The organism is Kitasatospora phosalacinea (assembly GCF_000716545.1).
In the GTDB taxonomy this organism is placed as follows: Bacteria; Actinomycetota; Actinomycetes; order Streptomycetales; family Streptomycetaceae; genus Kitasatospora; species Kitasatospora phosalacinea.
On record NZ_JNWZ01000011.1, the window covers coordinates 1 to 53,954 of the forward strand.

At 74.5% G+C, this 53,954-nt stretch carries 57 protein-coding genes and 1 tRNA gene (1 of these 58 running past the window's edge); 23 read left to right on the top strand and 35 right to left on the bottom strand.

Translation table 11 applies throughout. The features are described 5' to 3' along the window. Positions 1–95 precede the first annotated feature (95 nt). Together OO48_RS07260 and OO48_RS07265 are read right to left on the bottom strand one after the other, a co-directional pair. On the bottom strand, positions 96–1,184 hold the full coding sequence (locus OO48_RS07260) for a family 2 encapsulin nanocompartment cargo protein polyprenyl transferase (protein WP_033213556.1): 1,089 nt from the start codon (positions 1,182–1,184) through the stop codon (positions 96–98). 111 nt (positions 1,185–1,295) lie between these two features. Then, positions 1,296–2,702 (bottom strand): family 2B encapsulin nanocompartment shell protein, encoded by a 1,407-nt coding sequence (locus OO48_RS07265; protein WP_033213557.1) that lies wholly within the window; start codon positions 2,700–2,702, stop codon positions 1,296–1,298. 446 nt (positions 2,703–3,148) lie between these two features. Here OO48_RS07265 and OO48_RS07270 point away from each other — a divergent pair, with 446 nt between their 5' ends. Continuing rightward, a complete protein-coding gene (locus OO48_RS07270; protein ID WP_051731839.1) occupies positions 3,149–4,246 on the top strand; it encodes an ATP-grasp domain-containing protein in 1,098 nt (365 codons plus the stop codon). 10 nt (positions 4,247–4,256) lie between these two features. Here OO48_RS07270 and OO48_RS07275 read toward each other — a convergent pair whose 3' ends face one another. Both OO48_RS07275 and OO48_RS07280 read right to left on the bottom strand, forming a co-directional pair. Then, positions 4,257–4,790, bottom strand: a complete 534-nt coding sequence (locus tag OO48_RS07275; RefSeq protein WP_033213558.1) for a methylated-DNA--[protein]-cysteine S-methyltransferase — start codon at positions 4,788–4,790, stop codon at positions 4,257–4,259. 69 nt (positions 4,791–4,859) lie between these two features. After that, entirely contained in the window at positions 4,860–5,084 is a 225-nt protein-coding gene (locus OO48_RS07280; protein WP_033213559.1) for a hypothetical protein, read from the bottom strand. 141 nt (positions 5,085–5,225) lie between these two features. On the opposite strand from OO48_RS07280, the gene OO48_RS07285 reads away from it, so the two are divergent. Continuing rightward, entirely contained in the window at positions 5,226–6,572 is a 1,347-nt protein-coding gene (locus OO48_RS07285; protein WP_033213560.1) for a chloride channel protein, read from the top strand. Positions 6,573–6,697: 125 nt separating this feature from the next. Here the strand turns inward: OO48_RS07285 and OO48_RS07290 are convergent, their stop codons facing one another. The 3 genes from OO48_RS07290 to OO48_RS07300 form a co-directional block, all read right to left on the bottom strand. After that, entirely contained in the window at positions 6,698–7,654 is a 957-nt protein-coding gene (locus OO48_RS07290) for a hypothetical protein (RefSeq protein WP_157845392.1), read from the bottom strand. 407 nt (positions 7,655–8,061) lie between these two features. Beyond that, on the bottom strand, positions 8,062–8,877 hold the full coding sequence (locus tag OO48_RS07295; protein WP_033213629.1) for a class I SAM-dependent methyltransferase: 816 nt from the start codon (positions 8,875–8,877) through the stop codon (positions 8,062–8,064). Next, a complete protein-coding gene (locus tag OO48_RS07300; RefSeq protein ID WP_051731841.1) occupies positions 8,877–10,190 on the bottom strand; it encodes a helix-turn-helix transcriptional regulator in 1,314 nt (437 codons plus the stop codon). Before OO48_RS07300 ends, OO48_RS07295 begins: the two co-directional genes overlap by 1 nt. Before the next feature lie 203 nt (positions 10,191–10,393). Between OO48_RS07300 and OO48_RS34315 the strand changes: the two genes are divergently transcribed. The 6 genes from OO48_RS34315 to OO48_RS07320 all read left to right on the top strand — a co-directional run bounded on the left by OO48_RS34315 (position 10,394) and on the right by OO48_RS07320 (position 14,149). Then, the gene (locus OO48_RS34315) at positions 10,394–10,711 is read left to right on the top strand and encodes an ATP-binding protein (protein ID WP_051731842.1); all 318 of its coding nucleotides are present in this window, start codon (positions 10,394–10,396) and stop codon (positions 10,709–10,711) included. A gap of 19 nt (positions 10,712–10,730) precedes the next feature. Next, a complete protein-coding gene (locus tag OO48_RS38105) occupies positions 10,731–10,895 on the top strand; it encodes a hypothetical protein (protein WP_157845393.1) in 165 nt (54 codons plus the stop codon). A gap of 179 nt (positions 10,896–11,074) precedes the next feature. Continuing rightward, a complete protein-coding gene (locus OO48_RS38815) occupies positions 11,075–11,215 on the top strand; it encodes a hypothetical protein (protein WP_167346428.1) in 141 nt (46 codons plus the stop codon). Between the two features lie 13 nt (positions 11,216–11,228). Next, positions 11,229–12,416 carry a cupin domain-containing protein gene (locus OO48_RS07310; protein WP_033213561.1) on the top strand — a complete coding sequence of 396 codons (1,188 nt, stop codon included), beginning with the start codon at positions 11,229–11,231 and terminating at the stop codon, positions 12,414–12,416. Continuing rightward, on the top strand, positions 12,413–13,189 hold the full coding sequence (locus OO48_RS34320; RefSeq protein ID WP_245194545.1) for an aldo/keto reductase: 777 nt from the start codon (positions 12,413–12,415) through the stop codon (positions 13,187–13,189). Before OO48_RS07310 ends, OO48_RS34320 begins: the two co-directional genes overlap by 4 nt. A 102-nt stretch (positions 13,190–13,291) precedes the next feature. Beyond that, the gene (locus tag OO48_RS07320) at positions 13,292–14,149 is read left to right on the top strand and encodes a hypothetical protein (RefSeq protein WP_033213562.1); all 858 of its coding nucleotides are present in this window, start codon (positions 13,292–13,294) and stop codon (positions 14,147–14,149) included. Positions 14,150–14,370: 221 nt separating this feature from the next. Here the strand turns inward: OO48_RS07320 and OO48_RS07325 are convergent. Continuing rightward, positions 14,371–14,444 (bottom strand) — tRNA-Thr (locus OO48_RS07325). Positions 14,445–14,734: 290 nt separating this feature from the next. On the opposite strand from OO48_RS07325, the gene OO48_RS07330 reads away from it, so the two are divergent. From OO48_RS07330 to OO48_RS07340, 3 genes are all read left to right on the top strand, one after another. Further along, the gene (locus tag OO48_RS07330) at positions 14,735–15,832 is read left to right on the top strand and encodes an ABC transporter ATP-binding protein (RefSeq protein WP_033213563.1); all 1,098 of its coding nucleotides are present in this window, start codon (positions 14,735–14,737) and stop codon (positions 15,830–15,832) included. A gap of 210 nt (positions 15,833–16,042) precedes the next feature. Beyond that, positions 16,043–16,480 (top strand): hypothetical protein, encoded by a 438-nt coding sequence (locus OO48_RS07335; RefSeq protein WP_033213564.1) that lies wholly within the window; start codon positions 16,043–16,045, stop codon positions 16,478–16,480. Positions 16,481–16,595: 115 nt separating this feature from the next. Beyond that, on the top strand, positions 16,596–17,354 hold the full coding sequence (locus tag OO48_RS07340; protein WP_051731843.1) for a nucleotidyltransferase family protein: 759 nt from the start codon (positions 16,596–16,598) through the stop codon (positions 17,352–17,354). 138 nt (positions 17,355–17,492) lie between these two features. Here OO48_RS07340 and OO48_RS07345 read toward each other — a convergent pair whose 3' ends face one another. The 7 genes from OO48_RS07345 to OO48_RS07375 form a co-directional block, all read right to left on the bottom strand. Beyond that, positions 17,493–18,995: a DoxX family membrane protein gene (locus OO48_RS07345; protein WP_245194546.1), complete on the bottom strand. Its 1,503-nt coding sequence runs from the start codon at positions 18,993–18,995 to the stop codon at positions 17,493–17,495. A 294-nt stretch (positions 18,996–19,289) separates the two neighbouring features. Next, positions 19,290–20,282, bottom strand: a complete 993-nt coding sequence (rlmB, locus tag OO48_RS07350) for a 23S rRNA (guanosine(2251)-2'-O)-methyltransferase RlmB (RefSeq protein ID WP_033213565.1) — start codon at positions 20,280–20,282, stop codon at positions 19,290–19,292. 93 nt (positions 20,283–20,375) lie between these two features. Beyond that, positions 20,376–21,770, bottom strand: coding sequence for a cysteine--tRNA ligase (cysS, locus tag OO48_RS07355; RefSeq protein ID WP_033213566.1), 1,395 nt, complete (start codon positions 21,768–21,770; stop codon positions 20,376–20,378). 90 nt (positions 21,771–21,860) lie between these two features. Beyond that, positions 21,861–22,256 carry a PPOX class F420-dependent oxidoreductase gene (locus OO48_RS07360; protein ID WP_033213567.1) on the bottom strand — a complete coding sequence of 132 codons (396 nt, stop codon included), beginning with the start codon at positions 22,254–22,256 and terminating at the stop codon, positions 21,861–21,863. Between the two features lie 44 nt (positions 22,257–22,300). Continuing rightward, entirely contained in the window at positions 22,301–22,798 is a 498-nt protein-coding gene (gene ispF, locus OO48_RS07365) for a 2-C-methyl-D-erythritol 2,4-cyclodiphosphate synthase (protein WP_033213568.1), read from the bottom strand. Beyond that, positions 22,788–23,543: a 2-C-methyl-D-erythritol 4-phosphate cytidylyltransferase gene (gene ispD, locus OO48_RS07370; protein ID WP_051731863.1), complete on the bottom strand. Its 756-nt coding sequence runs from the start codon at positions 23,541–23,543 to the stop codon at positions 22,788–22,790. The genes ispF and ispD overlap by 11 nt, the downstream gene beginning before the upstream one ends. 226 nt (positions 23,544–23,769) lie before the next feature. After that, the gene (locus OO48_RS07375) at positions 23,770–24,252 is read right to left on the bottom strand and encodes a CarD family transcriptional regulator (RefSeq protein ID WP_014136563.1); all 483 of its coding nucleotides are present in this window, start codon (positions 24,250–24,252) and stop codon (positions 23,770–23,772) included. 375 nt (positions 24,253–24,627) lie between these two features. Between OO48_RS07375 and OO48_RS07380 the strand changes: the two genes are divergently transcribed. Then, the gene (locus OO48_RS07380; RefSeq protein ID WP_033213569.1) at positions 24,628–25,329 is read left to right on the top strand and encodes a hypothetical protein; all 702 of its coding nucleotides are present in this window, start codon (positions 24,628–24,630) and stop codon (positions 25,327–25,329) included. A gap of 102 nt (positions 25,330–25,431) precedes the next feature. Here the strand turns inward: OO48_RS07380 and phoP are convergent, their stop codons facing one another. Next, a complete protein-coding gene (phoP, locus tag OO48_RS07385) occupies positions 25,432–26,124 on the bottom strand; it encodes a two-component system response regulator PhoP (protein WP_033213570.1) in 693 nt (230 codons plus the stop codon). After that, positions 26,121–27,395 (bottom strand): two-component system sensor histidine kinase PhoR, encoded by a 1,275-nt coding sequence (gene phoR / locus OO48_RS07390; protein WP_033213571.1) that lies wholly within the window; start codon positions 27,393–27,395, stop codon positions 26,121–26,123. Before phoR ends, phoP begins: the two co-directional genes overlap by 4 nt. 284 nt (positions 27,396–27,679) lie before the next feature. Between phoR and phoU the strand changes: the two genes are divergently transcribed. Then, positions 27,680–28,354: a phosphate signaling complex protein PhoU gene (gene phoU / locus OO48_RS07395; RefSeq protein WP_033213572.1), complete on the top strand. Its 675-nt coding sequence runs from the start codon at positions 27,680–27,682 to the stop codon at positions 28,352–28,354. Between the two features lie 152 nt (positions 28,355–28,506). Beyond that, entirely contained in the window at positions 28,507–28,686 is a 180-nt protein-coding gene (locus OO48_RS07400; protein WP_033213573.1) for a hypothetical protein, read from the top strand. A 76-nt stretch (positions 28,687–28,762) separates the two neighbouring features. On the opposite strand, the gene OO48_RS07405 is transcribed toward OO48_RS07400, so the two are convergent. Beyond that, complete coding sequence (locus OO48_RS07405) at positions 28,763–29,353, bottom strand: lytic polysaccharide monooxygenase auxiliary activity family 9 protein (RefSeq protein WP_033213574.1); 591 nt, start codon at positions 29,351–29,353, stop codon at positions 28,763–28,765. Positions 29,354–29,627: 274 nt separating this feature from the next. After that, positions 29,628–30,386, bottom strand: coding sequence for a phosphoglyceromutase (locus OO48_RS07410; RefSeq protein WP_030908130.1), 759 nt, complete (start codon positions 30,384–30,386; stop codon positions 29,628–29,630). Positions 30,387–30,545: 159 nt separating this feature from the next. Between OO48_RS07410 and OO48_RS34325 the strand changes: the two genes are divergently transcribed. Continuing rightward, positions 30,546–31,802, top strand: coding sequence for an MDR family MFS transporter (locus tag OO48_RS34325; protein ID WP_051731845.1), 1,257 nt, complete (start codon positions 30,546–30,548; stop codon positions 31,800–31,802). A gap of 30 nt (positions 31,803–31,832) precedes the next feature. Here OO48_RS34325 and OO48_RS34925 read toward each other — a convergent pair whose 3' ends face one another. The 3 genes from OO48_RS34925 to mshA form a co-directional block, all read right to left on the bottom strand. Next, entirely contained in the window at positions 31,833–32,330 is a 498-nt protein-coding gene (locus tag OO48_RS34925; RefSeq protein WP_051731846.1) for an SLATT domain-containing protein, read from the bottom strand. Positions 32,331–32,361: 31 nt separating this feature from the next. Further along, positions 32,362–32,880, bottom strand: coding sequence for a type III secretion system chaperone family protein (locus OO48_RS07425; RefSeq protein WP_051731847.1), 519 nt, complete (start codon positions 32,878–32,880; stop codon positions 32,362–32,364). A gap of 123 nt (positions 32,881–33,003) precedes the next feature. Then, on the bottom strand, positions 33,004–34,344 hold the full coding sequence (gene mshA / locus OO48_RS07430) for a D-inositol-3-phosphate glycosyltransferase (RefSeq protein ID WP_033213575.1): 1,341 nt from the start codon (positions 34,342–34,344) through the stop codon (positions 33,004–33,006). A 175-nt stretch (positions 34,345–34,519) separates the two neighbouring features. On the opposite strand from mshA, the gene OO48_RS07435 reads away from it, so the two are divergent. Beyond that, entirely contained in the window at positions 34,520–35,344 is an 825-nt protein-coding gene (locus OO48_RS07435; RefSeq protein ID WP_033213576.1) for a class I SAM-dependent methyltransferase, read from the top strand. 169 nt (positions 35,345–35,513) lie between these two features. Here OO48_RS07435 and OO48_RS07440 read toward each other — a convergent pair whose 3' ends face one another. Further along, positions 35,514–36,050, bottom strand: a complete 537-nt coding sequence (locus OO48_RS07440) for an O-acetyl-ADP-ribose deacetylase (RefSeq protein ID WP_033213577.1) — start codon at positions 36,048–36,050, stop codon at positions 35,514–35,516. A 227-nt stretch (positions 36,051–36,277) separates the two neighbouring features. Between OO48_RS07440 and OO48_RS07445 the strand changes: the two genes are divergently transcribed. Beyond that, positions 36,278–37,735 carry a PP2C family protein-serine/threonine phosphatase gene (locus tag OO48_RS07445; protein WP_033213578.1) on the top strand — a complete coding sequence of 486 codons (1,458 nt, stop codon included), beginning with the start codon at positions 36,278–36,280 and terminating at the stop codon, positions 37,733–37,735. A 73-nt stretch (positions 37,736–37,808) separates the two neighbouring features. Here OO48_RS07445 and OO48_RS07450 read toward each other — a convergent pair whose 3' ends face one another. From OO48_RS07450 to OO48_RS07465, 4 genes are all read right to left on the bottom strand, one after another. Then, positions 37,809–38,135: a DUF2516 family protein gene (locus tag OO48_RS07450; RefSeq protein WP_033213636.1), complete on the bottom strand. Its 327-nt coding sequence runs from the start codon at positions 38,133–38,135 to the stop codon at positions 37,809–37,811. A 97-nt stretch (positions 38,136–38,232) separates the two neighbouring features. After that, positions 38,233–38,787, bottom strand: a complete 555-nt coding sequence (locus OO48_RS07455; RefSeq protein WP_033213579.1) for a hypothetical protein — start codon at positions 38,785–38,787, stop codon at positions 38,233–38,235. 103 nt (positions 38,788–38,890) lie between these two features. Next, positions 38,891–39,259: a helix-turn-helix domain-containing protein gene (locus tag OO48_RS07460; RefSeq protein ID WP_033213580.1), complete on the bottom strand. Its 369-nt coding sequence runs from the start codon at positions 39,257–39,259 to the stop codon at positions 38,891–38,893. After that, positions 39,247–39,618 (bottom strand): hypothetical protein, encoded by a 372-nt coding sequence (locus tag OO48_RS07465; RefSeq protein ID WP_033213581.1) that lies wholly within the window; start codon positions 39,616–39,618, stop codon positions 39,247–39,249. The genes OO48_RS07460 and OO48_RS07465 overlap by 13 nt, the downstream gene beginning before the upstream one ends. A gap of 123 nt (positions 39,619–39,741) precedes the next feature. On the opposite strand from OO48_RS07465, the gene OO48_RS07470 reads away from it, so the two are divergent. Then, the gene (locus OO48_RS07470) at positions 39,742–40,356 is read left to right on the top strand and encodes an HAD family hydrolase (RefSeq protein WP_033213582.1); all 615 of its coding nucleotides are present in this window, start codon (positions 39,742–39,744) and stop codon (positions 40,354–40,356) included. 55 nt (positions 40,357–40,411) lie between these two features. After that, the gene (locus OO48_RS07475) at positions 40,412–41,236 is read left to right on the top strand and encodes an alpha/beta fold hydrolase (protein ID WP_033213583.1); all 825 of its coding nucleotides are present in this window, start codon (positions 40,412–40,414) and stop codon (positions 41,234–41,236) included. Between the two features lie 23 nt (positions 41,237–41,259). On the opposite strand, the gene OO48_RS38110 is transcribed toward OO48_RS07475, so the two are convergent. The 4 genes from OO48_RS38110 to OO48_RS07490 form a co-directional block, all read right to left on the bottom strand. Beyond that, positions 41,260–41,415 carry a hypothetical protein gene (locus OO48_RS38110; protein WP_157845394.1) on the bottom strand — a complete coding sequence of 52 codons (156 nt, stop codon included), beginning with the start codon at positions 41,413–41,415 and terminating at the stop codon, positions 41,260–41,262. A gap of 4 nt (positions 41,416–41,419) precedes the next feature. Beyond that, positions 41,420–44,476, bottom strand: coding sequence for a DEAD/DEAH box helicase (locus tag OO48_RS07480; protein WP_033213584.1), 3,057 nt, complete (start codon positions 44,474–44,476; stop codon positions 41,420–41,422). 144 nt (positions 44,477–44,620) lie between these two features. Continuing rightward, positions 44,621–46,432 carry a vWA domain-containing protein gene (locus tag OO48_RS07485; RefSeq protein ID WP_033213585.1) on the bottom strand — a complete coding sequence of 604 codons (1,812 nt, stop codon included), beginning with the start codon at positions 46,430–46,432 and terminating at the stop codon, positions 44,621–44,623. Beyond that, positions 46,429–47,493 (bottom strand): ATP-binding protein, encoded by a 1,065-nt coding sequence (locus tag OO48_RS07490; RefSeq protein WP_033213586.1) that lies wholly within the window; start codon positions 47,491–47,493, stop codon positions 46,429–46,431. Before OO48_RS07490 ends, OO48_RS07485 begins: the two co-directional genes overlap by 4 nt. A 263-nt stretch (positions 47,494–47,756) precedes the next feature. Here OO48_RS07490 and OO48_RS07495 point away from each other — a divergent pair, with 263 nt between their 5' ends. Continuing rightward, a complete protein-coding gene (locus OO48_RS07495) occupies positions 47,757–48,356 on the top strand; it encodes a YceI family protein (protein WP_033213587.1) in 600 nt (199 codons plus the stop codon). 87 nt (positions 48,357–48,443) lie between these two features. Here the strand turns inward: OO48_RS07495 and OO48_RS07500 are convergent, their stop codons facing one another. Next, positions 48,444–49,403 (bottom strand): LysR family transcriptional regulator, encoded by a 960-nt coding sequence (locus OO48_RS07500; protein ID WP_033213588.1) that lies wholly within the window; start codon positions 49,401–49,403, stop codon positions 48,444–48,446. A gap of 110 nt (positions 49,404–49,513) precedes the next feature. Between OO48_RS07500 and OO48_RS07505 the strand changes: the two genes are divergently transcribed. Continuing rightward, the gene (locus OO48_RS07505; RefSeq protein WP_051731848.1) at positions 49,514–50,710 is read left to right on the top strand and encodes an MFS transporter; all 1,197 of its coding nucleotides are present in this window, start codon (positions 49,514–49,516) and stop codon (positions 50,708–50,710) included. Positions 50,711–50,717: 7 nt separating this feature from the next. On the opposite strand, the gene OO48_RS07510 is transcribed toward OO48_RS07505, so the two are convergent. After that, a complete protein-coding gene (locus OO48_RS07510; RefSeq protein ID WP_051731849.1) occupies positions 50,718–51,239 on the bottom strand; it encodes a GNAT family N-acetyltransferase in 522 nt (173 codons plus the stop codon). A gap of 214 nt (positions 51,240–51,453) precedes the next feature. Between OO48_RS07510 and OO48_RS07515 the strand changes: the two genes are divergently transcribed. Together OO48_RS07515 and OO48_RS07520 are read left to right on the top strand one after the other, a co-directional pair. Continuing rightward, a complete protein-coding gene (locus tag OO48_RS07515) occupies positions 51,454–52,239 on the top strand; it encodes a TetR/AcrR family transcriptional regulator (RefSeq protein ID WP_081951969.1) in 786 nt (261 codons plus the stop codon). A 38-nt stretch (positions 52,240–52,277) separates the two neighbouring features. Further along, the gene (locus OO48_RS07520) at positions 52,278–52,778 is read left to right on the top strand and encodes an RNA polymerase sigma factor (protein WP_033213589.1); all 501 of its coding nucleotides are present in this window, start codon (positions 52,278–52,280) and stop codon (positions 52,776–52,778) included. 46 nt (positions 52,779–52,824) lie between these two features. On the opposite strand, the gene OO48_RS07525 is transcribed toward OO48_RS07520, so the two are convergent. Continuing rightward, on the bottom strand, positions 52,825–53,319 hold the full coding sequence (locus OO48_RS07525; RefSeq protein WP_033213590.1) for an SRPBCC family protein: 495 nt from the start codon (positions 53,317–53,319) through the stop codon (positions 52,825–52,827). 104 nt (positions 53,320–53,423) lie between these two features. Then, positions 53,424–53,954: the 3' portion of an alpha/beta fold hydrolase gene (locus OO48_RS07530; RefSeq protein WP_157845395.1), read on the bottom strand. Its footprint extends 336 nt past the window's final position; only the last 531 of its 867 coding nucleotides appear in the window; the start codon falls outside the window, past its right edge; its stop codon occupies positions 53,424–53,426.

Here is a 53,954-nt window from a genome sequence, read left to right on the forward strand (position 1 = left end):
GCCCTGACCACCGCGATCTGGCACAACGACCACACCGGCCAACCCGTCATGCGCTCGCTGACCGCCTACGACCACTAACCCTTCGCATCAATCATCTAGTAGGTGCGGCGGGTGACCAGTTCGGCGAGGGCCAGGAGGTCGTCGGCGCGGGAGGGCTCGGGGACGGCGGCGGCGAGGTGGGCGATGGCGGCGGCCATCCGGTCGCAGCTCTCGGTCTGGGCCCAACCGCGGCCGCCGGCCCGGTCGACCGCGTCGGCGGCGGCGGCGAGTTCGGCCGGGCTGAGCGGGCGGCCGTTGGCGTAGAGGGCGGCGAGCTCCGCGCCGGCCGGGGTGCCGGAGGAGAGGGCGTGGACCACCGGGAGGGACTTCTTGCGGGCGGCGAGGTCGGCGCCCACCGGCTTGCCGGTGACCGCGGGGTCGCCCCAGATGCCGATCAGGTCGTCGATCAGCTGGAAGGCGAGGCCGATCTCGCGGCCGAAGGCGTCCATCGCGTCGGCGGTCTCCGCGTCGGCCCCCGCGTACAGCGCGCCGAGCGCGCACGCGCAGCCGAGCAGGGCGCCGGTCTTGCCCTCGGCCATGGTGAGGCACTCGGCGAGCGTGACGTCGGTGCGCTGCTCGAAGGAGCAGTCGGCCTGCTGACCGGCGCAGAGCTCGACCACGCAGTCGGCGAGGCGGCGGACGGACGCCGCGGCCGCCGGGTGCGGGTCCTCGGCGAGGACCCGCAGGGCGAGGGAGTGCAGGGCGTCGCCGGCCAGGATCGCGCCGGTGGTGCCGAACACCCGCCAGGCGGTGGGGCGGTGGCGGCGGGTGTGGTCGCGGTCGAGGACGTCGTCGTGCAGCAGGGTGAAGTTGTGCACCAGTTCGACGGCGGCCGCGGCGCGGACCGCGTCCTGCGGGCGGCCGCCGACCGCGGTGGTGGCGGCGAGCACCAGCGCCGGGCGGATCGCCTTGCCGGCGCCGACCGCGCTGGGGGCGCCGTCGGCCTCCAGCCAGCCCAGGTGGTAGCCGGAGACCAGCCGCATCGAGTCGGGGAGGGTGTCGACGGCGGCGCGCAGCGCGGGGTCGACGACCGTGCGGGCCCGGGCGAGCAGGGCCATCGCCTCGGCGGTGTCGCGCCCCCCGTCGGCGGCCGGGACGGCCGACCGCTCGCCGTGCTGGTCGCGTTCGGGCACGGTGATGGCCATGGTGAAGGTCCTCCCCCTCGGCCGGCCCGGCTGCGGGGCGGCGGGAATGCGCGCTGACGGTCCGCCAGGCGGTGGAACGGGCGGGCCCAGGACGGTGGGCCCGCCCGGTGGTCAGTGCTGCCAGTGGGAGACGTTCACGTTCTCCAGGACGCCGATGGCGTCGGGGACGAGGATCGCCGCCGAGTAGTAGGCGCTGACCAGGTAGGAGATGACCGCCTTCTCGTCGATGCCCATGAAGCGGACGTTCAGGCCGGGCTCGACCTCGTCCGGCAGCGCGCCGGGGCGCAGGCCGATCACGCCCTGGTTGTCCTCGCCGACGCGCATCGCCAGGATCGAGGTGGTGCCGTCGACCACCGGGATCTTGTTGCAGGTGAGGATCGGGACGCCGCGCCAGCTGGGCACCGTCCTGCCCTCGAACCGGATGGCCTCGGGGTACAGGCCGCGGCTGTTGCACTCCCGGCCGAAGGCGGCGACCGCCTTCGGGTGGGCCAGGTAGAACTTGGTGCTGCGGCGGCGGCAGAGCAGCTCGTCCATGTCGTCCGGGGTGGGCGGGCCGGAGTGGGTCTGGATCCGCTGGCCGTACTCGGCGTTGGCCAGCAGGCCGAACTCCGGGTTGTTGACCAGCTCGTGCTCCTGGCGCTCGCGCAGCGCCTCGACGGTCAGCCTGAGCTGGTGCTCGGTCTGGTCCATCGGCTTGTTGTAGAGGTCGGCGACCCGGCTGTGCACCCGCAGCACCGTCTGGGCGACGCTCAACTCGTACTCGCGGGGCTTGAGTTCGTAGTCGACGAAGGCGGTGGGCAGCTCGTGCTCGCCCTCGTGGCCGGCCGACATGCCGATCGCGGCCTCGCCCTTGTGGGTCTGCGGGAGCCGGGAGTCCGCGATGAAGGCGAGGATCTGGTCGCGCAGCGCCTCGGAGCGGTCGGCGATCTCCTGGAAGGCGGGCCAGGCGAGCACCATCACGGTGCCGGCGGTGGCGGCCTTGACGCTGTAGGGCCAGCGGCGGTCGGCGACGGTCAGCGCCTCGTCGCCGATGTGGTCGCCGTCGGCGAAGGTGCCCAGGACCGCCGGGTCGCCGTACTTGCCGGTGCCGATCTTGTCGACCTTGCCGTGCGCGATCAGGTAGACCTCGTCGATCTCGCGGCCCTGCTCGATCAGCACCTCGCCGGCCGCGAAGTCCCGCTGGACGAAGCGGCCGGCCAGCTCGGCCAGCAGCGCGTCGTCCTCGAAGCCGCGCAGCACCGGGACCTCGCGCAGCGTCGGCGGGACGACCGCGACCTCGCGGCCGGTCTGGGTGAAGCTCACCCGGCCGCGGCCGACCGCGTACGACAGCCGTCGGTTGACGCGGTAGGTGCCGCCGGAGACCTCGACCCAGGGCAGGACGCGGAGCAGCCAGCGGTTGCTGATCTCCTGCATCTGCGGGGCCGACTTGGTGGTCGACGCGAGGTTCTTGGCGGCCGCCACCGAGAGGCTGCTGCGCGGCCTCGACTGGGGAATTCCGGCGGTGGTTTCGGTCGTCATTTCCGAGGGGCCCCTGATCGCGTCGACGGCACGTTGCGGCAACCATGCTGACGGCCGTTCAGGTGAGGCGGCAATCACTCGTGGGGGTGATTCAGGCGCATGGCCGCAATAGTGCGACCAGCGCACTGGGCCGATCATCGTTCGATCCGCGGGCCCCTCCGGAAGGCTCGGCGGGGGCTTGTCGAGGGCTTGCCGGGGACTCGGTGCGGGCTTGCCGGGGACTCGGTGCAGGCTCGGCGGGGGCTCGGCGGAGGCTTGTCGGGGGCTGCTCAAAACCCCCTTTTCCGACCCCGGTTCCGGGCGCCCGCGCTGCTCACCGGCCCGCTGTTCGAATCGTCACGGAACAGCGCTAAGGTGGCCCCCTCACCGCGTGGTGACCGCCGCCACAGCGCAGGCGAACCGGTCGGTGACCTCCCATCGGCACGCCCTTCTCCAGGGAGACCCTCGTGACCGCGCCCGTCCGCGTCTGGTTGAACCGCACCTACGCCGAGAACGTCTTCTTCATCGACCTGCTGCGGGCCGCGCCGCGCCCGGTGCACGTCCTGGCCACCCACGTCGACCCCGACTCCCCCGTCATCGCCGCCGCCGACCTGGGCGCCCTCGAACCGGACGGGCTGACCGCCGAGGCGTACGTGGAATTCGCGCTGGAATTCTGTGCCCGCCACGACGTGGACGTGTTCCTGCCCCGCCTGCACCAGTTGGCGATATCGCTGCGCCGCCGCGACTTCGAGGCGCTGGGCACCGTACTGGTCTGCCCGCCCGCCCCCGCGATATCGCTGTTCGCCAGCAAGGTCGACGGCTACCGGGCGCTGGACTCGGTCGGGCTGCCCACCCCGCTGTGGCGGCAGGCCGGCACCGCGTCCGAACTGCTCGCCGCCGTCGAGGAGATCGAGGCGACCGGCGCGGCCGCCTGCCTCAAGCCGGCCTCCGGCGCGGGCGGCGAGGGCTTCCGCGTCCTCACCCGCGAGCCGTTCAGCCTCCGCCGGCTCGCCGGGTACGTCGACGCCCGGGTCCAACTCGACCAGGTGCTGGGCGCGTTGGAGCAGTCCGCCGAACCCGCCGAACTGCTGGTGATGCCCTACCTGGACGGCCCCGAGGTCTCGGTGGACTGCCTGGCCGAGCAGGACGGCCGGGTGCTGGCCGCGGTCGGCCGCACCAAGCAGGGCCGCCGCCGCGGCTTCACCGTCGACCCGGCCTACCTGGAGCCGGCCCGCCGCCTGGTCGAGGAGTTCGGCGTCGGCCACCTGTCCAACGTGCAGTTCCGGCACGAGCGGGGCACCGGGCGCCCGGTCGTCCTCGACATCAACACCCGCCCCTCCGGCGGGCTGCACCAGCTGCGGATGTGCGGGCTCAACCTGCCCGCCGCGGCCGTCGAACTCGCCCTGGGCGCCCGGCCCTCGCTGCTCGCCGCCGACGAGCTCACGCTCGGCGACTACACCCTCGTCCCCACCATCCAGGCGGTGCTGCCCCGGCAGCCCGCGGCGCCCGCGCTGGAACGCCTCGACGGGGCGGAGCGGCGGTCCGCCGCGACCGTCCCGGTGTAGCCGGACGCGCTCAGGCCGCCGGCCCGGACCAGTCCAGGGTCGGCGGCAGCACGCCCTCCAGGGTGAGCAGCCAGCGCTTCGTCTCCACCCCGTGCCACGCCCCGCCGAAGCCGCCCAGCCCGTCCGCGGCCACCACCCGGTGGCAGGGCACCAGCAGCGGCAGCGGGTTCGCGCCCATCATCTGCCCCACCGTCCTGGCCGGCACCCCCGGCTCGGACGGCCCGGTGAACACCCCGCTGCGGGCGGCGAGTTCGCCGTAGGTGATGGTCCGGCCCCAGCCGACGGTCGCCGTCAGGCAGCGCAGCACCGCCAGGTGGGGCCCAGCGGCCAGGCTCCAGTCGATCGGCAGTTCCAACTCCCGCCGCGAACCGGCGAAGTACTCACCGACCCGGGCCCGCACCGCGTCGGCCCGGCGCTCGTCGACGCACTCCGGGACGGGGGTGTCGCAGAGGTAGCTCGCCGCGGCCACCCCCCGGCCCGTCACCCCGAACCGCATCGGCCCGCTCGGCAACGGGGTCGGGACGGTCACCCAGGAGAGCTGCATGCCTCCAACTGTAGGAGGGCCGGAGCGCGCCGTCAGGGGCTCGGGGGCGAGCCCCTGACGGCGCTGCTCTCAGAGGTGGTCGCGGAGGTAGGTCGCGAGGGTGCGGGACCAGGTGGCCAGTCCGGCGCGGTCGGGGGGCTCGCCGGTGCCGAGGGCGGCGAGCTGTTCGGTGGAGAGGCGTCCGCTCGCGGCCATCGCGGAGAGGCCGGCGAGCAGGGCGGAGAGGCGTTCGGCGTCGTCGTGGCTGAGCATCACCAGGGTGTCGATGTGGCCGAGGGTCATGGAACCGGGCATCGCGTCCTCCTCGATCGGTCCTCCGTCCACCGTACGACCGCCGGGGCGCGGCTCGCCCGTTCGGCCCACCCCGCTGGCCCGGGCGCGGATCGGCGACGGACGGTCGGGGCAGGTGTGTCCGCCGGGTGACAGGGAGCGCAGATGCCAGCAGAGGCCGCCGGTGCGTCCCAGCCGCCCGGCCTGCGCGAGCTGCTCCGCAGCCCCGGGTACGGACGGTTGCTGCTGGTGTCGGCGCTGATCGGGGTGCCGGTCTCGCTGGCGGCGTTCGGGTTCGTCAGCCTGGAGCACGAACTGCAGCACTGGGTGTGGGAGTCGCTGCCGAAGGAGTGGGGCTACTCGCGCGCGCCGTGGTGGTGGCCGCTGCCCGCGCTGGCGCTGGCCGGTCTGCTGCTGGCGCCGATCGTGACCCGGATGCCGGGGCGGGGCGGGCACATTCCGGTGCACGGGCTGGGCGGGCCGCCGACGCTGCCGGTGGAGGTGCCGTCGGTGGTGCTGGCGGCGCTGGCGGGGCTGCCGCTGGGTGCGGTGCTCGGCCCGGAGGCGCCGCTGATGGCGCTGGGCAGCGGGCTGGCGCTGCTGACGGTGAGCGCGGCGAAGCGGGCGTCCAGCCCGAGGCTCGCGCCGCTGCTGGGGACGGCCGGGTCGACGGCGGCGATCGCCACGATCTTCGGGAGTCCGCTGGTGGCGGCGGTGCTGGTGATCGAGGCGGCGGGCCTGGGCGGGGCGCAGCTGACCGTGCTGCTGCTGCCGTGCCTGCTGTCCTCGGGGGTCGGGGCACTGGTGTTCACCGGCTTCGGGCACTGGACGGGGCTGTCGATCGGCGCGCTGAGCCTGCCGTCGGTGCCCCGGGCGCACCTGCCGGACGCCGGGGACTTCCTGTGGGGGATCCCGCTCGCGGTGGTGGTCGCGGTGGTGATGGTGGCCGGGCAGACGCTGGGCCACCGCTTCGCCGCGTTCACGGCGCACCGGACGGCCGTCCGCACGGTGCTGTGCGCGGTGCTGGTGGGCGCGTGCGTCGCCGGGTACGCGCTGGCGACCGGGCGCTCGCCGGAGGAGGCGGCGCTGTCCGGGCAGGCCACGCTGGGGCAGTTGGCGGCGGACCCGTCCGATTGGCCGGTGGCGGCGCTGCTGGCGCTGGTGCTGTTCAAGGGGCTGGGCTGGGGGGTGGCGCTGGGGTCGCTGCGCGGTGGTCCGATCTTCCCGGCGGTGCTGCTGGGCGCGGCGCTCGGGGTGGCGGCGGGCGGCCTGCCCGGGCTGGGCGTGGAGGCGGGGCTGGCGGCCGGGATCTCGGCGGCGGGTGCGGCGGTCACCCGGCTGCCGGTGACCAGTACGGTGCTGACGACGGTGCTGCTGGGCAGCCAGGCGGCGGACTCGATGCCGCTGCTGATCGTCGCGTCGGTGGTGGCGTCCGTGACCGCGGCGCTCGTGCACCGGGTGGCCGGGCCGGACCGACCGGCGGTGGCCGGGCCGGACCGACCGGCGCGGTAGGCGGGCGGCGGGCGCAGGCGCGGCAGGGCGGCGGGCGCAGGCGCGGCAGCCGGGCTCGGCGGCCGGGGCTCGGCGGCGGCGGTTCAGCGGCGGCGGTTCAGCGGCAGCGGTTCAGCGGCAGCGGTTCAGCGGCCGCAGGCGCGGCAGGGCGGTCGGGTGGCGCGGGCGTACCCGAGGGCGGCGGCGCCGAGGCCCAGGCCCCACAGCCAGTAGGCGGGCATCGCGATCCACAGGAAGGACAGCGGCAGGGTGCCGTCGCGGTCGGCCGGGTGGAGCGTCTCGCCGACGAGCTGGCCGATGCCGACGCCGAAGTACACCAGCAGTCCGGTGGAGATCGCGGCGGCCGGAACGAGCAGCAGTCGGCGGGGCACCCGGCGCCCGCCCAGCAGCGGGACCCGGCGCGGGACGTCCCGTCCCCAGCGGTGGACCAGGGACAGCGGCAGCGCGGTGCCGGCCAGCACGAAACCGGTCTCGAACAGGGCGAGCGAGAGCGTCCCGGCCGCTCCCGTCGTCCCCGGGCTCCCGGATCCGGACTCGAGCCCGTACTGGGCGAGGATCCGCAGCCAGCAGGCGGCGACCGCCCCGTAGCCGGCCAGGCGGGCCCAGCGCGGGGTGCGGGTGCGGGCGCCGGGGTCGTGCGGACCGCCGGTGCGGCCGCAGCGGGGGCAGTCGCCGCGCAGCCGCCGTCGGTGGCCGAGGGCGGCGGCGGCCAGCAGGGCGGCGGTCGCGGCGCAGCCGACCCGGCTGAGGAAGCCGGCGAGCGAGAGCGGGATGCGCAGTCCGGACAGCAGGCCGCCGACCACGTCCAGCAGCAGGAAGGGGCAGCTCAGCAGCAGGGTGGCGGCGACCGCGACGGCGGCCGCGAACCGGGTGGGGGCGTACCGGCGGGCGCGGTGCAGGCCGTGCCCGAGGACGGCGGCCACCGCGCACAGGGCCACGGTCCCCCAGCGGGGGACGACCAGCAGGTCGGTGCCGAGGCGGCCGAAGGACGGGGCGTGGCCGAGCGCCCACCAGGTCTGCAGCGCGCCGTAGCCGAGGGCGGCGGCGAGGGCGGCGAGGGCCGCGCGGGGTGGGGGTGGCATGGCGACCACGCTAGGCGGGGGCGGACGGGCGGGCGTCGGCCGCGGGGAGGGGTCGGGCCGGGCCTCGGGGAGGAGGAACGGCTCCGCTGCACGGATGTTGACGTCCCGTCAGGTCGTCCGCCGGGAGGAGCCTCCGGAGGCGGACGGGGTGTCGGGCGAGGGCGCTACGGGCCGGCGGCAGCGCCCACGGCGGCACCCGCGTCCGGCGGGCCCGGTCGGCCCAACTGCCTGCCCCCGCCGCCCGCTTCGTCGGCCGCGAGGAACAGCTGGACGCCCTGCGGTGCTCCCCGCTCGACGGCACGGGGCGGCCCGCGGTCGCGGTGGTCAGTCAGCGGCATGGCGGGCGTCGGCAAGCCCGCGCTGGCACCTGCTCACGAATGGCTTGATGGTCGGACGCCTCCCGCGATCTATACCCGACACGCCAGGAATCCGCCGAGGCATGTGATCTTGAAAGACCCCTCGATGGCGATCGTGGCGGCAGCGAACTCGGCTGCTCGGCTGACGGTGTCGTGGAATGGGACACCGCATTGGTCGGCCCACGCCTCGTAGGAGGCAAGGTGGGCGACGATCGGCGCGGGATCGGTGAGCTCGATGGTGCCGGGCAGTTTCCGGATCCGGATGTCCTTGAACGCCGTTGCGAGGTAGCCGGGAGCCTTCTCCAGGGAGAAGCGGGAGCTTAGGGAGACGCGGGCCGGCCCCTCGGGAATCCCGAGGACGTCGCCTGCGGCCCGGGCCCAGAGCTGGTCCAACTCTTGCTTGTCGGTGTCGCTGTTGGTTGACGCGATGAGGACGCCACCGGGCCGGAGGATTCGGGCCAGTTCCTTGATCGTGGCCGCGATGTCGCCGACGTGGTACAGCATGTGCAGGGCCAGCACGGCGTCGACGCTATTGTCGGCGAAGGGCAGGGCCTGGGCGTCGGCCACCAGGACCGGCTTTTCGATGTCGGCGAGGATGCCGGCTGAGAGGTCCATCCCGACGACCTGAAGGTCCGGACGGTCCTTGCGCAGGCGGCTGACGAACTTGCCGTTGCCGCAGCCGACGTCGAGGACGGTCCCGCTGGTGTCGGCCAGCTCTTCGACGACAATCCCGGGCAGGTCGTACTGCGGCTGCTGCCACCGATAGATGGACTGGCGGGCGGCCAGGTGGCGCCCGTCGGCGTAGGCGCTGTTCGCGAGGATCGCCTTGTCGGCGACTGCGGCGTCCTGCTGTGCGGTGTTGCTCATCACTGGGGCAGCTCCGGAGGGTTCGTGAGTGCGGGTCGAGAGCAGGCTTCTCTGAGATTCTCGCGGAGGCTCAGGACGATCGGGGAGCCTGCGTAGGCGGGCTCGGCGAGACGAATACTCAGCGCCCGAAGGCGGGTGCAGATGCTCGCTGTTCGCCGGTCCGGTGCGGCGTCCAGCACCACCGAGAGCTTCTCCTGCGCGCCGTCGAGGTCGCCGTGGGCGAGGTGGGCGTTGGCGAGGTCGAGGCGGGCGGCCAGCAGGTCGCCGGAGGACTGTTCCTGCTGCGGTGCGGACTCGTACAGGGCGATGGCCCTGGAGGACGCCTCGATAGCACGGTTCACGTGACGCTGGCTGCCCAGGGCAAGGAGGGCAGTGCCGGCGTAGGTCCACTGCTTGGCCTCAGGAAACGTGAATACGCCGGGAAGATCCACGGCGGCTACGGCGCTCCGCGCCGCCTCGGCCGCCTCCACGGCCCGTAGCGCGCTCGCGCTGTCGCCGAGCGCGGCAGTGGCCCGCGCTTCGAGACTGAGCAGGCGGGCTGCGATCGTCCCGCTGCCCGCGTACGGCAGTCCAGCTCTGGCCAACTCGGCGGCCTGGCGGTGGTCCTGCTGCCAGTAGGCGATCAGGGACTGGACGGATCGGGTCCAGGCCCGGAGACCGTTGTGGCCGGCTGACTCCGCGCAGCGCCAGGCCGTTCGCGAATGCGTAGCCGCAGCTGTGTACTGGCCGAGGTCGAGAGCGACGTGGGTGGCCAGGCCGCAGAGGCGCCCGGCCTGCAGGTATAGATGGCCTGTCTGGTAAGGATGTTGGCGGCCACGGAGTAAGTCGAACACTCCTCGCCGGAGGGTTCCGATGTCGTGGAAGAGCTCGGACACCGGCTTGCTCACGTAGTCCGCTGCCAGCCTCGCGATGTCCGCGTCGATCTGTTCCAGCAGCGTGTCGTCCACGTTGGACGCGCTCGCGAAGCGAAGGAAGAGCGCGGACTCTGCCGAGTCGGTCGCCACGGCTACTACGAGATCGTTGCCGTGGTCCGTACGCCGGGCAGGCACAGGAGGCGAGGCGTCGCCGACGCTGCTGGGCGGTGGGACTGCTTCGGCGGCTGCAGAGGGCACTGCCAGCAGGTCGGCCAACTGGTCGACCGAGAGTTCCAGGGCGCGGGCGAGCTTCGGCCGCATCCACGGCTGCGGGGCTCCCCTGCCGCTCTCCCACCGCCCCACGGTCGTGCGGTCCACGTCGAGGACTTCAGCCAGGGATTCCTGGGTGTGGCCAACCGCCTCCCTGCGCTGGATCAGCCGGGACCTCCTGGATGCCATTCCGCGTCCTCCAGAGGTACGTCAGTTCGTCTGCAGTCGTAACAGGCCAGGTCATGCCCGGGTTTGCAGCACGGATGCCTCGTTGCCGCCTCAATTCTGCTCTGGTTCACCCGCGTTGGAGGCGGTTCTGTAGATACCTGCCGGGTGAATCCCGGCGCGAATCGGCCCGCTGCCGACCTCGTCCCGGTGAAAGGTCCGCGCTCATGTCCGTCGCCACTCGCCAAGCCATCACCCCCGCCCCGTTCGGATTTCGCGTGCTGCCCAGTGCCGAGGCCGTGCCGGATGCCCGGCGGCGGGTGATACAGGTCGTGCGCGGTTGGGGCCTGCCGCTCGCGGAGGACGCTCTCCGCGATGTCGAGTTGCTGTCCAGCGAGCTGATCACCAACGCCGTGTCCCACACCGACGCCCCGTGCGTCGTCTGCGTGTCCTGGGACGGTGACCGGCTGCGCGTCGAGGTGACGGACGTCGGCCACGAACTGCCGGCTGCCGGCTGCCGGCGGGATCGATCTCTACGCCACTGACGGGCGAGGGTTGTTCCTGGTGGCAGCGCTCGCGACGAACTGGGGCGCCGAGCCGGACCCCGCCGGCAAGCGGATCTGGTTCGAGGTCGGCACCACCTCTGCCGTCTCGGGCGACGAGCGACTCACCGCTCTGGTGAGGGCCGCGGCCCCGAAGGCACGGGATGCCGTGCCGACCAGTGCCTGACAAGACTTCCTCCCGCCCGACGCGGGCTCGGGGGATACAGGTGGCCGCGCTGGCCAACAGCCGCGCGGCGTAAGCACCTGACGTTCCTTGCCGGCGACTTGCCGTGGCAACGGATCCACCGCTGTACCCACGACGGGGTCGGGCGGTCGGCCCACCCCATGAAACCGAAGGAGTGCTTCATGCCCGAGAACCTGACGACCGGCACCGAGTTGGAGGGCGACGGCCTGTTGGTCGCCCGCGCGAAGGTCGCCGCGGCCCGCTCGCGCGGCGAGGTGCCGTCCGACGGCGGCTCCACCGGCCGCTCCGACGGCAACGACTGACGGCTGCATCACGATGACCGCCGAGCAGTTCTCGGTGGTTGAGCGTCTGGGCGGGGATGGTTTCCTTGCCCGGACGCTCGGCCGCAGCTTCAAGGTCGTACGCGGTGAGGCCGCGACACTCGCAGGCATCCTGGGCTGGGACGACCTCAACGCCATCCTGGCCCGCCACCGGCTCGAACCTCCGCGCTTGCGCCTCGCCGTCAACGGGGAGCAGGTGCCCGCGCACCTCTACTCCCACCCGGTCACCACCAGGCGGAGCACCGTCTGGCAGCAGCTCCAGCCCTCCGAGCTGCACAAGCAGCTCTCCGAGGGGGCCACGCTCGTCCTGGATGCCGTGGACGATCTCCATCCTGGAGTCGGAGCGCTGGCCGCCCAGTTGGAGCGGTGGCTGCGAACGGGAGTGCAGGTGAACCTGTACGCCTCGTGGACCAGCACCGAGGGCTTCGGCGTCCACTGGGACGATCACGACGTGGTGGTCGTCCAGCTCGACGGCGCGAAGCGCTGGCGGATCTACGGACCGACCCGCGTGCTCCCCATGCACCGCGACGTAGAGAGGCCCGAGCCGCCGCCGGACGAACCCGTCGCCGACCTGGTGCTCAACGCTGGTGACGTGCTCTACCTGCCCCGGGGCTGGTGGCACGCCGTCGCCGCGTCCGAAGGCCGGCACTCGTTGCACGTCACGTGCGGGCTGCAGAGCACAACGGGTGCTGACCTGTTCACCTGGCTGTCGGAGGTTCTGCGCGTCCATGAGAGCGTCCGGGCGGACGTTCCGCGCTTCGGGACGGCCGAGGAGCAGCGCGTCTTCCTCGACACGATCGGCAAGCTCATCGCGGCCGAGTTGGAGAGCGCCGACCTGATCGATCGCTTCTCCGCCGCCCGCGACGCCACCGAGCGTGCCAGGCTGGTCCCGTCATTGCCGTACGTCACGGCGGTGCCGCCGGACCCGGAGTTGCGGGTGCGTCTCGTCACCACACGGGCCGCACTCACGGCTGACCGGGAGAAAACCGTGCGGCTGACCACGGGCGGCGAGGAGTGGACATTCGCGGTCAAGGCTCGGCCGATGCTCACCCTCCTCGCCGACGGGGAACGTCACCGGCTGGCCGAGCTCGCGCAGGCCGCCGGCATCACGCTCGCACAGGCGGCCCGCGTCGTGACGGAACTGGTCGACGGCCAAGTCGCCGCGGTCGGGGGAGAACGATGAGCGCGCAGCTGGGTTTGGGCACCTACCGCTGCCTCGATGTGGGCGAGGCCGCCCTAATGACCGCCTCGCGTGGTGCCGACTGGGTGGACACCGCGCCCAACTACGGGAACGGCCGGGCGGAGGCGTTGCTGGCACCGGTCCTTGCCGCCTACCCCGGCCTGCGGGTTTCCACGAAGGTGGGCTTCCTCTCGGCGAGTGCCAAGCGGATCGGCGTGCGCGCGGGTGTGCTATCCGCCGAGGATGCCGAGCACGAGCACTGCCTCGCACCCGCCTACGTGGTTTGGCAGGTGGCCCGCAGCCGGCGCACGCTCGGCAGAGTCCCGGACCTGGTGTTCCTGCACAACCCCGAACACGGCTGCCGGGAAGGCGAGATCGCCGACCGGCTGTACGCGGCGTTCCTCGCCCTGGAGGAGGCGTGCAGCCGACAAGCGATCGGCGCCTACGGGGTGGCGACCTGGTCCGGCTTCAGCAGCGGACTCTTCGACGTCTCCAGCCTCCTCGAACTCGCGGCCATGGCCGGTGGTCCGAACCACCGCCTCCGGGCCATCCAGCTCCCCGTCTCCCTCGTCCAGCTCGTGCCCGTCGCCCAAGCCCTCGACGGAGAGGGCCCGTTGGTCGATGCCCGGAGGGCGGGACTGGACGTGTTCGCCTCCGCGCCGCTCCACGGCGGAGGGGTCCCCGGTCTGATGACGCACGAGTTGACCGAGCTGATCAGCCCCGGCAGCACACGGCGGAGGCCGCCCTCTCCGTCGTCGCCTCAGCCGTGGGGGTGAAGCGCGTACTCCTGTCGACCGGGAACCCGGAACACTGGAGGAAGGCCACTGCCGTGGTCGGCCGGCCGCCGTTGTCTCCGGACCTGCTGCGAAGGGTCGTTGATGTACTCGGAACCTGAGCCGGACGTCGCCGAGCGGATGCGCGCGATGCACGCCGTGGCAGCAGGAACGCTCCACGCGCAGCCGGCCGGTTCACGCGAGGTCTGGGGCTGGCGCGGGCGTACGCTCAGCCGCCCGGTCGTGACAGCGGACGGAGAGGGCTGGCTCCGCCTGGTGTCCGCTCCGGCCGGTAAAGCCGGCGGCAAGCTCTGGGAGGGACCGCAGGAGGCGGAGCGCCTCATGCCGCCTGCGGTTCCTCGGCCTCGACTACGTGCACGACGCACCTGGACCGGGGCCGCACACGGCTACCTGGCAGAGCTGTACGACAGAGTCACGTCCTCCACCATCACCACCCACGGGCCGGTGCTACGGACAGCACCGGACCTGGACGAAACCTGGTGGGAGAGGCTCAGTGTCGCGCTCGATGCCATGGCCACCGTACCGAGTGACCGGGTGGCCGTCCGCCAGGAGTATCTGGACCGGGCCATGCCGGAGTTCCTGGGCATCCCTGTCGACACCACCGTTCCCGCCTGGGCCACGGCCCACGGCGACCTGCACTGGGCCAACCTCACCAGCCCGACGCTCACCGTGCTCGACTGGGAGGGCTGGGGCATCGCACCCGCGGGCTACGACGCAGCGCTCCTGCACACGTACAGCCTCCTCGTCCCCGAAACAGCCGCCCAGGTGCGCCGACGGCTGGACCATCTCCTCGACACTCCGGCCGGACGATTCGCCGAACTCGTCGTCATCACCGAACTGCTGCAGACCACCGCACGGGGCGACAACCTCGACCTGGAAGACGCTCTACGGGATCGCCTCTCAAAGATCGCCGGGGCACGCCCGGCACCCGAACCACGTTGATCTACCAGCACATGAACAGTGACCGCGACCGGGAGGTCATCGGCCGCATGGGCGAGGCGGTGCGCCGGGAACTCGGCGAGGGAGGTCCTCCGGAGGCATCTGGCACGCCGGTGGCACGGCCGGACTGACCGCCCGAGCCTCTCGAACAACGGCCAAGGGCCGGGCCCCGGGGTTTCCTCGGGGCCCGGCCCCTGTCGCACGTTTTGCGGCCCTGCTCGTTGAGCCCCCTGTCGGGTTCGAACCGACGACCCCCGCTTTACAAGAGCGGTGCTCTGGCCAACTGAGCTAAGGAGGCGCGGTGGCCGTCCGCGGGATCCACGGCGGCACCAGTGGGCAGTGTACCGGGCAGGGGCGCGGGGATGCGGGTGGTTGTGGGGGTGCGGGAGGGGGTCGGGGGAGGAGGAGTGTGACCGGATCGATGCGAACTCGGGGGCGGCGGAGGGCTGACAAAACGATGAACTGCCAGGTAGCGTCACGGGGAACCGCGTTCGGCTGCTGTGGTCAAGACCAGTCGGGGGCGGTGGAAAACATCCACCTTTACTCGGATCGTCCGGCACGTTCCTGCCGGTGAAGGAGCGAAGCACCATGGCTTCCGTGACGTACGACAAGGCCACCCGTGTGTACCCGGGTGCCGACAAGCCCTCCGTCGACCAGCTCGACCTGGAGATCGCGGACGGCGAGTTCCTCGTCCTGGTCGGCCCCTCCGGCTGTGGCAAGTCGACCTCGCTGCGCATGCTGGCCGGCCTGGAGGACGTGAACGAGGGCGCCATCCGCATCGGCGACCGCGACGTCACCCACCTGCCGCCGAAGGACCGGGACATCGCGATGGTGTTCCAGAACTACGCGCTGTACCCGCACATGACCGTCGCCGAGAACATGGGCTTCGCCCTGAAGATCGCCGGCGTGAACAAGGCCGAGATCCGCACCAAGGTCGAAGAGGCCGCCAAGATCCTCGACCTGACCCAGTACCTGGACCGCAAGCCGAAGGCGCTCTCCGGCGGTCAGCGCCAGCGCGTCGCGATGGGCCGCGCGATCGTCCGCCAGCCGCAGGTCTTCCTGATGGACGAGCCGCTGTCGAACCTGGACGCCAAGCTCCGCGTGTCCACCCGCACCCAGATCGCCTCGCTCCAGCGCCGCCTGGGCATCACCACGGTCTACGTCACCCACGACCAGACCGAGGCCATGACCATGGGTGACCGCGTCGCGGTCCTCAAGGACGGCATCCTGCAGCAGGTCGACGCCCCGCGCGCCATGTACGACCGCCCGGGCAACCTGTTCGTGGCCGGCTTCATCGGCTCCCCGGCGATGAACCTGATCGAGGTCCCGCTGGTCGACGGCGGCGTGAAGTTCGGCGGCTCGGTCATCAACATCGCCCGCGAGGACCTGGCCAAGGCCGGCACCGCGAAGACCGTCGTGGTCGGCATCCGCCCCGAGCACTTCCAGGTCGTCCCGGCGGGCGGCCTCGAGGGCGTCGCGGTCACCGTCAACGTGGTCGAGGAGCTCGGCGCCGACGGCTACGTGTACGGCACCACCCAGATCTCCGGCAAGGACAAGGAGATCGTGGTCCGCGTGCACAGCCGCGAGATCCCGCAGCGCGGCGAGACCATCCACGTCGTGCCGGTCGGCAACGAGCCGCACGTCTTCACCACCGAGGACGAGGGCGGCAAGCGCCTGAGCCGCTGACGACGGCACCGGAGGGGCGCCGCACCTGACGGCGGCGCCCGTCCTCCCACCGCTCTTCCACGGAACCCCCTGCCCACGGCGGTCGGCAGGGGGTTCCGGCGTTCTCCGGGGACGCCGCGTCAACCCGATGGCGGCACAAAACGGGACACCCGTCACTCGATGGGGTAACGCGGCGCTCCCGCGCCGCCACGCAGCGCTACTCTCCTGTGCGTGAAACAGCTCGTGCGCCGCATCGCCCAGACCGTTGCCCTCACCCTGCCGGTGATCCTGGTGACCACCGGCACGCTCGCCGTCACCCGCGTCCCGTGGGCCCCGCCGACGGGGCTGGACCAGCAGGTGGTCGCGGCCTCCAGCGGCGACGGCACCATCGGCCGCAGCTCCGCCGTCCCCGACACCCAGGGCATGGCCCCGCAGGACGCCCTCCGGGTGGACCTGCTGGAGGAGTTGAAGAACCACAACCCGGGCACGGCGCTCGACCTGCTGGAGCGCACCATGCGCGAGAAGCCCTCGCTGACCCCGTACTGCACCCAGCTGGCCGGCGACCTCGGCCGCGCCGCGGTGAAGAAGTACCAGGGCGACGTGCAGCGCGCCCGCTCCTTCGCCCGCCCGGTCTGCGACGGCTCGTTCGCCGCCGGCGTGGTCAACTGACGCACCCGGCGGGGCCGGTGGCCGACCCCGCCGACCCGCCGGGTCTCCGCGCCGCCCCGCCGACACGCCGTGCGGGCCCGTTCCCGTCCGGGGCGGGCCCGTTATCGTGGCGCGCATGACAGCAGACACCGGCACCGCCCCGGGCGCCGCCCCCGCCGCCGCCCCCGCCGTCACCCAGGCGGTGATCCTGGCGGGCGGGCAGGGCTCCCGGCTGCGCCCCTACACCGACGACCGGCCCAAGCCGCTGGTGGAGATCCCCGGCACCGGAAAACCGATCATCGGGCACCAGTTGGAGTGGCTGGCCGCCGAGGGCGTCACCGACGTGGTGGTCTCCTGCGGCCACCTGGCCGAGGTGCTGCGGGAGTGGCTGGAGCGGGCCGAGCTGCCGCTCCGGACCAGCACCGTGGTGGAGGCCGAACCGCTGGGCCGCGGCGGCGGGTTGAGGTACGCGGCGGCGGCCCTGCCGCGCCCCGCCGAACCCTGGTACGCCACCAACGGCGACATCTGGACCAGGTTCAGCCTGCGCGAGATGGCCGCCTTCCACCACGAGCGGGCCGCCGTGGCCACCCTGGCGCTGGCCCGGCCGCGGATCCCGTGGGGCGCGGTGGAGACCGACCGCTTCGGCAACGTGCTGGACTTCATCGAGGCCCCGCCGTCCCCGTTCCTGATCAACGCGGGCCTGTACGTCTTCGGGCCCGGCTTCCGCGAGCTGCTGCCCGAGGTCGGCGACCACGAGCGCACCACCTTCCCGCAGCTCGCCCGCGACCGCCGCCTGGCCGGGTACCAGCTGCCGCAGGGCTGCTACTGGCGGGCCATCGACACCGCCAAGGACCTCACCGAGGCCGCCAAGGAGCTCGCCGCGCACCGGGGCTAGCCGGACGGGCCGGGCCCCGCCCGGGGCGCAGACACGGGCGCAGCGCAGGCACGGGCCGGGAACGCCGCGAGGGCCCCGCCCGGGACGTGGAGTCCGGGGCGGGGCCCTCGCGCGGCCTCGCGGTCGGCGTCGCGGCTGTCAGGCGGTGCCGGCCGCCCGCTGCGGGCTCATGCCGAGCTCCAGCAGCGGCGGGCCGCTGCCCAGCAGGCCGCCGATCACGCCGTGCGTGGGCTGCGTGGTGCGCGGGGTGCCCGCGGGGGCGCCGCCGCTGCCGGTGCCGCCCGCCGAGCCGCCGTTGCCGCTGCCGGAGCCGCTGCTCGAACCGGAGGTGCCGGAGCCGGCACCGGAGCCGCCGCCGGAACGCGGGGTCGACGCGGGGCCGCTGGTCGAAGCCCCGCCGGACTGCTTGGCCTTGGAGCCGCTGCGGCTGGGCGAGGGGGAGGGCGAGGCCGGGGCCTTGCTCGGGGTGGGGCTCGGCGAGTGCGAGGGGGTGGGGGTCGGCGACGGCGAGGGGCTGTTGCTCGGCCAGACCGGGGAGCCGTAGTCGGTGGGCGGCTTGGCCGGCGCCCTGGTGTCGCCGGTGCGGACCGCCGCACCGAGCAGCGAGCCGGACAGCATGGTCAGGCCGATCACGACCGCGGTGACCACGCCGCGCCGGCGCAGCATCCGCCGCCGGACGGCGCCGGGCTCGGTGGGCCCGTACCGGCGGAACGCCTCCAGGGCGATCCGGCCGTCCAGCGAGGCGAACGGGGCGCCGGCGATCAGCAGCGGGCTCCAGGCCGCGAGGAAGATCAGGTCGGGGGTGTCGTAGACCGGCACCGCCTTCCAGCTCACGGTGAACAGCAGCGCGGCGGACAGCGCCATCGCAGTGGCGGCCGCCAGCCGCTGCCACAGGCCCAGGACGGACAGCACGCCCACCACGATCTCCAGGAAGGAGACCGCGAGCCCGGCGCCCACCGGGTGGGCCATCGCGAGGTCCAGCAGCGGCTGGGCGACCTTCCACGGGTGCAGCGAGGACAGCCAGCGCATCATCGAGCCGCGCTCGCCGCCGTCGAAGTACACCGGGTCGCACAGCTTGCTGAACCCGGCGTACACCGACAGCGAGCCGAGCAGGACGCGCAGCGGCAGCAGCACCAGGCCGAGGTCGACCCGGCGGCCGGGGTACCAGGCGTGCTTGGAGCCCTCGCTGAGCGACGGCACCTCGGGCAGTTCACCCTCCGGCCGCCAGTCGCGGCCGGCCCCGATCCGGACGGTGTCGTCCAGCAGCCCGGGGACGCCGGCGTGCGGGACCTCCCCGGAGCCGGTCGAGCCGCCGGCGGGCCCGTACTGCCGCGGGACGCCCTGCAGCTGCTGGGTGTCGTCGCCCGCGAAGCCCTTGGCGGGTGCGGGCACGGTGGTCAGCCGGACGGCTTCCAGCAGCTGGGTCGCGGCGGTGTCGCCGGGCCCGGCCTGGCCGCTCCAGGCGGTGACCACCCGGGCCTTGCGGCGGGGCGCCGCGCCGGTGACCGAGGCGGCGGTGATCCCGGCCAGCGCGGGCACCGACGACGCGGGCACCACGACCTGCGGGGTGACGGTGGGGCGGACGCCGCTGCGCAGGCCGTACGGGTCACCGAAGGCGGCACCGCCCGGGGCGTCGATCATCGGGGCCACCGGGGCGGAGAGCCTGACCCGGAAACTGGCCTGGGTGCTGCTGAGCCTCGACGGGTCGGACGGCACCCGGACCGTGTTGAGGACCGGTCCGTCGTCTATCCCCGCGGGGCGCTGCCCGAGGCGCAGAGGTGTTCTGGTGTCCACACCCCTCTAACCGGGTGACGGGCCCCGAGGACACTCTCCCGGGTGGATTCCGGGAGAGGATTTGAAGTGATCATGGGAAAACCGACCGGGCCCGACCGGACCCGACCGGTTCCCCCACGAAAACGACGCGGTGGCTCGCGGTCAGCGCTTGGCGCGCAGCCGGGCGGCCTCGTACAGCACGACGCCGGCGGCCACGCCGGCGTTCAGCGACTCGGTCTGTCCGGGCATCGGGATCCGCACCAGCAGGTCGCAGGTCTCCGACACCAGCCGGGACAGGCCCTTGCCCTCGGAGCCGGCCACGATCACCACGGGGCCGGTCAGCGCGTCCAGGTCGCCGATCTCGGCCTCGCCGTCGGCGGCCAGGCCGACCACCATCAGGCCGGCCTTCTGGTACGCCTCCAGCGCGCGGGTCAGGTTGGTGGCGCGCGCCACGGGCAGGCGCGCCGCCGCGCCGGAGGAGGTCTTCCAGGCGCCCGCGGTCATGCCGGCCGCCCGGCGCTCCGGGATCACCACGCCGTGCGCGCCGAACGCGGCGGCCGAGCGGACCACGGCGCCGAGGTTGCGGGAGTCGGTGACGCCGTCCAGCGCGACGATCAGCGCGTCCTGCCCGGAGTCTGCGGCGCCCTCCAGCAGGTCCTCGGGGTGCGCGTACTCGTACGGCGGGACCTGCAGCACCAGGCCCTGGTGGTTGAGGCCGCCGGTCATCTGGTCCAGCTGCGGGCGCGGGGCCTCCATCAGCGGGATGCCGCGCTCGTTGGCGGCCTGGAAGGCGTCCCGGACGCGGTCGTCGGTGTCGATGAACTGCTGCACGTACAGCGCGGTCGCCGGGACGCCGCCCTGCAGCGCCTCGACCACCGAGTTGCGGCCCACCACCAGCTCGGCCGCGCCCGCGCCGCCGCGGCCGCTGCGGTTGGCCGCGCCGGAGCGGCGCATGCCCGCGCGGGACTTCGCGTCGCGCTCGCGCTTGAGCGCGGCGTTGGCGGCGCGCTGCTTGGGGTGCCCCTTGCGGGCCTCGCCGGGCGGGGTCGGGCCCTTGCCCTGGAGCGCCTTCCGGCTGTGGCCGCCGGTACCGACACTCGCGCCCTTCTTCGATCCGGCGTTGCGTCGGTTCCTGCGCTGGCTGTTGCCGGCCATGGCTGTACTTCCTGTCTCTGCGTCTGCTTCGTGCGTCGGGGCCGCACCCATACAAAGGTACGGCCCCTGCGCGCCCCGGAGGGCTACTGGCTGTTACTGGTTGATCGTCCAGCGGGGGCCGGACGGGGTGTCCTCGATCGCCAGCCCGGCGTCGCCGAGCCGGTCGCGGATCGCGTCGGCGGTGGCGAAGTCCTTGCGGGCGCGGGCGGCCTGGCGCTGGTCGAGGACCAGCCTGACCAGCGCGTCGACCACGCCGGTCAGCTCCTCGCCCTGGCCGCCGCCCTCGGCCCACTGCTCGTCCAGCGGGTCGAGGCCGAGCACGCCGAGCATCGCCCGGACCTCGGCCAGCCGGGCCGCGGTCGACTCCTTGTCGTCCGCGCCGAGCGCGCTGTTGCCCTGCCGGACGGCGGTATGCACCACGGCGAGCGCCTGCGGGACGCCCAGGTCGTCGTCCATCGCCTCGGCGAAGGCCGGCGGCACCTCGGGCGCCGCGTCGACCGGGCCGCAGCGCTCCACGGCCCGCTCGATGAAGCCCTCGATCCGGCTGAACCCGGTCTCGGCCTCGCGCAGCGACTCCTCGCTGTACTCGATCATCGAGCGGTAGTGCGGGCCGGCCAGGTAGTAGCGCAGCACGATCGGGCGCCAGCGCTTGACCATCTCGGAGACCAGCACCGAGTTGCCCAGCGACTTGGACATCTTCTCGCCGGCCAGCGTCACCCAGGCGTTGTGCACCCAGAAGTTGGCGAACTCGTCGCCGAACGCCCGGGACTGGGCGATCTCGTTCTCGTGGTGCGGGAAGATCAGGTCGAGCCCGCCGCCGTGGATGTCGAAGGCCGCGCCGAGGTACTTGTGCGCCATCGCCGAGCACTCCAGGTGCCAGCCCGGGCGGCCGCGGCCCCAGGGCGTCTCCCAGCTCGGCTCGCCGGGCTTGGCGGCCTTCCACATCGCGAAGTCGCGCGGGTCGCGCTTGCCGGTCTCGTTGTCGCCGGAGGGCTGCCGCAGGTTCTCCAGCTCCTGGTTGGAGAGCGCCAGGTACTCCGGGAAGGTGGTGACCGCGAAGTACACGTTCCCGTCGGCGGCGTACGCGTGGCCGCGCTCGATCAGGCCGCGCATCATCTCGATCATCTCCGGCACGTGCCCGGTGGCGCGCGGCTCGACGCTCGGCGGCAGGCACCCGAGGACGGTGTAACCCTCGTTGAAGGCGCGCTCGTTGGCGTACGCGATCTTCCACCAGTCGGTGGACTGCTCGCGCCCCTTGGCGATCACCTTGTCGTCGATGTCGGTGACGTTGCGGACGAACGTGACGTCGTAGCCGCGGTGGCGGAACCAGCGCTGCATCACGTCGAAGTTGAGGCCGGAGCGGATGTGCCCGATGTGCGGCGGTGCCTGGACCGTGGCACCGCACAGGTAGATCGAGACACAGCCCGGCACCAGCGGGACGAAGTCGCGTACCTGGCGGGTCATGGTGTCGTACAGGCGAAGGCTCACAGCGTCCAGGGTAGTGGGCGGCGGGGGGTGCCCCGCCACCTTCCGGCGCTTTGGCGTGCCCTCGTCCGAACCCTTTTCCGGGGCCCGCGCTCAGAGGTTGTTGCCGACCACCTTGCGCGGGCTCAGCCGGACCACCACCCGGACGTCGTCCGGGCCGTCGAAGCCGTAGTCCTCGCCCCGGTACTTGTGCGACAGCTCGTCGATCAGCTCCCGGCCGCCCTCGGTGGTCATGGCGACCTCGCCGCGGGCCTCGAAGTAGGTGTAGGGGTTGTCCGCCGGGTTGACCAGCAGGCTGATCCGCGGGTCGCGCACCAGGTTGAGGTGCTTGCGGCGGCCCTGCACGGTGGAGAACAGGATGTCCTCCCCGTCCCGCTTCACCCAGACCACGGACGACTGCGGGCTGCCGTCGGGCTGCACCGTGGACACCACGGCGTAGCTCTTCGCGTCCAGCAGTTCCTTGACCTTGTCGCTGAGCTCGACGCCCATCTCTCCTCCTGTGACCGGTTCTTGACGTTTTGTCAGAACTCAGGCTAGGCGGTGGGCCGTTCGTAGACCAGCGCCGTGGCGATCGCGGCGAGTCCCTCCGCCCGGCCGGTCAGGCCGAGGCCGTCGGTGGTGGTGCCGGAGACCGAGACCGGGGCGCCGACCGCTTCCGACAGCGCGGCCTGGGCCTCGGCCCGGCGCTTGCCGACCTTCGGGCGGACGCCGATCACCTGGACGGAGACGTTGCCGATCTCGAACCCGGCCGCGCGCACCAGCCGGGCGGCCTCGGCGAGCAGCGCCACCCCGGCCGCGGCCGCCCACTCGGGGCGGGAGGTGCCGAAGTGCGCGCCCAGGTCGCCGATGCCGGCCGCGGAGAACAGCGCGTCGCAGGCGGCGTGCGCGGCCACGTCGGCGTCCGAGTGGCCGGCCAGGCCGGTCTCGCCGGGCCAGTCCAGGCCGGCCACCCGCAGCGGGCGGCCCTCCTCGAAGGCGTGCACGTCGGTGCCGATGCCGACGCGGGGGACGATCGGGCGGTCAGTAGCCATCGGTGGCCCTCCGGCGGGCGAGCACGGCCTCGGCGAGCACGAGGTCCAGCGGGCGGGTGACCTTGAACGCCTCCTCGTGGCCGGGCACCACGACCACCCGGCCGCCGAAGCGCTCGATCAGCCCGGCGTCGTCGGTCACCTCGGCGCCCTCGGCGAGCGCCCGCTCGTGCGCGGCGGCCAGCACGGGCAGGTCGAAGCCCTGCGGGGTCTGCACCGCGCGCAGGGTGGAGCGGTCGGGCGTGTCCAGCACCGGCTCCGGGCCGGACGGCTGCGGCTCGACGCGCTTGACGGTGTCGGCCAGCGGCACCGCGGGCACCACCGCCTCCGCTCCGGCGCGGACGGCGGCGGCCACCGCGTCCACCACCTCGACCGGCACCAGCGGGCGGGCCGCGTCGTGCACCAGCACCACCCGGGTGCCGTCGGGGACGGCGGCCAGGCCGAGGCGCACCGACTCCTGCCGGCTCGCGCCGCCCGGCACCACCCGGACGTCCTTGCCGTCCAGGCCGTGGCTGTCCAGCAGCGAGACCACCTCGGCCACGCCGTCCGGCGGGGCGCACACCACCACCAGGCCGACCGCCCGGCTGCGGGCCAGCGCCCGCACGGCGTGCACCAGCAGCGGCACGCCGCCGAGTTCGCGCAGCGCCTTGGGGGCGCCGGGGCCGAGTCGCTCGCCGCGCCCGGCGGCCGGGACGACCGCTGCCGCGAGCTGTGCTGAGGCGTTCAGGTTTGGCTCCTCGGTAGTGATGGGTATGGCCCGTGCCGAGCGCGGATGACGCGAGCGGGCAGGCCCCCTTCCTGACTGCACGTTAGTGGAACCGCGCCCGCCGCTGCGCCATGCCACCGACCCCTTCCGGGCATGGCGAAGCGCCCGAGGTGCCGTTGGGCACCACCGGGCGCTGCGTCAAACCTGACTCGGCGTCAGACCCGACTCGGCCCGCTGCGGGGCCGGGAGATCGGGGGGCGCCGGGAGATCAGGAGGCGAGGACCTCGTCGAGCAGCGTCTCGGCCTTGTCCTCGTTGGTGTTCTCGGCGAGCGCCAGCTCGCTCACCAGGATCTGCCGGGCCTTCGCCAGCATCCGCTTCTCGCCGGCGGACAGGCCGCGCTCGCGCTCGCGGCGCCACAGGTCGCGGACGACCTCCGCGACCTTGATCACGTCACCGGATGCGAGCTTCTCGAGGTTCGCCTTGTAGCGGCGAGACCAGTTGGTGGGCTCTTCGGTGTACGGCGCCCGCAGCACCTCGAAGACGCGGTCCAGACCTTCCTGGCCCACCACGTCGCGGACGCCGACGAACTCGGCGTTCTCCGCGGGAACGCGAAGCGTCAGATCTCCCTGCTGCACCTTCAGCACCAGGTAGGTCTTGTCCACACCTTTGATCTGGCGAGTTTCGATGGCCTCGATCAGCGCAGCCCCGTGATGGGGGTAGACCACCGTGTCGCCAACCTTGAACGTCATGTGACAGGACCCCTTCCGTGGCTTTCCAGAATAACACGCTTTTCGGCTGACTCGAAGGGCGTTTTCGCAGGTCAGGGCGGGTTCCAGGGCTTGACAACCACCCCCGTCGCATGCTGCGACCGGTGTTCGAAGCGGGCTTCCCGCAGGTCGGAGGCGGTCTGACCGCGCGACGAAACCTCTGGTCACCGCTCGGAAACCATGATTGGATCTTGAGTTTTTGCCCCCGGCGCGCCGCGCGCCCCGGATCGTGATCCGACCGCGACACGGGGCCACCCCGTGAGAGCCGGATATGTGTGGTCGGTAGTCTGACCCTCGACCACCGACCCTGATCCGTTTTCCGCTGGATCATCCCCCCATCAAGGAGAAGTCGCCGCCGTGAGCCGGAGCCTTCGACGCGGCGCTGTCGCCGCCATCGTCCTCGCCGCGATCGTCCCGCTGGCCGCCTGCGCCGCGGGCAACGACGCGAGCACGCTGCAGATCAAGCCGGACAACGCGGCGACGGCGATCGGTACCGACGTCAAGCTCAACAACATCGTCGTGGTCACCCCGAAGGGCACCGCCGGCTCGTACTCGGGGGCGGCGAACCTCACGGTCAACGTCGCCAACACCGGCACCGAGGACGAGGTCCTGACCTCGGTGAAGATCGGCGACGCCGCCGCGAAGCTGACCGACGAGAGCGGCGCCACCGTCCCGGGCATCACGCTCGAGCCCGGCCAGTCCGTGCTGCTCGGCGCCGAGGGCGGCCCGACCGCCTCGATCGCGACCTCGACCCTGTCGGTCGGCGGCTACGCCAAGACCACCTTCACCTTCAAGAACGCCGGCGAGGTCTCCGCCCAGGCCAACGTGCAGCCCGCCGACGGCCTGTACGAGGGCTTCGGCCCGCAGAAGGCCTCCCCGTCCGCCGCGGCCTCGCCGAGCGCCGGCGCCTCCGGCTCGGCCTCCCCCGGCGCGAGCGGCTCGCCGTCGGCCGGCGCCACCGCCAGCGGTTCGGCCTCCTCCTCGGCCTCGGCCGGCGCCACCGCCAGCGGCTCGGCCGGCGGATCGGCCAGCCCGTCCGGCTCCGCCTCCGCCCAGTAGGCGGCGGACGGCACCAGCGGCACCAAGGGAAGGGCCCCGCCGAGGCGGGGCCCTTCCCTTGGTGCCGCGGTCCGGAGCGCCGAGGCGCTCCGGCGGGTCGGCCTACGGCTCGAACTTGTAGCCCAGGCCGCGGACGGTGACCAGGTAGCGCGGGGCGCCCGGGTCCGGCTCGATCTTCGCCCGCAGGCGCTTGACGTGGACGTCCAGGGTCTTGGTGTCGCCGACGTAGTCCGCGCCCCAGACCCGGTCGATCAGCTGCATCCGGGTCAGCACCCGGCCCGCGTTGCGCAGCAGCATCTCCAGCAGGTCGAACTCCTTGAGCGGCAGGTCGACCTTGGCGCCGTCCACCGTCACCACGTGCCGGTCGACGTCCATCCGGACCGGTCCGGCCTCCAGCGCGCCCGGGGTGGTCGCGCCGTCGCCGCCGCCGTCCTCGCCGCGGCGGCGGAGCACCGCGCGGATCCGGGCGACCAGCTCGCGGGTGGAGTACGGCTTGGTGACGTAGTCGTCGGCTCCTATCTCCAGGCCGACCACCTTGTCGATCTCGCTGTCCTTGGCGGTGACCATGATCACCGGGACGTTGGAGCGGACCCGCAGCTGGCGGCAGACCTCGGTGCCGGGCAGGCCGGGCAGCATCAGGTCGAGCAGGACGAGGTCGGCTCCGTTGCGCTCGAACTGCTCCAGCGCGTCGGGCCCGGTGGCGGCGACCGCCACCTCGAAGCCCTCCTTGCGGAGCATGTACGACAGGGCGTCGCTGAACGACTCCTCGTCCTCGACCACCAGTACTCGGGTCACGATCGGGCCTCCGGGGCAGGAAGTGTGGTTGCTGCGTGGTTTTCGCGGTCCTCGGCCGGGGCCTGCCCGGCGGGGAGCCGCAGAGTGAAGGTGGAGCCCTGGCCCTCGACGCTCCACACCGACACGGTGCCGCGGTGCGAGGCGGCGACGTGCTTGACGATGGACAGGCCGAGGCCGGTGCCACCGGTGAGGCGGGAGCGGGCGGGGTCCACCCGGTAGAAGCGTTCGAAGATCCGCTCGCGGTCCTTCTCCGAGATGCCGATGCCCTGGTCGGTCACCGAGATCTCGATCAGCTCGCCGTCCGCCTCGCCCAGCGCCGCGGCGCTGGAGATCCGGCGGGTGGCGATGGCGACCCTGGTGCGCGGCGGGCTGTAGTTGACCGCGTTCTCCACCAGGTTGCCGAGTGCGGCGGCCAGCTGGCCGCGGTTGCCGACCAGGTACAGGCCGGTGGTGCCGCCCGCCGCGATGACGATCTGCTTGGCCGCGGCGGTCTGCCGGCAGCGGTCGACCGCCTCGGCGATCAGCTCGTCCACCGAGACCGGCTCCGGGTCGACCTTGAGCTGGTCGTCCTGGACCCGGGACAGGTCGATGATCTCCTGCACCAGGCTGGCCAGCCGGGTGGCCTCCACCTGCATCCGGCCGGCGAAGCGCTGCACCGCCTCCGGGTCGTCGGAGGCGTCCGCGACGGCCTCGGACAGCAGCGAGAGCGCGCCGACCGGGGTCTTCAGCTCGTGCGAGACGTTCGCCACGAAGTCGCGGCGGATCGCCTCGATCCGGCGGCGCTCGGTGCGGTCCTCGACCAGCACCAGCACCAGCCGGGAGCCCAGCGGGGCGACCCGGACCGAGACCGCCAGCGGCTCGGCGGTGCGGGCCGAGGCGCCGGGGCGGGTCAGCTCCAGCTCGATCTGCCGGATCTCGCCGTCCCTCCGGGTGGAGCGGGCCAGCGACAGCATCGGGTCCACGGCCACCTTGCCGCCGCGGACCAGGCCCATCGCGTAGGCGGCGGAGGAGGCCTTGACCACCTCGTCGCCCTCGTCGAGCACGATCGCGCAGGAGCGGAGCACCGAGAGCACGGTGTCCACGCCCGGGGGCAGGGCCGGCTCCTGCTCCGGCTCCGTCGTTGCGCCGTTCCTGCCGGTCCTGCCGGTCCTGCCGCCGTTCCGGTCCCGCGCCTGCTCGCGTTCGCTCCAGCGGAAGGCGATGGAGGCGGTGAGGCCGACACCGAGCCCGGCTATGGCGCAGGCAGCGGCGGCGGCCACGTTCACGTCCATGCCAGTCAGCGTAAATGGTGCCCGGGCGCACTCCGTAAGGGTGCGATCAAGGCATCGGCCTGGCGTTGCCGAGAATTCACCTTCAGGCTCCCGCCGGTTCACCGCAGCGGCCGTGGGAGGTCGCCCGAACGGATCAGTCTGGGCCGGGCAAGCCCGTGCGGGCGGTGACGCGGCTACCATTCGCGCCACCAGCAGCGGCCGCCCGTGCCTCCCGCCCTCCGGCGGGCCGGTCGGGGCGTCCGGTCGGCACCGCCACCGACACCGGTACTGGAGGAGAAGAGCGCATGCGCGACGCGTACCACGAGGAACTCGACTCGATCAGCGACAGCCTGGTCGAGATGGCCCGCCTGGTCGGCTCGGCCGTGGGTCGGGCCACCACCGCCCTGCTGGACGCGGACCTCGAACTGGCGGAGAGCGTGATCGCCGCCGACGAGAAGATCAACGGCCTGCACCACGCCCTGGAGAACCGGGCCATCGACCTGCTGGCCCGCCAGCAGCCGGTCGCCACCGACCTGCGGATCGTGGTCACCTCGCTGCGGATGAGCGCCGACCTGGAGCGCTGCGGCGACCTGGCCCGGCACGTCGCCAAGGTGGCGCGGCTGCGCTACCCCGAGACCGCCGTCCCGAACGACCTGCACCCGATCCTGCTGGAGATGGGGCAGCTCGCCCAGCGGCTGGTCGCCAAGGCCGGCCTGGTGATCGCCACCAAGGACGTCGACAAGGCGCTGGAGCTGGAGGCCGACGACGACGCCATCGACGCCCTGCACCGCGAGCTGTTCTCGCACCTGCTGGACGACCGCTGGCACCACGGCATCGAGACCGCGGTGGACGTCACCCTGGTCGGCCGCTACTACGAGCGCTTCGCCGACCACGCGGTCTCGGTCGCCAAGCGCGTGGTGTACCTGGTCACCGGCGAGCACGTGGACGACTTCGTGGCCACCGCGGAGCCGGCCCAGTAGCCGTTCCCGCGCGGCCCGGCGAGGGGGCGCACGGGGGCCGGTCCGCCAGCCCCCGCGCGCCCGTTGACGCGTCGTCGACCGACGGGTTTCACTCGAAGGGACGGGCGTTCCCCCCGGGCCGCCCGGCTCCGCCCGGACGAGGAGGCAGCGCCATGAAGACGACCGGCACCCCGAACACTCCCCCGCCCGCCCCGACCGCCCCGGTCGCGGCCCGGCTCCTGCCGGTCCTCGCCGCGGGCTGCGGCTGCGGCCCGGGCTGCGGCTGCGGCTGCCAGTCCGGCTCGCCCTGCCAGTGCGGCGGTGCGAGCGGCGGCTGCTGCGGCGGCCACTGAACCCCGCGCGCGTACGGCAGGACGGCCGGGCGCCCCCTCTGGAAGGGTGCCTGGCCGTCCGCCTGCTCCGGGGGCGTCAGGAGAAGTTGACGTCCATGCACTGGTAGAACGCGTTGCCGGTGTCCGCGATGTCCCAGACCGCCAGGATCACCTGGTGGCCGGTCAGCCCGGAGGGCAGCGTCCCGGTGTGGCTGAGCGTGGCCGGGGGCTGCTTGCCGCCCATCGGCACGGTCAGGAACGGGGTCAGGTTCAGGTTCGACCTGGTGATCTTGGTGGTGGCGTCGTAGCCCGGCTTGGTGAGGAAGTACCGGAACGACGTGGTGGCGTGCCGCGCCTCGATGCTCCAGGTCAGCGTCAGCTGCTGCCCGGCGGTCACCTTGGTGGTCGGCCACGCCCCGCTGCGCGGGTTGTCCAGCGGCGCCCAGCGCGAGTCGCCGCCCGCGCACAGCGTGCCGTCGGCCGGGCCCGAGTTCGGGAAGCCCTTGGGGCCCTCGACGCTCTGCGGCTCCCACTGGATCTGCCCGCAGTTCTTGACCACGCCCGCCCCGCACAGTCCGGCGCGGCTGGGCGGCGTGGTGATGTAGCCGTGCGAACTGGCCGGGACGGCGGTGGCCAGGACCGCCGCGGCGGCGGCGACGCCGACCGCCAGGATGTTGCGCTTGCGCATGGTGCTCCTCCGTGGGGGTGGATGGAGTACACGACCGCGGGCACGCGGAAGGGGCCGCGTGGGGGGCGACCAAGATTGTCATGCCCGCGCCGACAGTGCTCCCACGCTAGGAGAACCCGCCGCGCCCCGTCAATGGTCTGAACCATTCTCACCCGTGAACCACTCTTCGCCACCCGCGGGTTGGCACCGCGTCGGAACACGGAACAGCCCCCTGGGCCGGGGCGTCGTTGCGCCGGGCAGGGGGCTGAGAGGTGTGGGCGAGGGCGAGTGGGTGTTACTTCTTGCCCTGGTTCTTCACGGCCTCGATGGCGGCCGCGGCGGCCTCCGGGTCGAGGTAGCGGCCACCGGGGGTGACCGGCTTGAAGTCGGCGTCGAGCTCGTAGACGAGCGGGATGCCGGTGGGGATGTTGAGGCCGGCGATGGCCTCGTCGGAGATGCCGTCGAGGTGCTTGACCAGGGCGCGCAGGCTGTTGCCGTGGGCGGTGACCAGGACGGTGCTGCCCGCCGCGAGGTCCGGCACGATGGCGTCGTACCAGTAGGGGAGCATCCGCTCGACGACGTCCTTGAGGCACTCGGTGTTCGGGCGCAGCTCGGACGGGATCTCGGCGTAGCGGGCGTCGCCGGCCTGGGAGTACTCGGCGTCGTCGGCGAGGGCCGGCGGCGGGGTGTCGTAGGAGCGGCGCCAGAGCTGGAACTGCTCCTCGCCGAACTCGGCGAGGGTCTGGGCCTTGTCCTTGCCCTGGAGGGCGCCGTAGTGGCGCTCGTTCAGGCGCCAGCTGCGGCGGACCGGGATCCAGTGGCGGTCGGCCTTGTCGAGGGCGATCTGCGAGGTGCGGATGGCGCGGCGCAGCAGCGAGGTGTGCAGCACGTCCGGCAGCAGGCCCTCGGCGAGCAGGAGCTCGCCGCCGCGGGCGGCCTCCTTCTCGCCCTTCTCGTTGAGGTCGACGTCGACCCAACCGGTGAACAGGTTCTTCTGGTTCCACTGGCTCTCGCCGTGGCGGAGCAGGATCAAGCGATAGGTCGTGTCAGCCATGGGGCCAAGCCTAGTGGAGGGGCAAATCCGGTCGCTCGGGTGTCCATGCGAGTTGTAACGTTCGCTCATCGGTTTCGACTCTTACCGTTCCACCCGTCCGCGGGCGGCCGCCCCACCCTGCCCGCGGCCGCTCCGGGCCGTACCGCCCGGGAGCCACCCATGCCCCTCCTCCCCCGCCTGGCCGCCGAAGCACGCAGAGCGGGCGGCGGGCTCCCGCGCCGGTTCTGGTGGCTGTGGACGTCCACCCTGGTGAACCGCCTCGGCGGCTTCGTGGTGACCTTCCTGTCCATGTACCTCACCCACGAGCGCGGCTACTCGGCGTCGTACGCGGGCCTGGTGGCCTCGCTGTTCGGACTCGGCTCGGCGGTGGCCGCGATCGGCGCCGGGGTGCTCACCGACCGGCTGGGGCGGCGGCCGACCCTGCTGGCGGCGCAGCTGGCCACGGCGCTGTCCACGGCGGTCCTCGGGTTCACCGACGGGCCGGTGGCGATCGCCGCGGTGGCCTTCCTGGTGGGCCTGGCGAGCAACGCGTCCCGTCCGGCGGTGAGTGCGATGATCGCCGACCTGGTGCCCGCCGCCGACCGGGTCCGGGCGTACGCGCTGAACTACTGGGCGATCAACATCGGCTTCGGCGCGTCCGCCGCGGTGGCCGGACTGATCGCCGTGCACGGCTACCTGACGCTGTTCCTGCTGGACGCGCTGACCACGCTGCTGTGCGCGGTGGTGGTGTTCGTGAAGGTCCCCGAGACGCGGCCGGAGGCCGCTCCGGTCGCCGCGGAGGAACCGGGGGTCGGGCTGGGCGCGGTCTTCCGGGACGGCCCGTTCATGGCCGTGGTCGGGGTGAACCTGCTGCTGGCGCTGGTCGTCCAGCAGGGCTCCACCACCCTGCCGGTGGACATGGGGCAGCACGGCCTCTCGGCCGCCGGGTTCGGCCTGGTGATCAGCCTGAACGGGGCGCTGATCGTGCTCCTCCAGCTGCCGCTGACCCGGCTGATGGAGAACCGCGACCGCACCGCCCTGCTGGTGGCCGGCGCGCTGCTCACCGGCTGGGGCTTCGGCCTCACCGCGCCGGCCGGCTCCTCCGCCGCCCTGTACGCGCTGGCGGTGGCGGTCTGGACGGTCGGCGAGATCGTCACCTCCCCGACCATGATGGCCCTGGTCGCCGAACACTCCCCGGCCCGGGCCCGCGGCCGCTACCAGGGCGTCTACTCGCTCTCCTGGTCGCTGGCCTCGTTCATCGGCCCGCTCGGCGGCGGCCTGCTCCTGCAGTACGCGGGCGGTTGGGCGCTGTGGGGCGGCTGCGCGGCGGCGGGCACCCTGGCCGCGGTCGCCTTCGTCGCGATCGGCCGCCGCCGGCCCCGCCCGCCGGTGGTCGGCGGGACGGCCGTCGCGGCGCCGGTCGAGGCGGCGGCCTGAGCTCCGCGCCCGGTCGGCCCGGTCGGCCGGTCAGGAGGTCGCGCCGCCGACCTCGCTCTGCCGCAGCCGGACCCAGGAGTCGTGGTCGTCCTCCAGGACCGCCTGGTACTCGTCGATCAGCGGCGCCAGCCGGGACGGCTCCGGCACCGCCCCGCCGTGCTCGGCCTTCAGCAGGCCGAGGCGGCGGCGCAGCGAGTTGAGCCGGTGCACGGTGTCGGAGCGCTGGATCCACAGCGTGCGGTAGCCGAAGAACGCCGCCCACGCGGCCAGTACGGTGACCAGCGCGCCGGAGACCAGCGCCACGTCCGCCAGCCGGTCGGCCAGCGGCTCGCCGACCTTCAGGCCCAGCAGCACGGTGACCAGCGCGGACAGGCTGACGGTGGCCAGCTGGAGGGTCAGCGCCCGGCGCCGGTCCCAGTCGCGGCGGCGCCGGCGCTCCTTCAGCTCGGCCTCGAGCTCGGCCTCCAGCCAGGCCAACTTCCTCTGGGCGGCGGCGGATTCGGCGGATCCGGCGTGTTCGGTGTCCATGGTTCCCTCCCCGGCGGGGAGGATACCGGGCTCAGGCCCCGGCGGGAGGGGTCTTGTCGTTCGCCAGGTGCGCGAAGGCCGCCAGGTTGCGGGTGGACTCGCCGCGCTTGGTGCGCCACTCCCACTCGCGGCGGATCGCGGTGGCGAACCCCAGCTCCAGCAGGGTGTCGAACGGCTCGTCGGCGTTCTCCAGCACGCTGCCCAGCAGCCGGTCCACCGCGTCGGGCGTCAGCGCCTCCAGCGGCAGCCGGCCCACCAGGTAGACGTCGCCGAGCCGGTCGACCGCGTACGCCACCCCGAACATCCGGGTGTTGCGCTCCAGCAGCCAGCGGTGGAACGCCTCGTGGTTCTCGTCCGGCCGCCGGATCACGAACGCGTTCACCGAGAGCGTGTGGTCGCCGACCCGCAGCGCGCAGGCGGTGGAGAGCTTGCGCGTCCCGGGGAGCGCGGCGACCACCGTGTACGGGTCGGCGGCGGCCGGCTCCCAGGCGACACCCGCCTGGTCGAGCGCGGCGCGCAGGAGGGTCAGTGCGTCGTCCTTGGCAGCCATGGACCCCACGCTAGCCTCCCGGTCGGCGGGCCCGCGTGCCCAGGGCCCGGGAGAGCGGTGCGCGCCCGTCCGCCGACGGCCCCCCGCGCTCCCGGCGCGCTCCCCTTCGCGGGCCGGAGGGTTTCAGGCCCGGGCGGTGGACATCGCCCCCGTGTAGACCTCGGCGGTGGCTCCGGCGGCGGTGAGCCAGCCGAAGGCGGCGGCGTGGCGGGCGGCGGCGGCGCCGCGGACGGGGGTGAGGGAGGGGTCGGTGACGTAGGGGTGGAGGGCGCGGGCCCAGGCGTCGGGGTCGTGGCCGGGGACGAGGGTGCCGGTGCGGCCGTCCTGGACGGCGACCGGGAGGCCGCCGACGGCGGCGGCGACCACCGGGGTGCCGCAGGCCTGGGCCTCCAGGGCGACCAGGCCGAAGGACTCGCTGTGGGAGGGCATCACCAGGGCGGTGGCGGCCCGGTACCAGTCCGCGAGGCTGCGCTGGTCGACCGGGGGGTGGAAGCGGACCACGTCGCCGATGCCGAGCTGGGCGGCGAGCTTGTGCAGGCTCTCGGGGCGGGCCAGGCCGGTGCCGGAGGGGCCGCCGACGACCGGGACCACCAGGCGTTCGCGCAGGCCGGGGTGCCGGTCGAGCAGCCGGGCGACCGCCTTGAGCAGCACGTCCGGCGCCTTGAGCGGCTGTATTCGGCCGGCGAACAGCAGCACCGCGGCGCCCTGCGGGAGGCCGAGCCGGGCGCGGGCGGCGGCGCGGTCGCCGGGGCGGAACACGTCCAGGTTGACGCCGGGGTGGACGACGGCGAGCTGGTCGGGGCGGGCGGCGTAGTGGTGGGCCAGCTCGGCGGCCTCTTCCGCGGTGTTGGCGATCAGCCGGTCGGCCGCGCCGACCACCTGGGTCTCGCCGATCACCCGGGCGGCGGGCTCGGGGGTATCGCCCTCGGCGAGGGCGGCGTTCTTGACCTTGGCCATGGTGTGCATGGTGTGCACCAGCGGGACGCCCCAGCGCTCGGCGGCCAGCCAGCCGACCTGGCCGGACAGCCAGTAGTGCGAGTGCACCAGGTCGTAGTAGCCGGGGCGGTGGCCGGCCTCGGTGCGCAGCACGCCGTGCGTGAAGGCGCACAGCTGGGCCGGCAGGTCCTCCTTGAAGAGGCCCTCGTACGGGCCGGCGGTGACGTGCCGGACGAGGACGCCGGGGGCGAGCTCGACGGCGGGGGCGTCGTCCGAGCTGACCGCGCGGGTGAAGACCTCGACCTCGATGTCCAGCTCGGCGAGGCGCTTGGCCAGCTCCACGATGTACACGTTCATGCCGCCGGCGTCTCCCGTGCCGGGCTGGTGCAGCGGCGAGGTGTGGACGCTCAGCATCGCGATCCGGCGCGGACGGCGGGCGGGCCCGGCGAACGCGGCGGGGGCCACGGGGGCGGCGGGGGCGGCCCGCCGCGGCTCCCGGCGGGGCGTGCGGACGAGGTGCTGGGTCACCTGCGGAGCCTCCCTGTGCGCCGGCCGTCTGGACTGCTGTTCTCGTGCCGCCGCCCGCGGCCGGCGGCAGCGGGCGGACGGACTTCAGCCAGGGCAACGGGGCGGCGCGTCGGCGTATTCCCGCCGGCGGACGCGGTGCCGGTGCGGGGGGAACCGCTGCGTACGCTTGGTGACCATGGCAGCGAGCGACACCCCGTCGTCCCGGGGCCGGTCGGGCCGGCCGGTGGGGACGATCACCCGGGGCACCACCAACACCAACCGGCTGCGGCGGATGGACCGGTGGATCGCGCACGCCGCGGGCCGGGCGCTGCGGGCCCCGGCGGCCCCGCCGGTCGCGGTGGACCTGGGCTACGGGGCGGCGCCGTGGACGGCGGTGGAGCTGTCGGCGCGGCTGCGGGCGGTGCGGGCGGACGTCCGGGTGGTCGGGATCGAGATCGACCCGGCCCGGGTGGCGGCGGCGCTGCCGATGGCCGAGCCGCCGCTGCTGGAGTTCCGCCGGGGCGGGTTCGAGGTGCCGCTGGACGGCGGGGCGCGGGCCCAGCTGATCCGGGCGGCGAACGTGCTGCGGCAGTACGACGAGGACCAGGTGGCCGAGGTGTGGGCCCGGCTGTGCGGGCGGCTGGCGCCGGACGGCCTGCTGGTGGAGGGCACCTGCGACGAGGTGGGCCGGCGGCACGTCTGGGTGGCGCTCGGCCCGGAGGGGCCGCGGACGGTGACCTTCGCGGCCCGGCTGGCGGGGCTGGAGCGGCCGTCCGACCTGGCGGAGCGGCTGCCGAAGGCGCTGATCCACCACAACGTGCCGGGGCGGCCGGTGCACTCCTTCCTGCGCGACTTCGACCGGGCCTGGGCGGCGGCCGCGCCGCTGGGGGCGTTCGGGGCGCGGCAGCGCTGGGCGGCGGCCTGCGCGTCGCTGGCGGCGGACTGGCCGCTGCGGGACGGGCCGAACCGGCGGCGGCAGGGCGAACTGACGGTGGACTGGGCCGCGCTGGCGCCGCGCTGAGGCCCGGGGACCCGCCGCTCGACCGCCCCCTCGGCCGCCCCCCGACCACCCGTTCGACAGTTCACTCGAACGAGTTATCGATTTCCTCTGGCGTGTTGACGCCCCGTCACGCCACCATGGAGCCGTTCGGGTGGTTGCCGGCGCGGCCTCCTGAGCACCCGTCAGCCCGCTAGCCCGTCAGCCCCTCGATCTCGCTCCGCACCCGTTCGAACGCCGCGTACGCGTCGGCGCCGAACAGCACGAACCGCACCTCGTCCAGGTCCGGGGCCTCCGCGGCCACGGCCTCCAGGGCGATCCGGGCCGCGTCCTCCAGCGGCCAACCGAAGATCCCGGCCGAGATCGCCGGGAAGGCCACCGTCCGCGCCCCCAGCCCGGCCGCGACCCGAAGGGACTCCCGATAACAGGAAGCCAGTAGCTCCGCGCGCTCCCGGTGATCCTCCGCCCGGTACACCGGGCCGACGGTGTGGACCACCCAGCGGGCCGGCAGCCGCCCCGCCGTGGTCGCCACGGCCCGGCCGGTCGGCAGGCCCTCGCCGTAGTGCGAGGCGCGCAGTTCGCGGCACTCGGCCAGGATCTCCGGTCCGCCCCCGCGGTGGATCGCCCCGTCCACCCCGCCGCCGCCCAGCAGGGAACTGTTGGCGGCGTTCACCACCACGTCCACCCGCTGTTCCGTGATGTCACCCTGCACCAGCGTGATCTGCGTCACCGCTGCTCACCTCCGGTCGATTCCGGTCCACCAGTGGCGGGAACCTGCGCAAACCCTAGGCAAAGCCGCCACCAGGCGCGTGGCAATAACCACATCGGCGCCGCCCAGTCGAAGAAATCCTCGGAGATCACGTTATGGTCGCGGGAAGCCCCCCGATGCCCGGTGCCACCCGGGCACTGCGGACGGAAACCAGCCGTTGGTCCGTCGGGGAAAGGAAGGACCGACCGATGCCCGCTACGGGAGACGGGCGGGCACCCGACGCGACCATGAGCGCCGGTACCGCCGAACGCAGCCGCGGCCGCCATGCCCACGCCGCTCAGCGCCCCGGCCAGAGCGCCGGCCCGGCGCCGATACCGCATCCCCGCAGCACCCCCGGCGGCACCGAGCCCACCCGCCCCGCCGCGGGCTTCCGGGTGCTGGTGGTCGAGGCCGACGGCCCCGGGCACGCCCTGTTCGACTCGCTGGCCGCCGAATTGGGGCAGGACGTCGAACTGCACCGGGTGGACGGCATCCCGGAGGCCCTCGCCGCACTGCCGCCGACGCCCGGCAGCGGCCGCCGCGGGCAGCGCGCCCCCGACTTCCAGTGCGTCCTGCTCGACCTCGGCACGCCCGGCGAGCCCGGCGGTCCGTCCGGCGGCCTGTCCGACGACCCGTCCGGTGACCCGTCCGACGGGCTGGACGGGCTGCGCGAGCTGCTGCTGCGCGCCCCGCACACCGCCGTGGTGGTGCTCACCGACGCCGCCGGGGCCGAGCTCGGCGCCGCCGCGGTCGCCGCCGGCGCCCAGGACTTCCTGCTCCGGCAGGACACCGGCGGCCCGCTGCTGGCCCGCGCCCTGCGCTACGCGGTGGAGCGCAAGCGCGCCGACGAGTCGCAGCGCCGCCTGGTCGAGGCCGAGATCCGCGGCCAGGAGAACGCCCGGCTCCAGCGCCACCTGCTGCCCACCCCGCTGCTGGACGGCGCCGGCCTGTCCTTCACCCGCCGCTACCGCCCCGGCCGCCGCCGCGCCCTGCTCGGCGGCGACTTCTACGACGCCGTCCGCACCAAGGACGGCCGGGTGCACGTGGTGATCGGCGACGTCTGCGGCCACGGCCCGGACGAGGCCGCGCTCGGCGTCGCGCTGCGGATAGCGTGGCGGACGCTGGTGTTCGCCGGGCTGACCGGCCAGCACCTGCTCACCACCCTGCAGCACGTGCTGGAGCACGAGCGCCGCAGCGACGAGATCTTCGCGACCCTGTGCATGGTCGTGCTGGACGCCCCGGCCGAGGGCGGCGGCCCCGAGTCCGCCGAGCTGTACCTGGCCGGGCACCCCGCACCGCTGCTGCTCGGCCCCGAGGGCCCGCCCGTCCTGCTCCCGCTCGACCAGGCCGGCCCGGCCCTCGGCCTGCTCCCCTGCGACGCGACGCACTCGGTCTGGCCCGCCCTGCGGGTCGAACTCTCCCCCGGCTGGCGGCTGCTGATGTACACCGACGGCCTGGTCGAGGGCAAGGTCGGGGCGGGCTCGCCCCGGCTGGGCCAGGAGGGCCTGATCGAGCTGATCGCCGACCACCAGGCCGCCGGGCTGACGCGCGGGCGGCTGGTCGACTCCGCGATCGCCGAGGTCGAGGAGCTGAACGGCGGCGCGCTCACCGACGACGTCGCGGTGCTGCTGCTGGAGCGCAACCCGTCCCCGGTGATCATGGGCTGAGCGGCCCCGGCCCGCTGCCGCGAACGCCGGAAGGGCGGCCCCCCGCGCGGGGGCCGCCCTTCCTGTCGTCACGTCACCAGGGACCGTACGGGCCCTGGTTGCTGCGCCCGCCGCGGCCGTCGGTGAGCAGCTTGATCGCGGGGCGGACGTCCACCACGTAGACGATCGAGGCGACCAGGCCGACCAGCGTCATCAGGCCGGTGATCGGGTTGGCGCCGAACAGCAGGTCCCAGAGCAGCGAGAGGCTCAGGACGATCACCCAGAAGCCCTTGGTCTTCTTGTCGGCCGCCCGGTACGCGTCCTCCCGGCGGAACAGGGCGTCGCCCAGCGCGAACACCTTGAAGCAGATGATCGCGGTGGCGATCCACCAGAACGGGTTCAAGAGGGCGACGTTCAGGATCACCTTGAGCTCCTCACTCTTTCCTCCATCCTGGCACGGCCGTCGCCCCAGTCAACGGCCGACGGCGGCGCGGCGTTCCGGCCGGTCCCCGCGCCGCTCACTCCGCCTTCGGCGCGCTGCTCTTCCGGGCCCGGGGGGCCTTCTTGGCGGCCGGCTTCGACGCGGCGGGCTCCTCGTCCACCACGACCTCTTCCAGCACGACCTCTTCGACCACCGCTTCGGCCCCGGTCTCGTCCCCGGCGGCCGGCTCGGCGTCCTTCGAGGCCGCGGCCTCGGCGTTGGCGGCGTCGACCACGGTGCGGCCGCGGACGGCCAGCTCGTCGTAGACCTCCTTGGCCTTCACCGCGAACTCCAGCGCCCGGCCGACCTGCTGCATCGCGAACTCCTGCGCCTTGGCCTGGAGTTCCTTCACGTCGGTGGGCAGCGCGGCGACCGCCTCGGTGACCTTGGCCTGCGCGTCGGCCAGCGCGGCGCCCGCGTCCTGCAGGGCGGCGGCGGCCTTCTCCTGGGTGCCCTTGCGGTCGGCGGCCAGCGCCTCCAGCTGGGCGGGCACCTCGCGGAGCTTCTCGTACGCGAGGTCGCCGGCGCCGGCCAGGGCGTACAGCGGGGTCGGGTCGGTGAGCGTCTTCTTGAACTCGTCGCTGATCGGCATGTCGGGTCCTCCCGGTCGGGAGCCGCCGCGCGGTCGGGTCGCGCGGGGCTCGGTCACGCTGCTCTGGTCGTTTCGGGTCTGGTTCGTTCTTCGCGCCGGCGGGTCACGCGGGCCCGGCCGGGCGGGCCGCCTGGTTCTCCTTCAGGAAAGCCTCGTACACCGACAGCAGGGCCTGCTTCTGCCGCTCGTTGATCAGCGGATCGGCCAGGATCGCGGCCCGCAGCCCCGGCCCCTCCCCGTCCCGCTCCTCCAGGATCCCGGCCTGCACGTAGAGCGTCTCCGCCGAGATCCGCAGCGCCTTGGCGATCTGCTGGAGGATCTCCGCGCTGGGCTTGCGCAGCCCGCGCTCGATCTGGCTCAGGTACGGATTGGACACCCCGGCGACCTCGGCCAGCTGCCGCAGCGAGTACTGCGCGCTCCGCCGCTGCTCCCGGATGTACTCGCCGAGCGAGCCCACGTTCAGTGACGCCATACGGGCAGTCTGCCCCGCCGTGCTTGCAATTGCAAGCAGCCTGCTAGCGCCCGCGAGCCACCCGCCCCCGGACGCGCGCCGGGCCCCTGGGGTTCGTCCGGGGCGCCGGTGGCGGTGAGGTGGGGGCCGAGGGCGAGGCGGCCGGGGGCGGGGTCGGGGGTGTCGGGGGTGGCGGTGGCGGCGGTGGCGGCGCCGAACAGGGCGAGGGTGTTGTCGTCCCACACGTCCGCCGGCCGGTGGATCTCGGCGCGGTCGAACTCCCGCGCTTCGGCGGCCAGTTCGGCGATCCGACCGATCGAGGCGTCGAGCAGGGCCGCGAACGCGAGCAGCGTGCGCGGGTGCCGGGGGCGGAAGGGCACGGGGGTGATCGTGCCCGGCCGGTCGGGCGGTCGCCATCCGGAGAAGTACGGTGGGGACGGCGAACTGCCGCCGCCGGGGCGGGACTTCACCGGCGGGACGGACGGGCCGGGAGGGCTGGCGGGATGGCGGAGCGGCGGGTCGGGGCGGTGCTGTGCGACCTGGACGGGGTGCTGCGGATCTGGGCGGACCTGGCGGACGTCGACCTGGCGCACGGGTTCGCGCCCGGCACGGTCGCCGGGGCGGCGTTCCGGCCGGAGCGGCTGCTGCCCGTGGTGACCGGGCTGGTCGGGGACGGGGAGTGGCGGGCCCTGGTGGCCGGGGACCTGGCGGCGGGGTGCGGGTCGGTGGAGCGGGCGCGGGCGGCGGTGGCGGCCTGGGGGCGGCAGCCGTCCCGGGTGGACCGGGAGGTGCTGGCGCTGCTCGCGGAGGCCCGCCGGAGCGTGCCGGTGGTGCTGGTCTCCAACGGGACCGACCGGCTGGAGTCCGACCTGGCGGCGCTCGGACTGGACGCCGCGGTCGACGCGGTGGTCAACTCCGCCCGGGTCGGGGCGGCCAAGCCGGACCCCCGGATCTACCTCGCCGCCGCCGAACGGGCCGGGACGCCGGTGGAACGCTGCCTGTTCGTCGACGACACCGCCGGGCACGTCGCGGCCGCGGCGGCGCTCGGCATGCACGGCCACCACCACCGCGGGGCGGACGGGCTGCGCGCGGCGCTCGACGGCCACGGCCTGCTCTGACCGCCCCGTGGAATCACCTGCCGCACCGGGCCGGGGCGTGCCACCATCCGGGGCCATGACGATCTTCCACGGGTACGACGGAACCGCCCTCCACTACGAGCGACTCGGCGACGGCGCACCCCTGGTGGCGATCCCCGGCGGCCCGGGCATGGACGCCCGCTACCTCGGCACCCTCGGCGGGCTGGACGCCCGCCGGGGGCTGGTCCGGTTCGACCCGCGGGGCTGCGGCCGCTCGGCGGCGCCCGCCGACAGGTCGAGCTGCGCGTTCTCCGCCCAGGCCGCGGACGTGGAGGCCCTGCGGGAGCACCTCGGGGCGGAGCGCGTCGACCTGCTCGGCCACTCGGCGGGGGCGCTCACCGCGCAACGCTACGCCGCTCGGTTCCCGCACCGGGTGCGGTCGCTGGTGCTGGTCACCCCGGTCGGACGGGCGGCCAGGGAGCCCGACCCGGCGGAGCTCGCCGCCGTCCGGGCCGCGCGCGCGGCGGAGCCCTGGTACCCGGACGCGGCCGAGGCCGACGCCCTGCTGGCCGCCGGTGCGGGCGACCCGGCGGAGCTGGTCCGGCGGATCACGCCGTTCTTCTGGGGCAGTTGGGACGAGCGGGCCCGCGCGGCGGCGTTCGCCCCGGGGTCGGCGCCGGTCGCGCCCTGGATGCGGGAGGCGTTCTACGCGGGCTCCGGCGAGGGGCGGCCGGTGGCGGCGCCGGTGCTGGTGGTCGCCGGTGAGCGGGACGGGATGATCGGCACCGCCCCCGCGCGGCTGGTCGCGGCCCTCCACCCGGACTCCCGCCTCGCCGTGCTGCCGGGAGTGGGCCACCGGCCGTGGGTGGAGGACCCGGACGGGTTCGCCGCGCTGGTGGGGGAATTCCTCGACCGCGCGTGAGAGCGGGGCCCTCCGCGGGAGCCCTATTCGGTCAGGTGCCGGTAGAGCGGGGCGAGGAGGGCCGCCAGGTCGGGAGCGAGTTCGGGGAGGGCGGGGGCGGGCGGGTCGGGGGGTGCGGGGCGGAGGGTGAACTCGCCCTGCCAGAAGGTGTCGAGGCACTGGTCGATCGGCTGGTCCACGGTGTCAGATCCCGGTCGCGTCGGCGGAGAGGGTGAGCAGTTCGCGGAGCTGTTCGGTGGGGAGCCCGGTCAGCCAGCTCTCGCCGGCGCCGACCACCGAATCGGCCAACTCCCGTTTGCTGTCTATGAGTTCGGCGATGCGTTCCTCGATGGTGCCGGTGCACACCAGCTTGCGGACCTGGACGTCGCGGTGCTGGCCGATGCGGTGGGCGCGGTCGGTGGCCTGGTCCTCGGCGGCGGGGTTCCACCAGCGGTCGAGGTGGACGACCTGGTTGGCGGCGGTGAGGTTGAGCCCGGTACCGCCGGCCTTCAGCGAGAGCAGGAACACCCCCGGCCCGTCCGGGGACTGGAAGCGGTCGACGAGCCCCTGGCGGCGCGCCGCGCCGAGGCCGCCGTGCAGGAAGAGGACGGGGGTGCCGAGGCGGCGGCGCAGGTGGGGCTGGAGCATCGCGCCGAACTCCGCGTACTGGGTGAAGACGAGGGCCCGGTCGCCCTCCGCCAGGGCCTCCCGGAGCAGGGCGACCAGGCGTTCGACCTTGCCCGATCGGCCGCCCAACGGGCTTCTGTCGCGCAGGAGTTGGGCGGGGTGGTTGCAGACCTGCTTGAGCCGGCCGAGGGCGGCCAGCACGGCGCCCTTGCGTTCGACGCCGCGGATGCCGCCGAGGCGACCGAGCAGGTCGGCGACCACGGCCTGGTAGAGGCCGGCCTGCTCGGGGGTGAGGTTGCAGCGGACGGTGAACTCCTGCTTGGCGGGGAGCTGCCGGCCGATCTCCGGGTCGCTCTTGAGGCGGCGCAGCAGGAACGGCGCGGTGAGCCGCTGGAGCGCGGCGGCGACGTCCCGGTTGCCGGACTGCTCGATCGGGACGGCGTAGTGCTCGCGGAAGGACTCGGGGGTGCCGAACAGGCCGGGGTTGGCGAAGTCGAGGACGGTGTGCAGCTCGGCGAGCCGGTTCTCGACGGGGGTGCCGGTGAGGGCGATCCGGGGGCCGGAGCGCAGTGAGCGCAGGGCGCGGGACTGGCGGGCGGCGCGGTTCTTGGCGTGCTGGGCCTCGTCGGCGACGACGCGCCGCCAGTGCACGGCGCGCAGTCGGTCGGCGTCGCGCTGGAGGATGCCGTAGGTGGTGATCACCAGGTCGGCGGTGGGGTCGGGGGCGGTGCGGTCGGGGCCGTGGTGGAGCTGGACGCGCAGCCGGGGGGTGAAACGGGCGGCTTCGCGGCGCCAGTTGCCGACGAGCGAGGTGGGGCAGACCAGCAGGACGGGGCCGCGGGCGCCGCGGGCGTGTTCGAGGGCGAGCAGGGCGAGGGTCTGGACGGTCTTGCCGAGGCCCATGTCGTCGGCGAGGACGGCGCCGAGGCCGAGCCGTCCGAGGGCGTCCAGCCAGGCCAGGCCGCGTTCCTGGTAGGGGCGCAGGGCGCCGGTGAAGCCGGGCGGGGGCGCGGCGCGGCGGGCGCCGGGGAGACGGCCGAGGCGGCCGGCCAGCAGGTCGCCGAGCGGGCCTTCGGCGTGCACGGCGGTGACCGGGAGGCCGTCGACGACGGTGCCGTCGGTGGCGGCGAGGCGGAGCAGGGCGGCGGCGTCCAGTCGCGGGTCGTCGCGGCGGGCGGCGAGGAAGCGCAGGGCGGCGGCGAGCTGTCCGGCGTCCACCTCGATCCACCGGCCGCGGAACCGGACCAGGCCCGCCTGGGCGTCCGCGAGTTCGTCCAACTCCTGCTGGGTGAGCGGGTGTTCGCCGACGGCGAGTTGCCAGCGGAAGTCCAGTGCGGCGTCCCGGTCGGCCTGGGCGGCGCGCCGGACGGAGCCGGGGGCGGTGGTGTGCGCGGTGGCGGCGAGGCCGAGCCGGGGGCGGCGCTGCCACCAGGCGGGCAGCAGGACGCGGTGCCCGGCGGCGGCGAGCGCGGGGGCGTCGTCGCGCAGGAAGGCGAGCGCGCCGGCCCGGTCGAGGTCGAGCCCGGTGGGGCGGGTGCGGTGCAGGGCGGTCCGCAGGTCGGGCAGCAGGCGGGCGGCGCGGTCGAGTTCGGCGAGGTACGCCTCGACCGGGTCGTCGACCGCCCGGGCGAGGGCGGCGAACCCCGGCCCGCCGGACCAGAGTTCGGCGGCGGGCAGCAGCAGCGAGGGCCGGTCGGCCGGGCCGAGCAGCACGTCCAGGCGCCAGTTCTCGTCCACGACGGTGGCGTCCGGGTCGTCGGCGGCGGTGCCGAGCGGTTCGGCGAGGCGGAAGGCGAGCCGGACCAGGCCGAGCGGCGCGGTGCCGGCCGAGTCGGCGGCGAGCCGGGCGGCCTGCGCGGGGTCGGGCGGGGCGGGCAGCCGGCCGTCGGGGCCGCGCAGGGCGGCGAGCCAGGCCGGCGCGCCGGGAGCGGGCGGGGGGGCGTCGGCCAGCGCGACGCGGGTCTCGTGGTCGGTGAGCGCGTCCAGCACGGTGTCGAGCAGGACGCTGCCGGCGGGTTCGTGGCCGTCCTCGGCGCGGGCGACCGGCGGGCAGCCGGCCGCCAGTGCGAGGGCCTCCCGGCGGGTGTCCGGTTCGTGCGCGGGCCGCCAGCGGGCCGCCCACCCGCCGGGCTCCGCCACCAGCGCGGGCAGCACCCGGCCGCGCCCGGCCAGCCGCCAGGCCAGGTCGTGCACACCGGTCAGCCAGCGCAGCGACGCCCCGTACGCGAGTTCCGCCGTCCGGCCGCCGGGCAGTTCGACGGTGGTGCCCGGCCAGTACGGGTCGAACAGCTCGCCGAGCAGCTGCGCGGCCTCCGGCAGGTCGAACAGCAGCGCGGGCACCCGCCACGGGCGCAGTTCCAGGCCCCTGGCGGTGGAGCCCACCGGGAGGTCCGGCGAGGGCGTAGGCCGCGCGCCGAGCGTCGGCAGCCGCAGCGTCAGCCAGCGCTCGTCCCCGCGCTCCGCCAGCCAGGCCGGCCCCGGTCCGACCGCCGCGAGCAGACCCGCGACCTCGCCCGCCGGGCAGGCGTACGGGTGCCGCGCACCCTCTCGCGCCCGCCCGGTGAACGCCCCGGCGTCCTCCGCCCACACCCCGAGCCGCGCGTCGGCCCGCCACTGGGCGTGCAGGACGTACATCGGACCTCCGGAGGGACGGGCGCGGGACCTTCCAGCCTAGATCGGCCCGCCGACACGTCCGCAGGACGCGACATCAGGGCCCGGGGAACGGCGGGGCCGTGCTGCCGGCGGTCGGAGCCCCTGGTTCGTCCCCCTTCGCCCTTCTCAGCTGAGGTGGAACACCGGCCCGCGCGGGGTGAACGGCAGCGTGGCGCCGCGCGGGACGAGGTAGGCGTGTTCGCGGCGCGGGACGCGCAGGGCGTCGCAGTCGGTGTCGGTGATGATCAGCAGGGGCGCGTCGGCGGGGAAGTCGGGGGCGCGGGCGAGCAGGTCGACGCCGGGTTGCAGGACGGTGCCGCCGCGGCCGCGGACGCGGACCCGGCCGGCGAGTTCGGCGACCGGCAGGTAGCCCGCGTCGTGGGGTGCGGCGTCGCAGTGGACGACCCGGACGGCGGGGACGTCGCGGGCGGCGGCGTAGGAGGCGATCGCGCCGAGGGCCTTGCCGAGCAGGGTGCGGTCCATCGAGCCGGAGGTGTCGAGCAGCACGCCGAAGGTGCGGCGCGGCGTCTCCTCGTACGGGTGGTGGCGTCCGGCGCGCGGGATGTCGGGGCTGGCGGACTGGCGGCGGGAGGGGCGGGCGTAGGAGCGCAGCGGTTCGGGGCGGGGGACGTACTCGTCGAACCAGCGGGCGAGCCGGGCGTCCCAGGGCAGCGGCGGCTGGGCGAGGGCGCGGATCTCCTCGACCAGTCCGGCGGGCAGCAGGCCGCGGTCGCGGACGTGCAGGTCGAAGCCCTGTTGCAGGCCCCGCCGGTAGAAGTCGTCGAGGTCGACGTGGCCGCGTCCGCCCGCGCGGGGCAGCGGTTCGCCGAGGACGTCGCCGAGGCCCTTGCCGCGCAGGGTGGCGAGGCGGCGCAGGCGGCGCTGGTCGCGGGCGATCCGGTCGTAGACCTCCTCGGCGGACAGGCCCTTGAGCCCGGGGTCGTGGAGCAGCCCTTCGGGCATCTCGCCGACGCCCATCTCCAGCAGCCAGCCGTTGACGACGTAGTCGGCGGCGACGTTGAACAGGTACGGGTCGCGGCCGCCGGCCCGGTCGCCGTGGCGGAGGGCGGCGTGCAGCATCTCGTGGGCGAGGACGAAGCGCCACTCCTCGTCGGTGTGGTGGCGCAGCGGGTTGAGGTAGATCTCGCCCGCCTCGGCGTTGACGGCGGCGATCGTGATGCCGTGGGCGCGGGCGAGTTCGGCGTCGGCGACGAGGGTGAGTCCGGCGGCGAGGCCGCCGAGCAGCGGGTAGTGGGCGACGAACCAGCCGAGGGCGCGTTCCCAGGGGCGCTGCGGGAGGCGGGGGCCGTCGTGGGTCTCGCGGCGGCCGCCGGCGACGTCCATGGCGGCGGAGACGGTGCGGGTGAGGGCGTGGGCGAAGGCGAGCGTCCAGTCCTCCGGGTCCTCGTGGGCGGTCCAGGGCGTGAGGTGCTGGTCGGGCCGGTCGCCGCCGGTGCCGCAGGCCCGGTACGCGGCGGGGACGCCGTCGCGGCGCCAGCGGGCGGCGAGTTCCTCCTCGTCGCCGCCGGGCCAGGTGCCGGGCAGGTCGTCGGGGGCACGGCCGATCGGGAAGGTGGCGAGGAAGCGGTTGACGACGGCGCAGCGGGCGGCCAGGTCGGCCGCGTCGGGTTGGGCGCGGGGGCCGCGGGCGGCGGGGAGGTGGCCGAAGCCGAGGTGGAGCAGGGCGTGGGCGAGGGCCCAGGCCCACTCCTCGGGTTCGGCGCGGCGGCGCCGGTTGTGGTGCAGGGTGCCGCACGAGTCGGCGGTCACCCAGCCGGTGGCGGGGTGCAGCGGGCAGCGTTCCTCGTCCAGCCGGCACAGCCCGGCGGGGACGGCGTCGAGCGCGGGGTTGCCGTGGATCCTGGCCAGTCCGGCGGTGAAGGCGGCCTTGACCGGGTCGGTCTTCTCCGGCCCGGCGGCGGCTCGGCGGCCGCTCACCGGCGGGCCTCGACCAGGCGGGGCAGGTCGCGGGCGGCCTCGATCAGGAACCAGGACGGCAGCACGGGGTTGCCGTCGGGCCCGTCGGCGATCACGGTCTGGGCGACCTCGACGGAGATCTCGGCGAGCTGCACCAGCAGCGACTTGGAGCGGTACGCGTGCTGGCGGACGGCCAGCGAGGCGTGCTCCTTGCGGGCGGGCAGTTCCTTGACCAGGCGGCCGCGGAAGGAGTCGGCGAGGTAGTAGAGCAGGTCGCGGTCCTCGATCCGGTGCGGCCAGGAGGCGTCGCCCTTCAGGATCGCGTCCAGCCCGTAGGCGTTGCGGACGATCTTGACGTAGCCGCAGAAGGCGACGGCGTGGGCGGGGGTGAGCAGGCCGTGGGCGAGCACCTTGAGGGTGTTCTCGTCGAGGCCGGGGCCGAAGGAGTGCAGCGCGTCGGAGAGCATGTGCCAGGCGCGCGGGGTGGAGAAGGGCTCCTCGGTCTTCGGCGGGGCGGACCACAGGTGGTCGGGCCGGTCGGTGAGGTGGTCGGTGATCCACGGGTGGATGCCGTGCCCGGCGGCCCAGCCGAGCCAGTCGTCGGAGCTGGCCCGCAGGTGGACGTGGACCAGGCGGTTGAGCAGCGCGGACGGCATCGGGCGGGCCAGCGCGCCGTCGGTGGCGCGGTTTCCGGCGCCGATCACGATCGAGCCGGGCGGCAGTTCGTAGCTGCCGATCCGGCGGTCCAGGATCAGCGAGTAGAAGGCCTTCTGGACGTCGGGGGTGGCGGCGTTCAGCTCGTCCAGGAACAGGCAGTACGGCTGGTCGCGGGCGATGGTCTCGGGCGGGCAGAACCGGGAGCGGCCCTCGGGGGTGAGCTGCGGGACGCCGATCAGGTCCTCGGGGGCGAGCTGGGTGCCGAGCAGCGAGACGCACTCCAGGCCGATCGACTCGGCGAACCGGTTGACCAGCGAGGACTTGCCGATGCCGGGTGCGCCCCAGAGGAACACCGGCCGCACGGTGGCGAGGCCGAGCAGCAGCTCGGGGACCTGGGACGGTGACACGGTGACGGCGGACTGCACAACTCTCCCTGGGCGGGGTGGGGTTCGGGGGTTCCGGCGGTCAGTGTGAACCGTCCCGGGGGCGGGCGCACCAGGTTTTCGGGGCGGTGGCGGCGCTGTCCACAGGCTGGGGACGGCGCTGTGCGGGAGCGGCCTCCCGGAGGAACTTCGGACAACTTTCAACTTCATGGTTGAAAGTTGAACCAGATCGGCGTACGGTGAACCGCGTGAACAAGTTGAAGCCTCAACAAACGGCTTCGACCCCCGTACCGAGGAGAGAAGCCATGGGCATCTTCAACCGCAGCAAGAACACCGCCGCCACCACCGCCGTCCAGGGCCCGGACCTGGCCCACCTGACCGGCGACTACACCATCGACGCCGCCCACTCCAAGATCGGTTTCGCGGTCCGGCACGCGATGGTCACCAACGTCCGCGGCGAGTTCGCCGAGTACGAGGGCAAGCTGCACCTGGACGGCAGCGACCCCGCCGCCTCCACCGCCGAACTGGTGATCAAGGTCGCCTCGATCAGCACCGGCCAGGCCCAGCGCGACGAGCACCTGCGCACCGGCGACTTCTTCGACGCCGCCGCGCACCCGGAGATCACCTTCAAGTCGACCTCCGCCGAGCGGGTCGACGGCGACACCTACCGCCTGCACGGCGACCTCACCATCAAGGGCACCACCCGCCCGGTCGTCCTCGACCTGGAGTTCACCGGCGCGGCCACCGACGTGTACGGCGCCAACCGGGTCGGCTTCGAGGGCGGCACCAGCGTCGACCGCACCGCCTGGGGCCTGACCTACAACGCCGCGCTGGAGACCGGTGGCGTGCTGATCGGCGAGAAGGTCAAGCTGGCGCTGGACGTCTCCGCCGTGCGAGCCTCCTGAACCCGCCTGCCAGGGCCGCGAGTCCGGCCTCCCCGGTACCGCCCCCGCCGTCCCCCTCGGCGGGGGCGCCGCCGTCCGCGCGCGCGGTCAGAGCAGCGCCGCGTCCTCGGCCGGCAGCCAACTGTCCGGCGGGCGGCGCAACCAGCCCTCGGCGGCGGCCAGTTCGGACGCGCAGGCGCGCAGCGCGGCCAGCCCCGGGTGGCGCACCCCCGGCCGGTGCACCAGGCCGACCAGGCTGAGCGGCACCGGATCGACCAGCGGCCGGACCACCGCGCCCGGGTGGTCGTGCGCCCCGGCGGCGGTCAGCACCGGATCGCCGTGCCGGGCCAGGTAGCGGGCGAACTCGGCGGCCCCGACCGGCGGGGTGCGCCCGGGCGCGGCCTCCAGCCCGTGCGCGGCCAGCAGCCGCAGCCCGAGGTCGGTCCACTCGGCGGTGGCGGGCTGCCCCGCGAACACGTCCACCCGGTACCCGACGAGCGCCCCCAGCGGGACGGCGGGCCGGTCGGCCAGCGGGTGCCCCAGCGGCAGGAAGACCCCCATCGGCTCCAACCGGACGGGCAGGTGCACCAGCCGGCCCCGGTCGGCGGCCGGCAGCCCGGCGTACCGGCCGAACGAGGCGTCCAGCCGGTGCGCGGCCAACTCCCCCGCCGCACCGGCCAGTCCACCCAGGTAGCGGGCCAGCAGTTCGACCTCCGGACACCGCCGACGGGCCTCGGCGAGCACCCGCTCGGCAGCGTGGTCCGGCCCCCAGTCCTGCCCGTTGAGATCGACCAGCAGCGCCCGGGTCCCACCCAGCGCGGCGATCTCCGCCTGTAGCTCCAGCAGTTGGCGCGCCATCGGGAGCAGCGCCGCACCCGCCTCGGTCAACCCCACGCTGCGGGTCGACCGGTTCAGCAGCACGCAGCCCAACTCCCGTTCCAGCGCCTGGACGTCCCGGCTGACGGCCTGCTGCGCCAGGTGCAGCCGCTCGGCGGCGCGGCCGAAGTGCAGCGTCTCGGCGACGGCGGCGAAGCTGCGCAGCAGCCGGGGGTGGAGGTCTCGGGGCACGCCCGGAAGATTAACAACGGAATGCGGTGAATGCGGCGGAGCAGGTGTTGGACGCCCCCGCTCCCCCGCCGCGAGGCTGGAGGCATCCCCCGATCCCCTGGAGCCCTCCCTTGTCGCTGCCGCTCGCCCGCTACCGCCCGGTGTTCGCCGCGCCCGGCACTCTGGCGTTCACGCTCTCCGGGCTGCTCGGCCGGCTCGCGCTGGCGATGAACGGCGTGTCGGTCGTGGTGCTGATCGCCGACCGGCGCGGCTCGTACGCGCTGGCCGGGGCGGTCTCCGCGGTGGGGGTGCTGGCGGGTGCGGCGCTGCTGCCGGTGCTGGGGCGGCTGGTCGACCGGCTGGGGCAGGCGCGGGTCGCGGTGCCCGCGGTGCTGGCCGGTGCGCTGCCGACGGTGGGGCTGCTGCTGTGCGTGCGCTCGGGCGCGCCGGCCTGGGCGCTCTTCCTGTGCTGGGCGCTGTCCGGCAGCAGCCCCGACCTGGGCGGGATGGCCCGGGCCCGCTGGGCGCACCTGCACCGGACGGACCCGGCCGTGCTGCACCGGGCCAACGCGCTGGAGCAGTCGCTGGACGAGCTGTGCTTCATGGCCGGACCGGTGCTCGGCATGGCCCTGTGCACCGCCGTCGCCCCCGAGGCCGGGCTGCTCGCCGCCCGGCTGCTGGGCACCGCCGGCACCCTGCTGTTCGCCGCCCAGCGCGCCACCGAGCCGCCCCCGGCCCACCCGGGCCACTCCCGCGCGAGGGGGCTGCTCCGGACACCGGGCCTGCCGCCGCTGCTCGCGGTGTTCCTGGCCGCCGGGGTGCTGTTCGGCTCGCTGGAGGTGACCACGCTCGCGTACACCGACGCGCTGGGCCGGCAGTCGGCCGGCGGCGGGCTGCTGGCCCTGGTCGCGGCCGGGTCCTGCGTCTCGGGGCTGGTGTTCGGCGCGGTCCGGCCGCGCCGCCCGGCGGCGGTGCGGCTGGCGCTGGGCACCGGCGCGATGGCCGCCCTGATGCTGCTGCCGCTGGCGGCGGGCCTGTCCGGGGCGGGGGTGCCGCTGCTGGGCGCGGCCCTGCTGGCGGCCGGGTCGGGCACCGCGCCGACCATGGTGAGCGGCATGACACTGGCCCAACGCCTGCTGCCCGCCCACCGGTTGACCGAGGGGATGGCGCTGGCGGTCGCGGCGATCCTGGTCGGCGTCTCCACGGGAGCGACGTTCGGCGGCGCGCTCGCCCAGCACGCCGCGCCGGGCACCGGCTACCTGCTGCCGTGCTGCGCCGCCGCGCTGGCCCTGTCCGCCGCCCTGTTCCTCGCCCGGAAGCCGGGTTGACGGTCCGTCAGCGCCAGCCGTAGACGTACTCGGGCAGCCGCGTCCCGTCCGGGAAGTGCGCGGTGCCGCGGCCGAGCCGGCGGGCGCCGTGCCGTTCGTAGAAGGCGATCGCGCGCCGGTTGGCGGCCAGCACGTCCAGCCGGACGGGCACGTCGGGGAAGCGGTCCAGGGCGGCGCGCAGCAGCCGGGCGCCGATGCCGCCGCCGGTGCGGTCGGGGCGGACGTGCAGTTGCTCCAGCCGGACCTCGCCGCCGTCCGGCACCAGGTAGGCGAAGCCGACGACGCCCTCCCCGGCCTGCTCGGCGAGCAGCAGGACGGGGGTGTCGGCGGGCGTCCCGTAGTCGGCGTCCAGCCGCAGCGCCCAGAGCGGCTCCTGCTCGGCGCCCTCCGCGTCCAGCACCCGGGCCGGCACCAGTCCGGCGTACGCGGCGCGGCGGCTGGCGGCGTGCAGCCGGGCGACGGCGGCGGCGTCCGCGGCGGTGCCCTCGCGCAGGACGGGCGGGGGCGGGGTGCGGTCGGAGTCGGGCATCCGGCCAGCCTTCCACACCTGCCGCGTCCGCCGGATCCCCGCCGGGTCCCCGCCGCCGGGGGCACCGGGCGCGCCGCCCGGATTCCGATTCGCCCTCCCGGTCCGGGGTCGTCCCGGTCCGGGCTAGGCTCGGACGGGTAGACGACCGCGACGGAAGCGAATCAGGCGGGGCGAGGTGTCAGGTAACGGCCAGGAGCGGACTCATCGGCGCCCCGTGGGGTCGGGCGGCGCGGCGAAGGCGGGCGACGGCGCGGAGCAGGCGGCCGGCCCGCCCGTGTCCGGCGAGCTGGCGGGCGGTCGGGCCCGGCCGAAGACCGACAAGAGCGAGGCCACCCGCGCGCTGATCCTGGAGACCGCGATGCGGATGTTCCAGGAGCGCGGCTACGAGAAGACCACCATGCGGGCGATCGCCGCCGAGGCGGGCGTCTCGGTCGGCAGCGCCTACTACTACTTCTCGGCCAAGGAGTTCCTGATCCAGGGCTTCTACGACCGGATGACCCACGACCACGCCGCCGACGCCAGGGCCCGGATGGCGCACACCCGCGACTTCGCCGAGCGCCTCCGGATCGCGATCGACTCCTGGATCGACACCGCCGCCCCGTACCACGGGTTCTCCGCCCAGTTCTTCCGCACCGCCGCCGACCCGACCAGCTCGCTCAGCCCCTTCTCCAACGAGTCCCACCCGGCCCGGGCCACCGCCGTCGAACTCTTCCGGGACGTGCTCCAGGGCTCCGAGCTCGCCCCCAAGCTGGACGCCGAACTGGTCGACCTGCTGCCCGACGTGCTCTGGCTGCACCTGATGGTCGTCGTCCTCTACTGGGTCTTCGACCGCACCCCCGACACCGAGCGCACCCGCGAGTTCGTCCGCCGCTCCACCCCCCTGGTGGCCCGCCTGATCAACCTCTCCCGCTACCGGGTCTTCCGCCCCCTGGTCCGCGACGCCAAGGGCCTGATCCAGGACTTCGTGCTGCCCGGCATCGGCAAGACCATCGTCAAGTAAGGTCCCCGGCAGGGGAACCGGTGCGGGCGGGGGCGCGGATGGGGGACGAGGAGACGTCCCGGCTGGTGGCGGCGGCCCAGCAGGGCGATGTGTTCGCCATGGACGCGCTGATCACCGAACTGACCCCGTACGTCGGGCGGATCTGCGCCTCGGTGGCGCTGGAGCACGCCGCGGACGCGATGCAGGAGGTCTTCATCGCGGTCTTCCGCGGCCTGCGGGGGCTGCGGACGCCGGAGGCGCTGTACGGGTGGGTGCGGGTCATCGCGGTGCGCGAGTCGCTGCGGGTCGCCCGGCGGCACCGGCGGGAGGTCGCCGTCCCCGACCTGGCGGACCTGCCCGCGGACGGGGACGCGGCGCTCGCCCGCGACGTGGCGGACGTGCTGCGGCGGCTCGGGCCGGAGCAGCGCGCGGTGCTGGTGCTGCGGCACGTGGAGGGGCTGGACGAGCAGGAGGTGGCCCGGCTGCTCCGGGTGCCGGTGGGGACGGTCAGGTCCAGGCTCTTCCGGGCCAGGCAGTCCTTCCGGCGCGCCTGGGGGTGAACCGGCCTCCGCCGGGCGCGGCGGGCCCGGGGCGGGCGCGCCTCCCTCAGGCCCGGCGGGCCTCGATCCGCGCGCCGAGCCGGTCCAGCAGCGCCTCGCCGCGCGCGTCCGCGCCCGGTCGGCGCAGGGCCCGGAGGGCGCCGCCGCCGGGGAGGCGGAAGCTGCTCAGGTAGCCGAACCTGGTCCCCGCGCCCTCGGGTTCGGCGGCCATCGCGCCCAGCACCACCCGGCTCCGCATCAGGCACCAGCCCGGGGCGAGCAGCACCTCGAAGACCTCCCGGTGACCGAGCCGGCCGACCGCGACGGCCCGGAACCGGCCGCCCGGCCCCGGCGCCGACTCGGGGGTGAACGACCGTACGCCGGGCAGCAGTCGCGGGAGTTCGTGCTCCAGGTCGGAGACCACCTCCCACAGCAGCTCCGGGGGGACGTCGAACAGGCGGGTGGCGCAGTGCGGGTTCTTCGCGGTGGCGGCGACGACCCGCAGCCGGCGCAGCGGCCCGAGCTCGGCCGTCGGCCAGGTGGTACCGCTCGGCTCGGGCATGGCCGCGACTCCTCACTGGTCGGCGCCGGAACGCCTCCCAGGCTATCCGCTGCACCACCGACGGGCCCGCCCCGCGCCCGCCCGCCCGTCCAGCCGCCCGTCCGTCAGCGCAGGAACAGCCGCCTGGCCCGGTCGGCGACCAGTTCGGGGCGCTCCTCGGGCAGTTGGTGCCCGGCGCCCGGGACGATCTCGACCCGCAGCCCGTCGCGGGACTCGGCGCCGCTGAGGAGGAGTCGCGGCGGGATCACCGGGTCGTGCTCGCCGGTGAGGGCCAGCGTGGGCGTCAGCGGCCGCAGCGCGCGGAACTCCCCGCGCCGCAGGGCGGCGATGTCCCGGACGACGAAGGCCCGGTGGACGGACTCGCCCGCCAGGGCCGCCAGCGGCACCCGCGCGGCCTCCGCGAACTCGGCGACCTCCGCCGCGCCGAGCGCCGAGCGGTCGGCCGGGCCGCGGCGCAGCAGGTAGCGGGTGAAGGCCGGCCAGTGCCGCAGCACGGCGCGCCCGAGCGGCGGCCACTCCAGGGCGAGCGTGTACCAGAACCGCCAGGCGCTGCCGAGCGTCCCGCGACGCTCCGGCCAGAGGTGCACCATGTTCAACGCCAGGTACCCGTCGAACCGTTCGGGTCGGCGGGCGCA

Excerpts from the sequence above, each read along its gene's own strand:
- OO48_RS07260 (WP_033213556.1), bottom strand. The coding sequence starts at position 1,184 with ATGGCCATCACCGTGCCCGAACGCGACCAGCACGGCGAGCGGTCGGCC.
- OO48_RS07265 (WP_033213557.1), bottom strand. The coding sequence starts at position 2,702 with ATGACGACCGAAACCACCGCCGGAATTCCCCAGTCGAGGCCGCGCAGC.
- OO48_RS07275 (WP_033213558.1), bottom strand. The coding sequence starts at position 4,790 with ATGCAGCTCTCCTGGGTGACCGTCCCGACCCCGTTGCCGAGCGGGCCG.
- OO48_RS07280 (WP_033213559.1), bottom strand. The coding sequence starts at position 5,084 with ATGCCCGGTTCCATGACCCTCGGCCACATCGACACCCTGGTGATGCTC.
- OO48_RS07285 (WP_033213560.1), top strand. The coding sequence starts at position 5,226 with ATGCCAGCAGAGGCCGCCGGTGCGTCCCAGCCGCCCGGCCTGCGCGAG.
- OO48_RS07290 (WP_157845392.1), bottom strand. The coding sequence starts at position 7,654 with ATGCCACCCCCACCCCGCGCGGCCCTCGCCGCCCTCGCCGCCGCCCTC.
- OO48_RS07295 (WP_033213629.1), bottom strand. The coding sequence starts at position 8,877 with ATGAGCAACACCGCACAGCAGGACGCCGCAGTCGCCGACAAGGCGATC.
- OO48_RS07300 (WP_051731841.1), bottom strand. The coding sequence starts at position 10,190 with ATGGCATCCAGGAGGTCCCGGCTGATCCAGCGCAGGGAGGCGGTTGGC.
- OO48_RS34315 (WP_051731842.1), top strand. The coding sequence starts at position 10,394 with ATGTCCGTCGCCACTCGCCAAGCCATCACCCCCGCCCCGTTCGGATTT.
- OO48_RS38815 (WP_167346428.1), top strand. The coding sequence starts at position 11,075 with ATGCCCGAGAACCTGACGACCGGCACCGAGTTGGAGGGCGACGGCCTG.
- OO48_RS07310 (WP_033213561.1), top strand. The coding sequence starts at position 11,229 with ATGACCGCCGAGCAGTTCTCGGTGGTTGAGCGTCTGGGCGGGGATGGT.
- OO48_RS34320 (WP_245194545.1), top strand. The coding sequence starts at position 12,413 with ATGAGCGCGCAGCTGGGTTTGGGCACCTACCGCTGCCTCGATGTGGGC.
- OO48_RS07320 (WP_033213562.1), top strand. The coding sequence starts at position 13,292 with ATGTACTCGGAACCTGAGCCGGACGTCGCCGAGCGGATGCGCGCGATG.
- OO48_RS07330 (WP_033213563.1), top strand. The coding sequence starts at position 14,735 with ATGGCTTCCGTGACGTACGACAAGGCCACCCGTGTGTACCCGGGTGCC.
- OO48_RS07340 (WP_051731843.1), top strand. The coding sequence starts at position 16,596 with ATGACAGCAGACACCGGCACCGCCCCGGGCGCCGCCCCCGCCGCCGCC.
- OO48_RS07345 (WP_245194546.1), bottom strand. The coding sequence starts at position 18,995 with ATGATCGACGCCCCGGGCGGTGCCGCCTTCGGTGACCCGTACGGCCTG.
- rlmB (WP_033213565.1), bottom strand. The coding sequence starts at position 20,282 with ATGGCCGGCAACAGCCAGCGCAGGAACCGACGCAACGCCGGATCGAAG.
- OO48_RS07360 (WP_033213567.1), bottom strand. The coding sequence starts at position 22,256 with ATGGGCGTCGAGCTCAGCGACAAGGTCAAGGAACTGCTGGACGCGAAG.
- ispF (WP_033213568.1), bottom strand. The coding sequence starts at position 22,798 with ATGGCTACTGACCGCCCGATCGTCCCCCGCGTCGGCATCGGCACCGAC.
- OO48_RS07375 (WP_014136563.1), bottom strand. The coding sequence starts at position 24,252 with ATGACGTTCAAGGTTGGCGACACGGTGGTCTACCCCCATCACGGGGCT.
- phoR (WP_033213571.1), bottom strand. The coding sequence starts at position 27,395 with ATGGACGTGAACGTGGCCGCCGCCGCTGCCTGCGCCATAGCCGGGCTC.
- phoU (WP_033213572.1), top strand. The coding sequence starts at position 27,680 with ATGCGCGACGCGTACCACGAGGAACTCGACTCGATCAGCGACAGCCTG.
- OO48_RS07400 (WP_033213573.1), top strand. The coding sequence starts at position 28,507 with ATGAAGACGACCGGCACCCCGAACACTCCCCCGCCCGCCCCGACCGCC.
- OO48_RS07405 (WP_033213574.1), bottom strand. The coding sequence starts at position 29,353 with ATGCGCAAGCGCAACATCCTGGCGGTCGGCGTCGCCGCCGCCGCGGCG.
- OO48_RS07410 (WP_030908130.1), bottom strand. The coding sequence starts at position 30,386 with ATGGCTGACACGACCTATCGCTTGATCCTGCTCCGCCACGGCGAGAGC.
- OO48_RS34325 (WP_051731845.1), top strand. The coding sequence starts at position 30,546 with ATGCCCCTCCTCCCCCGCCTGGCCGCCGAAGCACGCAGAGCGGGCGGC.
- OO48_RS34925 (WP_051731846.1), bottom strand. The coding sequence starts at position 32,330 with ATGGACACCGAACACGCCGGATCCGCCGAATCCGCCGCCGCCCAGAGG.
- OO48_RS07425 (WP_051731847.1), bottom strand. The coding sequence starts at position 32,880 with ATGGCTGCCAAGGACGACGCACTGACCCTCCTGCGCGCCGCGCTCGAC.
- OO48_RS07435 (WP_033213576.1), top strand. The coding sequence starts at position 34,520 with ATGGCAGCGAGCGACACCCCGTCGTCCCGGGGCCGGTCGGGCCGGCCG.
- OO48_RS07445 (WP_033213578.1), top strand. The coding sequence starts at position 36,278 with ATGCCCGCTACGGGAGACGGGCGGGCACCCGACGCGACCATGAGCGCC.
- OO48_RS07455 (WP_033213579.1), bottom strand. The coding sequence starts at position 38,787 with ATGCCGATCAGCGACGAGTTCAAGAAGACGCTCACCGACCCGACCCCG.
- OO48_RS07460 (WP_033213580.1), bottom strand. The coding sequence starts at position 39,259 with ATGGCGTCACTGAACGTGGGCTCGCTCGGCGAGTACATCCGGGAGCAG.
- OO48_RS07470 (WP_033213582.1), top strand. The coding sequence starts at position 39,742 with ATGGCGGAGCGGCGGGTCGGGGCGGTGCTGTGCGACCTGGACGGGGTG.
- OO48_RS07475 (WP_033213583.1), top strand. The coding sequence starts at position 40,412 with ATGACGATCTTCCACGGGTACGACGGAACCGCCCTCCACTACGAGCGA.
- OO48_RS07480 (WP_033213584.1), bottom strand. The coding sequence starts at position 44,476 with ATGTACGTCCTGCACGCCCAGTGGCGGGCCGACGCGCGGCTCGGGGTG.
- OO48_RS07495 (WP_033213587.1), top strand. The coding sequence starts at position 47,757 with ATGGGCATCTTCAACCGCAGCAAGAACACCGCCGCCACCACCGCCGTC.
- OO48_RS07510 (WP_051731849.1), bottom strand. The coding sequence starts at position 51,239 with ATGCCCGACTCCGACCGCACCCCGCCCCCGCCCGTCCTGCGCGAGGGC.
- OO48_RS07520 (WP_033213589.1), top strand. The coding sequence starts at position 52,278 with ATGGGGGACGAGGAGACGTCCCGGCTGGTGGCGGCGGCCCAGCAGGGC.
- OO48_RS07525 (WP_033213590.1), bottom strand. The coding sequence starts at position 53,319 with ATGCCCGAGCCGAGCGGTACCACCTGGCCGACGGCCGAGCTCGGGCCG.